This is a genomic window from Streptomyces sp. NPDC048248 (assembly GCF_043201875.1).
In the GTDB taxonomy this organism is placed as follows: Bacteria; Actinomycetota; Actinomycetes; order Streptomycetales; family Streptomycetaceae; genus Streptomyces.
The window spans coordinates 224,374-281,442 of record NZ_JBICZL010000008.1 but is presented as its reverse complement, the minus strand read 5'-3'; the positions used below and the strand labels follow the sequence as shown (position 1 = coordinate 281,442).

The window sequence follows — 57,069 nt, the reverse complement described above, 5'->3', positions numbered from 1 at the left end:
TTCGGGCGGCTCGACATCCTGGTGAACAACGCGGGTGCCGGCGTCCTCGGCCCTCTGGAGGGAATCTCCCTCCAGGACATCGACCGGGTGCTGCACATCAACGTCCGGGCGCCGTTCCTGGCGTCGCAGGCCGCGGCCGGGCTGCTGACCGACGGCGGCCGGATCATCACCATCGGCAGCTGTATGGCCGAGCGGGTCGCCTTCCCCGGCGGCACGCTCTACGCCACCAGCAAGGCCGCGCTCACCGGCCTGACCAAGACCCTGGCCAGGGAGCTGGGCCCGCGCGGGATCACCGCCAACCTCGTGCAACCCGGGCCGGTCGACACCGACATGAATCCGGCCGACGGCGAGAGCGCCCCGCTGCAGGCCGGGCTCACCGCGCTCGGCGCGTACGGGGAGGGGGCGGACGTCGCGGCGACGGTGGCGCATCTCGCGGGCGAGGGCGGGCGCTACATCACCGGAGCCTCGATCGCGGTGGACGGCGGCTTCGCGGTCTGAGCGTCCCGGCGGCGGGCGCGTGGCAGTTGGAGGCCCCGACGCCCCCGACGCCCCCGACGCCGCCGACGCCGCCGGACGCGGGTGAGGGAACGTCGTCCGAGGGCTGCCGGGCCCGCACGGTGGTCCCCGGAGTTTCCCTGCCGGGCCCGGGCTGTGTCCTGCCCACGGCAGGGAACTCCGGGGGCAGGACACAGGGGAGCTGCCCGGCGGTCGCCGACCGCCCGCCCGGCAGCTCGGTCGGGAATCACAGCGTCGAGCGCAACCACTGCTCCACGCTGGCGATGTGCACCGTCGCCCACGACCGTGCCGCCTCCGCGTCCCGGTCGCGCAGTGCGGCCACGATCGCCCGGTGCTCGGTGAGCGTGCGCGTCACCGCGTCCTTCTGCGTCAGTCCGCGCCAGATCCGGGCCCGGGTGGTCGGCCCGGACAGTCCCTCCAGCAGGGAACAGAGCACGGAGTTGCCGGAGGCCGAGACGATCCGGCGATGGAACTCCAGATCACCGGCGATCAGATCCTCCACCGCGGGCTGCGGGCCCAGGGCATCCAACTGGTCCTCCAGCGCGTCCAGTTCGGCGGTGCCGATGCGGCCGGCCGCCATCGCGGTGGCGGCCGGCTCCAGGATGCGCCGGACGGCGAGGAACTCCAGCACCGTGTCGTCGCGGTGGAAGTCCACCACGAAGTTCATGGCCTCCAGCAGGAGTTTGGGGTCGAGGCTGGTGACGTAGGTGCCGTCCCCTTGGCGCACATCCAGAATGCGGATGAGCGACAGGGCGCGCACCGCTTCGCGCAGTGAGTTGCGGGACAGTCCCAGCTCGGCCGCCAGCTCACTCTCCTTGGGCAGCCGGTCGCCCGGCCGCAGCGCCCCGGAGACGATCATCCCTTTGATCTTCTCGATGGCTTCGTCCGTGACCGCCATGGCCGCCCTCCCCGCTCGGACCCGCCGGACATCCGCACAGACATCCGATGTCTGGAGCCATTATGACCCGGGACGCTCGCACCAACCGGTGCGGTACGCGGACCAGTCATCCTCCGTGGCCGCGAAATCGACATACAGCGCCATTCCGAACCTCCTGCGGTCCACGTCCTCACGGGTGAGCCCCAGACGCCCCCCCACGCACCGCCGCGCGCACCGTCTCCGCCGAGGCGCGGTGCCCGAAGTCATCGGTGTGGAAGAACGGCAGCCCCATCAGCAGGTCGGTGCGGCCGCCGGTCGCCTCCAGCGCCAGCCGGGTCTGCTGCGCCACATAGCCGCCGTACAACCCCTCGGTGGGCAGCGCGGTGTCGTAGGACATCAGCGCTATCTGATCGACGCGGCGCGCCACCTGCCCGAAGAACCGCTGGGATATCCACTTGGGGTGCCCCGTCACCGCCCCGCTGAGGGCGTGCAGGCCGGGCAGCGGATCTATCTGGTGGACGGCTACGGAGAGCAGCGCCCCCCGGCCGTGGACAGCGGGCCCGAGCCGGTCGAGCAGCCGCAGATAGTCGGCGTTTGCGGAGTGCACCGGCTCCAGATCCAGATGGACCCCGGCGAAACCCTCAGCCAGCACCTGGCGCGCGCTCGCCACGATCGCACGGCGGGCCGACGCGTCCGACAGTCGCAGGCCGCCCCGCTCGCCGGCGTCGTACACCAGCCGGTCGCCCAGCCAGGCGTGCACCCGAACCGACGGCAGCGCGCGGTGCACCGCGGCGATCAGCCACCTGGCGCGCGGATGTGCGGTACGGGCCGGGGGCAGTGTGCCGTCATGCTCCAACGGGCCGGCGTGGACGTACAGATCGCGTATCCCGGTGCCCGCGACGCGCCGCTGCAGCGCCGCCACATCCGCGGCGTCCCGCCGGCCGTCCACCCAGGCGTGGCCGAGCCAGATGGCGTCCCGGCCGCGGGTGACCGCCTCCGGCGAGGCCGCCCCCGCATACCCGGCACGCAGAGCCGTGCCGGCGATCGTCACCGGCAGCACGACCAGCACGGCGACCACCCAGGCCGCCCATTTCCCTGCGCGCCGCAACCGTCGACGAGCCATCCCCGTACCCCCCGTTGATGTGCTTCGGGAGACAGCATGGCAGCCGTCACTGACAGTGACCCCTCCGCCCGGCGGCAGCCTTGCCGCACAGCCCCCGATCGCCCCCCGCCCCGGCCTCCGGCCGCGGGGGCGTCCGCCCGCGGAAACGGCGATGGGGCGGCCCCCCGTGGCCCGCCCCATCACCTTGCTCCGCCGGTACCTGACCTGCCGTCAGCCGTGGTCCCGGCCGGGAGTCAGTCCTCCAGCATGCCCTTGACCTTGGCGCGGACGTCCTCGGTGTCCAGGCCGCGGATCATCAGCGTCGTACGGCGCCGCAGCACGTCGTCGACCGTCTCGGCCCACTCGTGGTCCCGGGCGTAGGCGACCTGCGCCCAGATCTCCGGCGCGTCCGGGTGGACGCGCTCGGCCAGGGCCGGGTTCTCGTTCGCCATCCGCGCGATGTCGAAGGACAGCGAGCCGTAGTGGGTGGCGAGGTGCCTGGCGGTCTCGGGGGCCATCCGGGGGCCCGGCGTGCCACCGTCGATGAGCAGCCGGTGCGCGACCGCGTTGGGGTTGGCGATACCGGGCAGCGGGAGCTTCTTCGGCAGGTGCGCGATCGGCTCCATGTCGTCGGCCAGCGGCCGGCCGGGCAGCTCGGCGAGCTTGTTCATGACCGTACGGCCGATGTGCCGGAAGGTCGTCCACTTGCCGCCTGCGACCGACAGCATGCCTCCGCTGCCCTCGGTGACGACCGTCTCGCGCTTGGCCTTGGAGGTGTCGCCGGGGCCGCCGGGCAGCACCCGCAGACCCGCGAAGGAGTACGTGATCAGGTCGCGGGAGAGCTGCTGGTCACGGACGGAGTAGGCGGCCTCGTCCAGGATCTGGGCGGTGTCCTTCTCGGTGACCGCGACATCCGCCGGGTCGCCCTCGAACTCCTCGTCGGTGGTGCCGAGCAGCAGCATGTCCTCCCAGGGGAGGGCGAAGGTGATGCGGTACTTGTCGATCGGGGTCGCGAGCGCGGCCTTCCAGGGGGCGGTGCGCTTGAGGACCAGGTGCGCGCCCTTCGACAGGCGGATGGAGGGCGCCGCGTTCGGGTCCTCCAGCTTGCGCAGGTGGTCCACCCAGGGCCCGGTGGCGTTCAGCACCAGGCGCGCGTTTATCCCGAACTCGTGGGAGTCCAGCCGGTCCTTGAGCTCCGCGCCGGTGACCCGTCCCTGGGTGAAGCGCAGGCCGGTGACCTCGGCGTGGTTGAGGACCGTGGCGCCGGCCGCGACCGCCGCGCGCACGGTCATCAGGGCCATCCGGGAGTCGTTCATCTGGTCGTCGCCGTACACGGCCACGGCCTTGAGGTTCTCCGTGCGCAGCTCGGGCACGTCGCGCTGCGCCTTCGACGGGCTGATGACGTGGCCGACGCCGTCACCGAACGCGGACAGCGCGGAGTAGGCGAAGACGCCCGCGCCGAGCTTGGCCGCGCCGTGCGGACCGCCCTTGTAGACGGGCAGGTAGAAGGTGAGGGGGTTGGCGAGGTGCGGTGCCACATCGCGGGACACCGCACGCCGCTCGAAGTGGTTCTCCGCCACCAGCTTCACCGCACCGGTCTGCAGGTAGCGCAGACCGCCGTGCAGCAGCTTGGAAGAGGCGGAGGAGGTGGCGCCGGCGAAGTCACCGGCGTCCACCAGGGCCACCCGCAGCCCGGCCTGCGCGGCGTGCCAGGCAGTGGAGATGCCCAGGATGCCGCCACCGATCACCAGGAGGTCGTACGTCGCCTTGGACAGGTGCTCCCGGGTCTCGGCGCGGCTCGCGGTCGAACCGTCGGCCGGGTGCGTCCCGAGTGCCGGGACGCTCTGCAGGGTGCTCATGATTACTCCTCGACAGTGCTGTCATCATCGAGCCAGCCCATGGAGCGTTCGACAGCCTTGAGCCAGCTCTTGTACTCGCGGTCACGGGTGGCCGCATCCATCCGGGGGGTCCATTCGGCGGCCCGCCGCCAGTTGGCGCGCAGTTCGTCGGTGCTGGACCAGAAGCCGACGGCCAGTCCGGCCGCATAGGCAGCGCCGAGGCAGGTCGTCTCGGCGACCATCGGGCGCACCACGGGTGCGTCCAGGAAGTCCGAGAGGGTCTGCATCAGCAGGTTGTTGGAGGTCATTCCGCCGTCGACCTTGAGTGCGGTCAGATCGACGCCGGAGTCCTTGGTCATGGCGTCGCTGATCTCGCGGGTCTGCCAGGCAGTGGCCTCGAGCACGGCACGGGCGATGTGCGCCTTGGTGACGTAGCGGGTGAGGCCGGTGATCACACCGCGGGCGTCGGGACGCCAGTACGGTGCGAAGAGGCCGGAGAAGGCGGGCACGAAGTAGGCGCCGCCGTTGTCCTCGACCGAGCTGGCCAGCGTCTCGATCTCGGCCGCGCTGTTGATCAGGCCCATCTGGTCGCGCATCCACTGGACGAGCGAGCCGGTGACGGCGATGGAGCCTTCCAGGGCGTACACCGGCTTCTGGTCACCGATGCGGTAGCCGACGGTGGTCAGCAGCCCGTTGTAGGAGTTGACGGGCTCGTCACCGGTGTTCATCAGCATGAACGTGCCGGTGCCGTAGGTCGACTTCGCCTCGCCCTTCTCGTAGCAGGTCTGGCCGAAGAGGGCCGCCTGCTGGTCGCCCAGTGCGGAGGCGACCGGGACGCCCGAAAGGACGCCCGCCGCGCACCGCCCGTAGACCTCGGAAGAAGACTTGATCTTCGGCAGCACGGCGGCCGGGATGTCGATCGAGGCCAGGATCTTCGGGTCCCAGGCCAGGTTGTGCAGGTTCATCAGGAGGGTGCGCGAGGCGTTGGTGACGTCGGTGACGTGCTCACCGCCGTCGACGCCGCCGGTGAGGTTCCAGATGACCCAGGAGTCCATGGTGCCGAAGAGGATGTCGCCGGCCTCCGCGCGCTCGCGCAGGCCCTCGACGTTGTCCAGCAGCCAGCGGATCTTCGGGCCGGCGAAGTACGAGGCCAGCGGCAGGCCGGTCTCGCGGCGGAAGCGGTCCTGGCCGACGTTGCGGCCGAGCTCGCGGCAGAGGGCGTCGGTGCGGGTGTCCTGCCAGACGATGGCGTTGTGGACGGGCTCACCGGTGTTCTTGTCCCAGAGGACGGTGGTCTCGCGCTGGTTGGTGATGCCGATGGCCTTGACGTCGGCCGAGGTGATCCCGGCCTTCTCCACGGCGCCGGCGACGACCTGCTGGACGTTGGCCCAGATCTCGGTCGCGTCGTGCTCGACCCAGCCCGGCTTGGGGAAGATCTGCTCGTGTTCCTTCTGGTCGACCGAGACGATCCGGCCGTCCTTGTCGAAGACGATGCAGCGGCTGGAGGTCGTGCCCTGGTCGATGGCCGCGATGAACGGACCGTGGCCGTGCGAGGAGGTGCTGTGCGTGTCGCTCATGGTGTGCTCCAAGGAGTCTGTGCGGGCGGAGTCCGGACGGTCGGGCGGGTCAGGCGAACGCCACCTGATAGATGCCTCCGGCGATGGCTCCGCCGATCAGCGGGCCCGCGACCGGAATCCATGCATAGCTCCAGTCTGAGCCGCCCTTGTTCGGCAGCGGCAGAAGCGCGTGCACGACTCGCGGGCCGAGGTCACGGACCGGGTTGATGGCGTAGCCCGTCGGCCCGCCGAGCGACAGGCCGATGCCCACGACGACGAGCGCGACGAGCAGGGTGCCGATCGGGCCGACTCCCTTGCCGTTGTCGCTCAGGCCCAGGGTGAGGATCGCCAGCACGAGCACGATGGTGGCGATGATCTCCGTGGCGAGGTTCTGCACGACGTTCCGGATCTCCGGGCCGGTGGAGAAGACCCCCAGGACCGGGCCGGCCTTCGGCGCGGCGGCCTTGTCGACCATGCCTTCTTCACCCGTGTGGTCGGCCAGGACCTCGGGGTCGGTCAGATGGGCGCGGAACTGTCCGTAGTAGGAGACCCACACCAGTACGGCGCCGATCATGGCGCCGAGCATCTCGCCCGCGAAGTACACCGGCACCTGGTTCCATTCGATGCCGCCCTGAATGGCGAGGCCGATGGTGACCGCGGGGTTGAGGTGCGCGCCGGACTTGGCGGCTATGTAGGCACCCGTGAGGACGGCGAAGCCCCACCCGAAGGCGATGGCGACCCATCCGGCGTTGAACGCCTTGGAGCGTTTGAAGGTGACGGCGGCGCACACGCCACCGCCGAGCAAGATCAGAACGGCGGTACCGATGGTCTCGCTGATGAAGATGTCGGAGCTGGACACCGGCGACTCCTTTGTCCTTCGTCCAGGGGAAGGCGAACCCCGGGTCCCTCCGGTGGTCCGCACCCTCCGAGAGGGCGGTGGTCGGCCGGCGGCAGTACCCACCATAGCGAATATTGTCGTTAGGTGTTCGACAATGCCGACCGACGAACGGCAGTTTTGTTCACCGTTAGCACCCCGTCAAGGGTGCCGTGGCGAAAAAGTTAGATGGACATATCGTCCAACTACGGTCAGAACCGCCCGGCGCCAAGATCCCTTGACACCGCCCGTGCGCAATCCCGCACGGCGGCGATGATTTCCGGCCGCAGTTCACCGTCCTTGCACACCCGCTCCACGGCCCCCGTGACGCCCACCGCGCCCACCGGCATCCGCCGTCGGTCGTGGATCGGCGCGGCCAGCGAGGCGACGCCGTCCCACGTCTCCTCGACGTCCGCGGCCCAGCCGCGCGCCCGGGTCAGGTCGAGCAGCCCCTCGAACTCCTCCAGCCCCGTCACCGTGCGCGGTGTGAACGCCTCCCGCTCTGCCTCGGAGACCTCGCTGTGCGCCACCGGGTCGTAGGCCGAAAGCACCTTCCCCAGTGCCGTGCTGTGCAGCGGCTGCATCGCCCCGACCTCCAGCACCTGCCGGCTGTCGTCCGGCCGGAAGACGTGGTGCACGATCAGTACGCCCTGCTGGTGCAGGACGCCCAGGTAGACGCTCTCCCCGCTGGAGCGGGCCAGGTCGTCGGTCCACACCAGGGCGCGGGCCCGCAGCTCGTGGACGTCCAGATAGCTGTTGCCCAGCCGCAGCAGCTCCGCACCCAGCTGGTAGCGGCCGGAGGTCGCGTCCTGCTCCACGAAGCCCTCCTGCTGCAGGGTGCGCAGGATGCCGTGGGCGGTGCCCTTCGCCAGTCCCAGGGAGGAGGAGATGTCGGAGAGCCCCAGCCGCCGCTCCCCTCCTGCGAGCAACCGCAACATCGCGGCGGCCCGCTCCAGCGACTGGATGGTGCGTGCCATCGGGCGACCTCCGAGGTAAGTGGTTCGACAATGCTGAACGATATCGGCCCATGCCGACTCGTGGGGACGCAACGAAAGAGTTGCAGCGATCATGGTTAATGCACAGGCCCGTGCCGCGCCTCACTGTCCACGCCGTGGAACATCAGTCCCGTCTCCCGGACCGGCAGCTAGGCTGGCCGGGTGCGCCCTCTCCCGGAGGGTGCAAAGCCGACAGCCGTCGCAACCAGGGAGCATCTCCATGGCCTCGTACACGCCATCGTCCAGCAGCACATCCCGCGTCGAATCCTTCCGCGAGGCACTCGCCTCCCGGGTGGTGGTCGCCGACGGGGCGATGGGCACGATGCTGCAGGCGCAGGATCCGTCCATGGAGGATTTCCAGCAGCTCGAGGGCTGCAACGAGGTCCTCAACATCACCCGCCCGGACATCGTCCGCGCGGTGCACGAGGAGTACTTCGCGGTCGGTGTCGACTGTGTGGAGACCAATACCTTCGGTGCGAACTTCGCGGCGCTTGCCGAGTACGACATCCCCGAGCGGGTCTTCGAGCTCTCCGAGTCCGGCGCCCGCATCGCCCGCGAGGTCGCCGACGAGTTCACCGCCTCGACCGGGCAGCAGCGCTACGTACTGGGCTCCATGGGCCCGGGCACCAAGCTGCCCACCCTGGGCCACGCCCCCTATGTCACGCTGCGCGACGCCTACCAGCAGAACGCCGAGGGAATGATCGCCGGCGGCGCCGACGCGCTGCTGGTGGAGACCACTCAGGACCTGCTGCAGACCAAGGCCGCCATTCTCGGTGCCCGCCGTGCCCTGCAGGCCACCGGCACCAACCTGCCGGTGATCTGCTCGGTGACGGTCGAGACGACCGGGACGATGCTGCTGGGCTCGGAGATCGGCGCGGCACTGACGGCGCTGGAGCCGCTGGGGATCGACATGATCGGTCTGAACTGCGCCACCGGCCCCGCCGAGATGAGCGAGCACCTGCGCTACCTGGCCCGTCACTCCCGCGTGCCGATCTCCTGCATGCCCAACGCGGGCCTGCCGGTGCTCGGCAAGGACGGCGCGCACTACCCCCTGACGGCCGGCGAGCTGGCCGACGCGCAGGAGACCTTCGTCGCCGAGTACGGCCTGTCGCTGGTCGGCGGCTGCTGCGGCACGACGCCTGAGCACCTGCGCCAGGTCGTCGAGCGGGTCCGCGGCGTGGAGCCCACACCGCGCACCGCGCGACCCGAGCCCGGCGCCGCCTCCCTCTACCAGACGGTGCCGTTCCGCCAGGACACCTCGTACATGGCGATCGGCGAGCGGACGAACGCCAACGGTTCGAAGAAGTTCCGCGAGGCCATGCTGGAAGCCCGCTGGGACGACTGTGTGGAGATGGCCCGCGACCAGATCCGCGAGGGCGCCCACATGCTCGACCTGTGCGTCGACTACGTCGGCCGGGACGGTGTGGCGGACATGCAGGAGCTGGCCGGGCGCTTCGCCACGGCATCCACCCTGCCGATCGTGCTGGACTCCACCGAGGTCGACGTCCTCCAGGCAGGACTGGAGAAGCTCGGCGGGCGGGCCGTCATCAACTCCGTCAACTACGAGGACGGGGACGGGCCGGAGTCGCGTTTCGCGAAGGTCACGGCGCTGGCGTCCGAGCACGGCGCGGCGCTGATCGCGCTGACCATCAACGAAGAGGGCCAGGCCCGCACGGTCGAGGACAAGGTCGCCATCGCCGAGCGGCTGATCGAGGACCTGACCGGCAACTGGGGCATCCACGAGTCGGACATCCTCATCGACTGCCTGACCTTCACCATCTGCACCGGCCAGGAGGAGTCCCGCAAGGACGGCATCGCCACCATCGAGGCGATCCGTGAACTCAAGCGCCGCCGCCCGGACGTGCAGACGACGCTGGGGCTGTCGAACATCTCCTTCGGCCTCAACCCGGCCGCCCGCATCGTGCTCAACTCCGTCTTCCTGGACGAGTGCGTCAAGGCGGGCCTGGATTCGGCGATCGTGCACGCCTCGAAGATCCTGCCGATCGCGCGGCTGGAGGAGGAGCAGGTCAAGACCGCCCTCGACCTGATCTACGACCGGCGCTCGGAGGGCTACGACCCGCTGCAGAAGCTCATGGAGCTCTTCGAGGGCGTCAACACCAAGTCCATGAAGGCCGGCAAGACCGAGGAACTCCTCGCGCTGCCCCTGGACGAGCGTCTGCAGCGCCGCATCATCGACGGCGAGAAGAACGGCCTGGAGGCCGACCTGGACGAGGCGCTCCAGTCCCGTCCGGCCCTGGCCATCGTCAACGACACGCTCCTGGAGGGCATGAAGGTCGTCGGTGAGCTGTTCGGCTCCGGCCAGATGCAGCTGCCGTTCGTGCTCCAGTCCGCCGAGGTCATGAAGACCGCGGTGGCCCATCTGGAGCCGCACATGGAGAAGACCGACGACGACGGCAAGGGCACCATCGTCCTGGCCACCGTGCGCGGCGACGTCCACGACATCGGCAAGAACCTCGTCGACATCATCCTGTCCAACAACGGCTACAACGTCGTCAACCTCGGCATCAAGCAGCCGGTCTCCGCGATCCTGGAAGCCGCCGAGGAGCACCGCGCCGACGTCATCGGCATGTCGGGTCTCCTGGTCAAGTCCACCGTGATCATGAAGGAGAACCTCCAGGAGCTCAACCAGCGCAAGATGGCCGCCGACTTCCCCGTCATCCTCGGCGGAGCCGCCCTGACCAGGGCTTATGTCGAGCAGGACCTGCACGAGATCTACGAGGGCGAGGTCCGCTACGCCCGCGACGCCTTCGAGGGCCTGCGCCTGATGGACGCCCTGATCGCGGTCAAGCGGGGCGTGCCGGGCGCCACCCTGCCCGAGCTCAAGCAGCGGCGGGTGCCCAAGCGGGACACGCCCGTGCTGGAGGTCGCCGAGCCCGAGGGCTCGGTGCGCTCGGACGTCGCCATCGACAACCCCGTGCCGACGCCGCCGTTCTGGGGCACCCGCGTCGTCAAGGGCATCCAGCTCGCCGACTACGCCTCCTGGCTCGACGAAGGCGCCCTGTTCAAGGGGCAGTGGGGCCTCAAGCAGGCCCGTACCGGTGACGGCCCGACGTACGAGGAGCTGGTCGAGACCGAAGGCCGGCCCCGGCTGCGCGGCTGGCTCGACAAGCTGCAGACCGAGAACCTCCTCGAAGCGGCCGTCGTGCACGGCTACTTCCCCTGCGTGTCCAAGGGCGAGGACCTCATCCTGCTGCACGAGGACGGCACCGAGCGCACCCGCTTCACCTTCCCGCGCCAGCGCCGGGGCCGCCGCCTGTGCCTGGCGGACTACTTCCGCCCCGAGGAGTCCGGCGAGCGGGACGTCGTCGGACTGCAGGTGGTCACCGTCGGCTCGAAGATCGGCGGCGCCACCGCCGAGCTCTTCGAGGCCAACTCCTACCGCGACTACCTCGAACTGCACGGCCTGTCCGTCCAGTTGGCCGAAGCGCTCGCCGAGTACTGGCACGCCCGGGTCCGCGCCGAACTCGGCTTCGCCGGTGAGGACCCCTCGGACGTCGAGGACATGTTCGCCCTGAAGTACCGCGGCGCGCGCTTCTCGCTGGGCTACGGCGCCTGCCCCGACCTGGAGGACCGCGCCAAGATCGCGGATCTCCTGCAGCCGGAGCGGATCGGCGTCGAGCTCTCGGAGGAGTTCCAGCTCCACCCCGAGCAGTCCACCGACGCCATCGTCATCCACCACCCGGAGGCGAAGTACTTCAACGCCAGGTGACCCGTTTGGGCCGTCCGGGGCACTCCGGGCGGTTCCTGACGTTCTCGCCAGGACGCATCTGCGTGTGCGGTTGTACAATGGTCGGTCCGGTAGTGGCCGGTTGTCTCCCCATCCCGGGGCGGCGACCGGCCCTTTCGTCCCTTCGGGGACGTCCCCACGGAGGTGGATGGATGACCAGCAGCATCCCCGCAGTCGGCACCCGAACGGCCGAAGCCGCAACCCTCCAAGCCGTATTCCTGGACCTGGACGGCACGCTCGTCGACACCGAGGGGTTCTGGTGGGAGGCGGAGACCGAGGTCTTCGCCGAACTGGGCCACATCCTGGACGACACGCACCGCGAGGTGGTCGTCGGCGGGCCGATGACCCGCAGCGCCGGCTATCTGATTCAGGCCACCGGCGCGCAGATCGGCCTCGCCGAGCTGAGCCTGCGACTGAACGCCAGCTTCGCGGCCCGGATCGGACGCGGTGTGCCCCTGATGCCGGGCGCCCGCAGGCTCCTGGCGGAGCTGGCCGCCCATCAGGTGCCGACCGCCCTGGTCTCCGCCTCGCACCGCACGATCATCGATCACATGCTCCAGTCGCTGGGCCGGGAGCATTTCCGGCTGACCCTCGCCGGGGACGACCTGGAGCGCACCAAACCGCACCCGGACCCGTATCTGACGGCCGCCGCCCGGCTGGGCGTGGACCCCGCACGCTGCGCCGTCGTGGAGGACACCATGACGGGGGTGACCGCGGGTGAGGCCGCGGGCTGCCGGGTCGTCGCGGTGCCGTCCGTCACCCCGATCCCGCCCGCCCCGGGCCGGACCGTCGTGGGATCGCTCGAAGAAGTCGATCTGTCCTTTCTGCGAGCACTCATCACGGAAAGCCGTTGAAGCGTGCACCGAGCGTGTTCCGACGAAAGCCGACCGGAACTCAGGGCAGCGGTGCGCTCATTTTCCGTGACGAATGCGATGGCCGAATTAACGCATCGACGCGATGAATTGGGAGCGTGACGTTTCTCACGTGCCGGACCGTCGACAGCGGTCCCCGTAGGTGTTCCAAGGGGGCTCGACGGTGGCATCGGCAGGGGTAACTGTCCGGATTGGTGGAGCAGCATGCGAAATGTTCCACCGTCCGGATATCGGTCACCGCCGGTTGGTTATCCAGTAGCCATATCGCTGCAACTCCATTGTGTCCCGGACCCACTGGCCGTTCCTACTAATGTCGACGCGAGCAACACCTCTGCGCTGATAAGGAACCTGCCGACGATGAATCGCAAGACCTTGGTGCTGCCGGCGCTGGCCGGCCTGCTCGTGCCCGCACTCGCTGCCTGCGGCAGCACCGACGGCGCGGGTGAGGGAGGCGACCCGATCGTCGTCGGGGTCGCCACCCAGATCGAGGCAACCAAGGCAGCGCCCGCGCCGCTCGACCCGGCGCAGGCCTACGACGTCGACGCGTGGAACATGCTGCGCGGCACGCTCCAGACGCTGATGCGACAGCCCAGGACCGGCACCGCGCCGGTGCCCGAGGCGGCACAGTCGTGCGGGTTCCGCGACACCCGGAACGAGCAGTACCGCTGCACCCTGCGCAGTGGCCTGAAGTTCTCCAACGGCCACGCCCTCACCGCCGAGGACGTCAAGTTCTCCCTCGACCGGCTGAAGGACATCAACTACACCAACGGCCCGGTGTCGCTGCTCAAGGACATCGACAAGGTGGAGGCGCTCAGCGACACCGAGGTGGTCTTCCACCTCAAGAAGCCGGACGCCACCTTCCCACAGAAGCTCGCGACGCCGGCCGCTGCCATCGTCGACAGCGAGGTCTACCCCAAGAACCGGCTGTACAAGGGCTTCGACGTCGTCGGCTCCGGCCCGTACACGCTCAAGACCGAGCTCGCCGGCGAACGGGTCTCCAAGGCCGTCTTCACCAAGAACCCCGAGTACAAGGGCGGGGTCACGGCGAAGAACGACAAGGTGGAGATGCGCTTCTTCAAGGACTCCGACGGCATGGAGAAGGCCCTGCGCAAGGGCGACATCGACCTGATGAACCGCGGTCTGTCGCCCGACCAGATCAAGGGCCTGGAGAACGCCCGGGACAAGCACATCGCCCTGCAGGAGATGCCCGGCCAGGAGATCCGCTACCTCGCCTTCAACACCAAGGACCCGGCGGTCTCCGACAGGGCCGTGCGGCAGGCGATGGCGCAGCTCGTCAACCGCTCCGAGCTGGTGCGCGACGTCTACTCCTACACCGGTGTCCCGCTCTACTCCCTGGTTCCCACCGGCCTCACCGGCCACATCAACTCGTTCTTCACCAAGTACGGCAACCCCAGCGTCCCGGCCGCCCGCAAGACCCTGCAGCAGGCGAACATCAGCACCCCGGTGAAGCTGACGCTCACGTACACCAAGAACCACTACGGCTCCAGCACCGCCAAGGAGTTCCGTACGCTCCAGCAGCAGCTCAACAGCAGCAAGCTGTTCGACGTGGACATCAAGGGCATCGACAACTGGCAGCAGTTCCGCACCGACTCCTCGGCCGGCAAGTACACCGCCTACGGCATGGGCTGGTTCGCCGACATCCCTGACGCCGACAACTACATCGCGCCGTTCATCGGCAAGGGCAACTTCCTCAACTCCCCTTATCGCAACGCCAAGATCGAGTCCCAGTTGATCCCGACGACCCGCCAGCAGACCGACCGCAACTCCGCCGCGGCCGGCTTCAAGCAGGCGCAGGACATCATCGCCGACGACATCCCGCTGCTCCCGCTGTGGCAGGGCAAGCAGTACGTCGCCGCCCGGGACGACGTCACCGGCGTCGAATGGGCCCTCAACTCCTCCTCCGCGTTGCAGATCTGGGAGCTCGGACGCGGCGTCGCCGACTGAGGCCGGCCCTCCGCACCTTTGCAAGACACCATCGCCGCCGCGGCACACCGCCGTGGCTCGACCCGGCATCTCTGCCGTGACCAGGCATTTTTGCCACCCAGATCGTGAGGACCAGGTAGTGAGGAAGCGGGACCAGTGGCTCGCCGCCCCGATCGGAGCGGGGCTGACCACAGCCCTGCTCGCGCTCGCCGGGTGCGGAGCTGAGGACTCGGGATCGGCCGGCAACGGCGAACCCGTGGTCATGGGGATGACGGACAAGGTCGTGGCCACCGACCCTGCCGCAGGCTACGACCCGGGGTCGTGGCTGCTGTTCAACAACGTCTTCCAGTCGTTGCTGAGCTTCCCGAAGGGCGGTACGGCGCCCGAACCGGAAGCCGCCAGGAGCTGCGGGTTCACCGACAGCGCCAGCAAGGTCTACCGCTGCACGCTCAAGGACGGCCTGACGTTCAGCAACGGGCACGCGCTGACCTCGAAGGACGTCAAGTTTTCCATCGACCGGACCCGGCGCATCAAGGACCCGGGCGGCCCCGCCGTCATGTTCTCGGCACTCGACAAGGTCGAGACGCCGGACGCGAAGACCGTGGTCTTCCGGCTGAAGACGCCCGACGCCACCTTCCCCATGAAGATCGCCTCCGGCGCCGGCTCGATCGTCGACCACGCCTCCTACTCGGCGAACCGCCTGCGCACCGACGGCAAGGCGGTCGGCTCCGGCGTCTACACCCTGAAGGAGTACGGTCAGCGGCAGGCCCGCTTCGCCGTCAACGCCTCCTACAAGGGCCCCGCCAAGGTCAAGAACTCCGGGATGACCGTGAAGTTCTTCGACGCCCGCGACAAGCTCAAGAGGGCCGTACAGAGCGGCAGCGTCGACGTCGCCTACCGCGGACTGTCCATGAAGGACCTCTCCGCGCTCAACAACGCCTCACTCCACGACCAGCACGGCACCCAGGTGGTCGAGGGCGCAAGCGCCGAGGTCATGCACCTGGTCTTCAACATGAAGGACCCGGTCGCCGGCAAGCTGGGCGTCCGCAAGGCGATCGCCTACCTGCTGGACCGCTCGACCCTGGTGCGGGACGTCTACCGGCACACCGCCGTGCCGTTGTACTCGATCGTCCCGGCAGGCATCACCGGTCACAACACCGCCTTCTTCAACGCCTACGGCGACCGGCCCCAGCCGGGCAAGGCCGCCGACGCCCTGCGCTCCGCCGGCCTGCAGGGCAAGGTCCCGCTCACCCTGTGGGCGACCCCGGACCGGTTCGGCCCCGGCACCGTCCCCGCGTTCCAGGAGATCGCCCAGCAGCTCAACTCCAGCGGCCTGTTCGACGCGCGCGTGCGCACGGTGGACACCAAGGAGTACGACAAGGGCGTGACGGACGGCCGGTTCGGCGTCTACGTCAAGGGCTGGGTCCCCGACTATCCGGACCCGGACAACTTCACCCAGCCGTTCTTCGGCAAGGACAGCGTCCTGGCCAACCACTACGACTCGCCTCGGATCTCCGGCCGGCTGCTGCCCCAGACCGCGGACGAGACCGACCGGGGCGCCACCAAGACCGCGTTCCGCGAGGTGCAGGACATCGTCGCCAAGGACCTGCCGGTCATCCCGATCTGGCAGGGCAAGCAGTACGCCGTCGCCCGCGACGGCATCTCCGGCCTGGAGTGGACCCTGGACTCCTCGACCGTCTTCCGGTTCTGGGAGATCAGCAAGGCCACCGAGGCCTGACCGGCCCGCCCGAGCGGCACCCCCTTACGCGGCGGGGGGGGGGGGGGGGGGGCGGGGCGGGGGGGCCCCCCCCCCCGCCCCCCCCCGCCCCCCCCCCCCCCCGCCCCCCGCCCCCCCCCCCCGGCCCCCCCCCCCCCCCCGCCCCCCCCCCCCCGCCCGGGGGGGGCCCCCCCCCCCCCCGGGGGGCCCCCCCCCGCCGCGGCGTGCCGCACGAACCGATGGAGCCGCTGCGCGGCCTACTGCGCGCCGGGGCGGACCAGGCCGCTCTCGTAGGCGTACACCGCCGCCTGCACCCGGTCGCGCAGGCCCAGCTTGGTCAGTACATGACCCACATGCGTCTTGACGGTGGTCTCGCTCACGAACAGATCCGCGGCGATCTCGGCGTTCGACAGCCCACGGGCCACCAGCTTCAGCACCTCGACCTCGCGCTCGGTGAGGGTGTGCAAGGTGTCCGGCACCGGGTCCTCGCCGGACGGGAGATGCCCGGCGTACTTGTCCAGCAGCCGGCGCGTGATGCTCGGCGCGAGCATCGCCTCGCCCGCCGCCACCACCCGGATCGCCTGCACCAGCTCGTTGGCCGGCGCGTCCTTGAGCAGGAAACCGCTGGCACCGGCGCGCAGCGCCTCGACGACATACTCGTCCAGATCGAAGGTCGTCAGCACCAGCACCTTCGCCGGGCCGTCCTTCGCGGGGCCGGTGATCTGCCGCGTCGCCTCGACACCGTCCATCCGCGGCATGCGGATGTCCATCAGCACCACATCGGGCTGCAGCGCACGCACCTGGTCCAGCGCCTGCAAACCGTCACCGGCCTCGCCGACGACCGCCAGATCCTGCTCGGCTTCCAGAATCATCCGGAATCCCGTACGCAGCAGGGGCTGGTCGTCGACCAGCAGGACGCGGATAGTCACGAGCTCTCCTTCGTGAGGCCCTGTCCGGGTGATCAGGCCTGGATCGGCCCCATTCTGCCCTGTTGCCCGTCGTCACCGTCCGCCGGGCGGACCGTCAGCGGATAGACCGGGGGAGTGCCGCCGAATTCCGGGCAGTGCGCCTGGTGATCGCACCAGCCGCACAGCTTGGTCGGCCGCGGTCGCCAGTCACCGGTGTCCGTCGCCAGCTGGATCGCTTCCCACAGGGCGAGCAACTTCCGCTCCACCGACCGCAGTTCGGCCTCGCTGGGGTCGTAGGTCAGTACATCGCCGCTGCCCAGATACACCAGCTGCAACCGCCGCGGCACCGTCCCGCGCAGCCGCCACATCACCAGCGCGTAGAACTTCATCTGGAACAGCGCGCCCTCGGCGTACTGCGGCCGGGGCGCCTTGCCGGTCTTGTAGTCGACGATCCGGACCTCGCCCGTCGGCGCGACATCGACCCGGTCGATGAAGCCCCGCAGCTGCAGACCGGACTCCAGCACCGTCTCCACATACAGCTCGCGGTCCGCCGGCTCCAGACGCGTCGGGTCCTCCAGCGAGAACCACCGCTCCACCAGCGCCTCGGCCTCCGCCAGCCACTTCGCCAGCAGCTCGCCCGCCTCGTCGCCCTCGAAGAGCCCGGCCAGCTCGGGCCGCTTGGCCAGCAGCTTCTCCCACTCGCCCGGGACCATGGCCCGGGCGCCCGGCGCGGTGCGCTCGATCGCGGGGGCGTCGAAGAGACGCTCCAGCACCGCGTGCACCACCGTGCCGCGGGTCGCCGCCGCGCTCGGCTTCTCCGGGAGTTTGTCGATCACCCGGAAGCGGTACAGCAGCGGGCACTGCATGAAGTCGCTCGCCCGCGACGGTGACAGCGCCACCGGCCGCCCGGCGAGCGCGCCGGCGCCGGCCGGCGCACCACCGCCTGCTCCGCTCTCCCCCTCGGCCCCGCCCTGCGGCAGCGGCCCGCGCTGCGGCCCGACGCCGGCAACGGTCTGCCGCGCGCTCGGCTCGCCCGCCGCGGCCGACTCGGCGTTCTCGGTGCTCGTTCCCATGCCACCAGACCCTACGGCCCGTCACTGACAACCCCGCGCCCACCGCCCGCGGAAGGGCCCCGAGGCGGATCCCGGCGGAGCACTCCGCATACCATCGACCTCAGACCCCTTTGCCCTGCATGATCGATGGATCACGCCGAGCAGGAGCGAAGGCCGTATTCGACGAGGGGACGCCGTGGACGAGAGCGGGAAGCCGCAGGACCCCCAGGAGTCCGTGCAGTCCCAGCCGCCCGAGCCGCCCAAGGACACCGACAAGCCCGAGCCGCCCGCACCGAAGAAGGGACCCAGGACCCCGGCGCCCGGCAGGCGAAAGGGCCCGGGCGGCGGCATCCTCATGGGCCGCCCCTTCGGAGTGCCGGTCTACGTCGCCCCCAGCTGGTTCCTCGTCGCCGCCCTCATCACCTGGGTCTTCGGCGGGCAACTGGAACGCGTTCTGCCCGAGCTCGGCGGTGCCCGCTACCTCGTCTCGCTCTTCTTCGCCGTCGCCTTCTACGCCTCGGTGCTCGTCCACGAGCTGGCGCACACCGTCGCCGCCCTCCGCTTCAAGCTCCCGGTGCGCCGCATCCAGCTCCAGTTCTTCGGCGGCGTCTCGGAGATCGAGAAGGAGACCGAGACCCCGGGCCGTGAGTTCGTCCTCGCCTTCGTCGGCCCGCTCCTCTCCCTGGTGCTCGCCGGCGTCTTCTACGGCGGCATGCAGCTGGTCGAACCGGGCACCGTCCCCGGCGTCCTGCTCGCGGGCCTGATGATCTCCAACCTCATCGTCGCGATCTTCAACCTCCTGCCCGGCCTCCCGCTGGACGGTGGGCGGATGCTGCGCGCCGTCGTCTGGAAGCTCTCCGGCAAGCCGATGACCGGCACCGTCGCCGCCGCCTGGGTCGGCCGCGCCCTCGCCGTCGCCGTCCTCATCGGCCTGCCGCTGCTCACCCACACCGGTGCGCTCGGCAACGCCCGCCCCGAGATCGGCGGCGCCGACTCCCTCACCGACGCCCTGCTCGCGGCGATCCTCGCCGCCATCATCTGGACCGGCGCAGGCAACAGCCTGCGCATGGCGCGGCTGCGCGAGCGCCTGCCCGACCTGCAGGCCCGGGTGCTGACCCGGCGCGCCGTGCCGGTCGAGGCCGACACCCCGCTCTCCGAAGCGCTGCGCCGCGCCAACAGCGCCGGCGCCCGCGCCCTGGTCGTCGTCGACCGCGAGGGGGAGCCCACCGCCCTCGTCCGCGAGGCCGCCATCGTGGCCGTCCCCGAGCACCGCCGCCCCTGGGTCCCGGTGGGCACCCTCGCCCAGGACCTCAAGGACGGCATGCGGGTGTCCGCCGAGCTCGCGGGTGAGGGCCTCCTGGAGTTTCTGCGGGCCACCCCCGCCACCGAATACCTCGTCGTCGAGGAGACCGGTGAAATCTACGGCGTGCTCTCCAGCGTCGACGTCGAGCGGGCGTTCGTCTCCGCGATGTCCCGCCACTCCTGACCCGCCGCCCCGGCCCCCGCCGCCGTCCCCGGACCCCGTCCGCGGGCCCACTGGTCCGCGGCGTCCCGACGGGCCGGTAGGCTGGTCACATGTCCGAACCGACCGGTGCCGCCCGCCGTCGCGGGCCCTTCAAGGTCGGGGACCAGGTCCAGCTCACCGACCCCAAGGGACGCCACTACACCTTCACGCTCGAAGAGGGAAAAAGCTTCCACACCCATAAGGGAGCCTTCCCCCACGACGAGCTGATCGGTGCTCCCGAGGGCAGTGTTGTCCGTACCACCGGGAACGTCGCCTACCTCGCGCTGCGCCCGCTGCTCCCCGACTACGTCCTGTCCATGCCCCGCGGCGCCGCCGTGGTCTACCCCAAGGACGCGGGGCAGATCCTGGCGATGGCCGACATCTTCCCCGGCGCCCGCGTCGTCGAGGCGGGGGTGGGATCCGGCTCGCTCAGCAGCTTCCTGCTGCGCGCCATCGGCGACCAGGGCATGCTGCACTCCTACGAGCGCCGCGCCGACTTCGCCGAGATCGCCACGCAGAACGTCGAACGCTACTTCGGCGGTCCGCACCCCGCGTGGACGCTCACCGTCGGTGACCTCCAGGACAACCTCTCCGACACCGACGTCGACCGCGTCATCCTGGACATGCTGGCCCCCTGGGAGTGCCTGGAGGCCGTCTCCAAGGCGCTGGTCCCCGGCGGCATCCTCTGCGCCTACGTCGCCACGACCACGCAGCTGGCCCGCACCGTCGAGTCGATCCGCGAGCACGGCACCTTCAACGAGCCGTCGGCCTGGGAGACCATGGTCCGCACCTGGCACGTCGAGGGCCTGGCCGTCCGCCCCGACCACCGCATGATCGGGCACACCGGCTTCCTCCTCACCGCCCGCCGCCTGGCCGACGGGGTCGAGCCCCCGCTCCGCCGCCGCCGGCCCGCCAAGGGCGCGTACGGCGAGGACTACTCCGGGCCGGGCAAGGCCGACCCGGCCGCGGGATCCTCCGGCGCGAGCGGCTCCGCAGAGCGCGGCTGACCGTTCAGATCCGGCCAACGAACCGCCAGGCGCCGCCGACGAGTTCCCCCACGGGGAACCGCCGGCGGCGCTTCTTCGTACGCAAGGCAAAACTCCTGTCCGGCCGGTTCCGTGCGGTCCGCTCCTGTGGAACGATGCTGGGCACTCCCACCTCCACAGCACTTCACAGGAGTTACCCCGCGTGCAGCCCTTGGCAGGCCAGGACCTTTCGCACACCCAGCCGCGCGCCATGCACTGGCTGGCCACCGCCACCGCCATCTCCGCGGTCGTCGCGGCCGCGTCCTTCGTCCAGCCTCCCGATGCCACCGCCACCACGCCCGGGCAAGCGAGAACCGGCCACACCGCGGCCCCCGACCCCCGCGAGGTGACCTTTCCCATCGAGTGCGGGCCCGAGCGCGTCGACGTGGTGAAGAAGGCCTCAGGCGACCTCGACGGCGACGGGACGACGGAGACCGTCGCCGTGGCCCGCTGCCACTCCGGGTTCGGCACGCCGCCCAGCGGTGTCTACGTCCTCGCCCAGCCGAGCGACCCCGAGGCGGCGCCGCGCATCGTGGCGACGCTCGTCGAGCCCGCCCAGAAGCTCAGTGTCCAGCGGCTCGCCCTGGGAGAGGGCGGGATCACGGCGGAGCTCCTGGGCTACTCCACCCTTGACGTGCCGCGCTGCTGCCCCGACGTGCACAAGAGCGTCAAGTGGCAATGGAAGGGCGGGAAGTTCGTCCGGAGCGAACTCCCCGCCGCGATGAGCACCGAGCGTGCGTGATCCGTCACCGGTAGTGCGGTGAGTCGACGCCGGCTACGACCGGCCTACGCTCCCGTCTGCGAGGCGTCTACTCCGCGTCCGGGCCGTACACCTCGACCCGGTCCGCGACGCGGCGGACGTGAATGCAGTCACCGGGGCACTCCTTGGCGGAGTCCCGGACGTCGTTGAGCAGCGGGAGCGGGACGGGGGTTGTGGCCCCCTTGTCCTGGAGCAGCTCGTCGTCGCCGCTCTTGACATAGGCCAGGCCATCGATGTCGAGCTCGAAGACCTCGGGCGCGTACTGCGCACAGATGCCATCGCCGGTGCACAGGTCCTGATCGATCCAGACTTCAAGCTCTGGACGGGCTTCATCCTGCGCGGTCATCTCGCCTGCCGTTCCTGCGTACGTGAACCGTTTTTGTCTAAGTGGCGCCACCCCTGACGGGTGTTGACCGACTCGACGATACAACCGCTCGCTTTCCGATGCCGTTGGGTGGGTATTCCCTTGGCGTGAGGACGTGCGCAAGGGTGAAGATCAGACACACCCCGACAGTCTTTTCGATCTAGGGGTTTCAACCTGCACCGGCCCAGGTAGGGTCAGGAAGCGTCCAGCTCCTTGGAGGAGGTGAGGACCGTGGCAGCCCACGACGACGACATCAACCGCGGCATCCGGCCGGGGCGAGGGTCTGAAGATCCCGCCGGCCAGGTTGCCTATCTCGAGCAGGAGATCGCCGTCCTGCGACGCAAGCTCGCCGACTCTCCGCGTCACACGAGGATTCTCGAAGAGCGGATCGTCGAGCTGCAGACCAACCTGGCCGGCGTCTCGGCTCAGAACGAGCGACTCGCCAATACTCTCCGCGAGGCCCGCGACCAGATCGTCGCGCTCAAGGAGGAAGTCGACCGGCTCGCGCAGCCGCCGGCCGGCTTCGGTGTCTTCCTGCAGGCCAACGAAGACGACACCGTCGACATTTTCACCGGAGGCAGAAAGCTCCGGGTGAATGTCAGCCCCAGTGTGGAGACCCAGGACCTCCGGCGCGGCCAAGAGGTCATGCTCAATGAAGCACTCAACGTGGTCGAGGCCATGGAGTACGAGAGCGCCGGTGACATCGTCACCCTCAAGGAGATCCTTGAGGACGGCGAGCGCGCACTGGTCGTCGGGCACACCGACGAGGAACGGGTGGTGAGGCTCGCCGAGCCGCTGCTGGACATCACCATCCGCCCCGGCGACGCCCTGCTCCTCGAACCCCGGTCCGGCTACGTCTACGAAGTCATCCCGAAGAGCGAGGTCGAGGAGCTCGTCCTCGAAGAGGTTCCGGACATCGACTACACCAAGATCGGCGGTCTGGGCGGCCAGATCGAACTGATCCGGGACGCGGTCGAGCTTCCGTACCTCTACCCCGACCTCTTCAAGGAGCACGAACTCCGTCCGCCCAAGGGTGTCTTGCTCTACGGCCCGCCCGGCTGTGGCAAGACGCTCATCGCCAAGGCGGTCGCCAACTCCCTTGCCAAGAAGGTCGCCGAAGTGACCGGGCAGCCCGCGGGGAAGAGCTTCTTCCTCAACATCAAGGGCCCCGAGCTGCTCAACAAGTACGTCGGCGAGACGGAACGGCACATCCGACTGGTCTTCCAGCGGGCCAGGGAGAAGGCGAGCGAGGGGACCCCCGTCATCGTCTTCTTCGACGAGATGGACTCCCTCTTCCGCACCCGTGGCTCCGGTGTCAGCTCGGACGTGGAGAACACCATCGTTCCGCAGCTGCTCTCCGAGATCGACGGTGTGGAGGGCCTGGAAAACGTCATCGTGATCGGTGCCTCGAACCGCGAGGACATGATCGACCCGGCGATCCTGCGCCCCGGCCGGCTCGATGTGAAGATCAAGATCGAGCGTCCGGACGCGGAGGCCGCCAAGGACATCTTCTCGAAGTACCTCACGGAACGCCTCCCGCTGCATTCCGACGACCTCACCGAGCACGGCGAGTCGCGCAAGGCCGCGGTCAGCGGAATGATCCAGTCGGTCGTCGAGCAGATGTACGCGGAATCCGAGGAGAACCGCTTCCTCGAGGTCACCTACGCCAATGGGGACAAGGAAGTTCTGTACTTCAAGGACTTCAACTCCGGCGCGATGATCGAAAACATTGTCGGACGTGCGAAGAAGATGGCCATCAAGGCCTTCCTCGAGCACAAACAGAAGGGTCTGCGGGTCTCCCACCTCCTCCAGGCATGCGTGGACGAGTTCAAGGAGAACGAGGACCTGCCCAACACCACCAACCCGGACGACTGGGCCCGGATCTCCGGTAAGAAGGGCGAGCGGATCGTTTACATCCGTACGCTGGTCACCGGAAAGCAGGGCGCGGACACCGGTCGCTCCATCGACACGGTGGCGAATACCGGCCAATACCTGTAACACCGCACTCCGGCTGCGGATGTCCTGCACGGGGCGTCCGCAGCCGGACGCTTTTCCGGGCATGCGGGACGCGTCCCCGGAAAAGGCACGGAGAAACAGGGAAAACCGGACTGGAGTAATGACTGTAATGATCTCCCCAGCACCGCAAAGGCGTTCTAGGCTCTTCGGTACCGCCGCGTCACGCTGTTCAGGAGCGGGGATCGCAGACAGAACCCAAGCGCAGCGGTACTTGAGCGCCGACCCCATCCGGGGGCGCCGCCGGGCAAGGAGGGCCGCATGACCGTACGGCGAGTAATGGGAATCGAGACGGAGTACGGGATCTCCGTCCCCGGCCACCCGAACGCCAATGCCATGCTCACCTCGTCCCAGGTCGTCAACGCCTACGCGGCGGCGATGCACCGGGCACGACGTGCCCGCTGGGATTTCGAGGAGGAGAATCCGCTGCGGGACGCCCGCGGCTTCGACCTCGCCCGCGAGGCCGCCGATTCCAGTCAGCTCACCGATGAGGACATCGGCCTCGCCAACGTCATCCTCACCAACGGTGCACGGCTCTACGTCGACCACGCCCACCCCGAATACAGCGCCCCCGAGGTCACCAATCCGCGCGACGCGGTCCTGTGGGACAAGGCCGGCGAGCGGATCATGGCGGAGGCCGCGGAGCGCGCGGGCCAGGTGCCCGGCGCCCAGCCCATTCACCTTTACAAGAACAACACCGACAACAAGGGCGCCTCCTACGGGACGCACGAGAACTACCTGATGAAGCGGGAGACCCCGTTCTCGGACATCGTGCGGCACCTGACGCCTTTCTTCGTCTCGCGCCAGGTGGTCACCGGCGCCGGTCGGGTGGGCATCGGCCAGGACGGTCACGAGCACGGCTTCCAGCTCAGCCAGCGCTCGGACTACTTCGAGGTCGAGGTCGGCTTGGAGACGACGCTCAAGCGCCCCATCATCAACACCCGGGACGAACCGCACGCGGACGCGGAGAAGTACCGCCGGCTCCATGTGATCATCGGCGACGCCAACCTTTCCGAGATCTCGACGTATCTGAAGCTGGGCACCACCTCGCTGGTGCTCTCCATGATCGAGGACGGATTCATCGCCGTCGACCTGGCGGTCGACCAGCCCGTCCGCACCCTCCACCAGGTTTCGCACGACCCCACTCTGCAACATCTGATCACTCTCCGCAGCGGTCGCACGCTCACCGCGGTACAGCTCCAGATGGAGTACTTCGAGCTGGCCCGAAAGTACGTCGAGGACCGCTACGGCGCGGACGCGGACGAGCAGACCAAGGACGTCCTGACCAGGTGGGAGGACGTGCTCGGGCGGCTGGAGAACGATCCGATGAGCCTGTCGGGCGAGCTGGACTGGGTCGCCAAGCGGGAGCTCATGGAGGGCTATCGCAGGCGGGACGGCCTGGACTGGGACGCGGCGCGGCTGCACCTCATCGACCTGCAGTACGCCGACGTGCGCCCCGACAAGGGCCTGTACAACCGTCTGGCGGCCCGCGGCAAGATGAAGCGGCTGCTGGACGAGCCCGAGGTGGAACGGGCGCGTATGAAGCCTCCGGAGGACACCAGGGCCTATTTCCGCGGCCGGTGCCTGGAGCAGTACGCCGACGACGTCGCGGCGGCCTCATGGGATTCGGTCATCTTCGACCTGCCCGGCCGGGACTCCCTGCAACGGGTTCCCACGCTGGAGCCGCTGCGCGGGACCCGGCAGCACGTCAAGGAGCTGCTGGACCGCTGCCGGACGGCCGAGGAGCTGGTCCGGGTGCTGTCCGGCCGCTGAGTTCCGGGCGTATTCGCTGCGGACTCGCGGCGGCCGCACGGCGATCGGCGAGCGATCCGCGGCTGAAATGGCCGCGGTGCGGGAATCATCGAGGTGACTCCCGGACGTTGCACCAAGTGCAGGGCCGATGTCACACCCTCCTTGTAGGGTCTGATCTTGAAGGTCACATCGAGCGGGGCGAACCGAGCGGGGTGAGGGATATGGCGACCAAGGACAGCGGCGGCGGGCAGCAGAAGGCCACGCGTTCCACCGAAGAGGTCGAGGAGCAGACGCAGGACGCGGAGGCTTCCGAAGACCTCAAGGAGCGCCAGGAAAAGCTGTCGGACGACGTGGATTCGGTGCTGGACGAAATCGACGACGTCCTGGAAGAAAATGCCGAGGACTTCGTGCGGTCCTTTGTGCAGAAGGGCGGCGAGTAGCCGGTCCGTGGACCGGGCGCGGCATCGGCATTGCTCCCGGGCTTTCCCGGAGCGCTGCCCGCCGCGTCCGGTACGCGCCGGCGCTCTCTCCGGGCGGACGGTGCTCCTGCGGCCGCCGCCCGGCCGCCCTGGTGGTGCATCAACAAAGCGCGTCCGTATCGGCCGTACGGGGTCGCGGCCCCGGTTCCGGAACTCATGTGGATCACGCGCACGAGACGGGTAAGGTCCGAGGCGTACGGTGCTTCAGCTGCAACGCAGCCCTTGGACCAAGTCAAGGATCGGCCGGACGTTCTGAGGCGGGCGGCCGAATATCTGGAAGGAAACGTGTGGAAGCCAACACTCGTAGCACCGGGCGTCTGCCGGCGGCCTTCCTGACGCCTGGATCCTCGTCGTTCATGGACTTCCTCGGCGAGCACTCTCCCGATCTGCTGCCGGGCAACCGCCCGTTGCCGCCCGTGCAGGGCGCCGTCGAGGCGCCGCACGGCACGACCATCGTCGCCGCGTCCTTCCCCGGTGGCGTGGTGCTCGCCGGTGACCGGCGGGCGACGATGGGCAATGTCATCGCGCAGCGCGACATCGAGAAGGTGTTCCCCGCCGACGAGTACTCCGCGGTCGGCATCGCCGGCACGGCCGGTCTGGCCGTCGAGATGGTCAAGCTGTTCCAGCTGGAGCTGGAGCACTTCGAAAAGGTCGAGGGCGCCCAACTCTCCCTCGAAGGCAAGGCGAACCGCCTCTCGACGATGATCCGCGGCAACCTCGGGATGGCCATGCAGGGCCTCGCGGTGGTGCCGTTGTTCGCCGGCTGGGACCTCGACCGCGAGAAGGGCCGCATCTTCTCGTACGACGTCACCGGCGGTCGTTCCGAGGAGCATGGCTTCGCGTCGACGGGCTCCGGCTCCGTCTTCGCCCGCGGGGCCCTCAAGAAGCTCTACCGCGACGACTTCACCGAGAACCAGGCCGCCACGGCCGTCGTCCAGGCGCTCTACGACGCCGCGGACGACGACTCCGCGACCGGCGGGCCGGACATGGCCCGGCGGATCTATCCGATCGTCATGGTGATCACCGAGGACGGCTTCAAGAGGTACGCCGAAGCCGAGGTCTCGGAGATCGCCCGGGCCATTCATGAGCGCCGCCTCGAGCAGCCCGACGGCCCGCGCGCCGCGCTGCTCTGACGGGACGGATGTTCCTCCATGCATGCGCCACTGACAGAGCCATTGACAGAAAGGGACGGATAGCCGGTGTCGACGCCGTTCTATGTCTCACCCCAGCAGGCCATGGCCGATCGGGCCGAATACGCCCGCAAGGGCATCGCGCGCGGTCGCAGCGTCGTGGTGCTGCAGTACACCGACGGCGTGGTCTTCGTCGCCGAGAATCCCTCCCGTGCCCTGCACAAGGTCAGCGAGATCTATGACCGCATCGCCTTCGCTGCGGTCGGCAAATACAACGAGTTCGAGAACCTGCGGATCGGTGGCGTGCGCTACGCCGACCTGCGGGGTTACACCTACCACCGCGAGGACGTGACCGCACGCGGACTCGCCAACGTCTACGCCCAGACGCTCGGCACGATCTTCTCCAGCGCCGCCGAGAAGCCGTACGAGGTCGAGCTGATCGTCGCCGAGGTGGGCAACGCCGCCGAGGACGATCAGATCTACCGGCTGCCGCACGACGGCTCCATCGTCGACGAGCACGGCTCGGTCGCGGTGGGTGGCAACGCCGACCAGATCAGCACCTACCTCGACCAGCGCCATCGCGACGGTATGACGCTGGGTGAGGCGCTGAAGCTGGCCGTCGATTCGCTCTCGCGCGACAACAACGGCGGCGAGCGCACGCTGACCGCCGAGCAGCTGGAGGTCGCGACGCTGGACCGTACGCGGCCCCAGCAGCGGAAGTTCAAGCGCATCCTGGGCCGGCAGCTCTCCCGTCTGCTCGACGAGAACGGCGCCGCGCCCGCGGGCGGGCCTTCGGACTCCGACGAGTCCTCGGGCGACGCCGCCGAAGCCTCCGACAAGGGGGCGGCCGACAAGGGCGGTTCGGGCAAGGGCCCGGACGCCACGGACGACAAGGGCTCTTCCGGCACGAAGGACTGAGCACGCCGATCCGGGCGATGTGCCCGGTACGCGCCCCGGTGGGTCATCGCCCGCCGGGGCGCGCTGGTGTCGGGACTCCGCCGGCGGGCGCCACGCTTACGGGCCGTCGGGGGGTGCGGCGGTCGAGCCGCGGGCGATCAGCTGGACCGGCAGGGTGGGCGCCTCGGCGCCCCGGCCGTCCAGTACCGCCAGCAGAGCCCGCATTCCCGCCTCGCCGAACTCCTCGGCGGGCAGCCGTACGGTCGTCAGCTCCGGCTCCACAGCCACCGCGAGGGCCAGGTCGTCGAAGCCGGTGACGGAGACGTCCTCGGGGACCCGCAGACCCAGCCGGCGCACGGCCTTGCAGGCTCCCGCGGCGATGATGTCGTCGTCGCAGAGCAGGGCGGTGGGGCGCGGGCCCGCTCCGGTCAGCGCGGCATGCGCGGCGCGCAGCCCGGCGTCGACGCTCAGGGCGGTGGGCTGCCGGCGCAGGTGGGTGCCGGGCAGCCCCTCCAGCGCGTCGGACAGGGCGCGGGCGCGCAGCTCGAAGGTCCAGGAGTCGACGTCCGCCGCGAGGTGGGTGATGCGGCGGTGGCCGAGGCCGGCCACGTGGTCCACCAACTGCCGCACACCGTCGGCGATATCGAGGTTGACCGCGGCCGCTGGGCGGTCGTCCTCCGGGTCGCTGTCCAGCATCACCAGGGGCAGGCCGGCGTCACGCAGCGCGGTGAGCGCGTCCGCGGCCATGGACGACGCGATCACGCCGTCCAGGGTGGCCGCGGCGGAGTCGAAGGGGTCGCGGGCCGGGCCGATGCCCTCGGGTGACGGATAGAGCACCACACCGAAGCCGTGGTCGGCGGCGAGCCGGGCCGCGCCGGTGTAGACGCGCGCGAAGAACTCGGTGGTCAGCGCCGGGACCACGAGGAGCACGGTGCGGGTGCGGCCGGTGCGCAGGGTGCGGGCGGCGAGGTTGGGCCGGTAGCCCAGTTCGCGGGCCGCGGCGCGCACGTCCTCGGCCTTGCCGGGGGAGACCCGGCCGCGCCACTTGTCGCCCAGCACGAGGGAGACGGCGGCCTGCGAGACCCCGGCGGCGCGGGCGACGTCCCGGCTTGTGGTGCGCGTACCGGCGGGCGCGACGGCCTTCCCGGGCGCCTCACGGCGGGTCGGCGTCGTGGCCTCGTTGCTGGTCACCGGTGTTCGATCTCCTTGCGCTCGGCCGCGGTGGGCTGGACCCGTGGGTTGCCGTCATGGTACGTATGACGCCGCAGGTTATACGTAAAACTTCCGGGCCGGGCCCGGACGGAAAGGGGCGGGGATGGCCGCGGGATATGCGGAGCTGCTCAGGACCCGGCACGCGGCCCGGCTCCTGACGGGGACCCTGGTGGGCAGGCTGCCGAATGCCACCGCGCCGCTGGCCGTGGTCCTCTTCGTCCGCGCGGAGGGCGGCAGCTATGCGCTCGCCGGCGTGCTCTCCGCGGTCTACGGCGTCTGCACCGCCATCGGTCAGCCGCTCCTCGGCCGGGCCGTGGACCTGCGCGGACAGCCTCGGGTGATGCTGCCGGCCGCGGTGCTCTCCGCCCTCGGGATGGCCCTGCTCGCGGCCGTCGGCCTGAAGGTGCTGTGGCTCGCCTACGTCGCCATGGTCATCGCAGGTCTCTTCACCCCGCCCCTGGAGGGCGGCCTGCGGGCGCTGTGGCCGGGCGTCCTCAAGCGTGAGGACCGGGTGCACGCCGCCTACGCACTGGACGCGGTCGCGCAGGAAGTCATGTTCGCCGTCGGCCCGTTGCTGGTGACGCTGTGCGTGGCTGCCTGGTCGGAGCGGGCCGCGCTGCTGGTGATCAACCTGATCGGGGTGCTCGGCGCCCTGTCCGTCGTGATCTCCGAGCCGTCCCGGCAGTGGCGCAGCGAGCCGCGCGAGGCGCACTGGCTGGGCGCCCTGCGCTCGGGCGGGATGCTGGTGCTGATCGGGGCCTTCTTCTTCGTCGGGCTGGCCCTGGGGTCCATCGCGGTCGCGGCGGTGGCGTACGCCGACGAGTACGGCGGGGGCATGATCTCCAGTGCTCTGCTCTCCGCTCTCGGGTTCGGCGCGCTGGTCGGCGGTATCGCCTACGGCGCGCGCGAGTGGCCGGGGCGGCCGGAGAGCCGACTGCGGCTGCTCATCGCGCTGCTGGCACTGGGTTATCTGCCGCTGATGCTGGTGCCCGGCGTCGTCGGGATGACGGTGCTGACCGGAGTCGCCGGCGTCTTCCTGGCGCCCGCCCTCGCCTGCGCGTTCGTCGTCGTCGACCGGCACGCTCCCAAGGGGACGGTGACCGAGGCCTTTTCCTGGCTGGTGACGACCTTCGGTGTCGGCTCTGCGGTCGGGGCCTCGGTGGTGGGCCCGGCGGTGGAGGGCGGCGGTTCGGCGGCGGGATTCGCGGTGGCCGGCGCCGGTGGTGTCGCCGCGCTGATGGTGCTTTTGTCGACGAAGCGATTTCTCGGGGATCCCGTGCGGCGCAAGAGCGAAGCGGTCCCGACGGAAAATGATCGAAACGGGGCTGTCGAACCCGGTTTCAGAGCAGGCCGTCAGGCGTAATGTTCAGTCATGGACCGCCGCATTTTCGGGCTGGAGAACGAGTACGGCGTCACGTGCACGTTCAGGGGACAGCGCCGACTGTCACCTGACGAAGTGGCGCGGTACCTCTTCCGCCGTGTTGTGTCATGGGGCCGCAGCAGCAATGTCTTCCTGCGGAACGGCGCCCGCCTGTACCTCGACGTGGGATCGCATCCGGAATACGCAACTCCCGAGTGCGACAACGTGACCGAACTGGTCACTCACGACAAGGCCGGCGAGCGCATTCTCGAGGGCCTGCTCGTCGACGCCGAACGCCGCCTGCACGAGGAGGGAATCGCGGGCGACGTCTATCTCTTCAAGAACAACACCGATTCGGCGGGAAACTCCTACGGCTGCCACGAGAACTATCTCGTCGCCCGCCACGGGGAGTTCTCCCGGCTCGCGGACATCCTCATCCCCTTCCTCGTCACCCGTCAGCTGCTGTGCGGCGCGGGCAAGGTGCTCCAGACTCCGCGGGGCGCCGTCTACTGCGTCAGTCAGCGCGCGGAGCACATCTGGGAGGGGGTCTCCTCCGCGACGACCCGCTCCCGTCCGATCATCAACACCCGCGACGAGCCGCATGCGGACGCCGAGCGCTATCGCCGTCTGCACGTCATCGTCGGTGACTCCAACATGTCCGAGACGACCATGCTGCTCAAGGTCGGTGCCACCGATCTCGTGCTGCGCATGATCGAGGCGGGCACGGTCATGCGCGACCTGACGCTGGAGAACCCCATCAGGGCGATCCGTGAGGTCAGTCATGACATCACCGGTCAGCGCAAGGTGCGTCTGGCCAGTGGCCGCGAGGCCTCCGCCCTGGAGGTCCAGCAGGAGTACTACGAGAAGGCCGTCGACTTCTGCGAGCGCCGCGGAATCCGTACGGGCACCGTCGAGCAGGTCCTGGAGCTGTGGGGCCGCACTCTCGAGGCGATCCGGGACGAGGATCTCGACCGGATCTCCACCGAGATCGACTGGGTGATGAAACATCAGCTCATCGAGCGGTACCGCGCAAAGAACAACATCACCATGTCGCATCCGCGAGTGGCGCAGATAGACCTCGCCTATCACGACATCCATCGCCGCAGGGGGCTCTATTACCTCTTGGAACGCAAGGGGCAAGCCGCCAGGATCTGCAACGACTTGAAGATCTTCGAAGGCAAGTCGGTACCGCCGCAGACCACCCGCGCGAGGCTGCGCGGCGACTTCATTCGCCGTGCTCAGGAGCAGCGCCGGGATTTCACGGTCGACTGGGTGCACCTCAAGCTCAATGACCAGGCGCAGCGCACGGTCCTGTGCAAGGACCCGTTCCGGTCGGTGGACGACAGAGTGGAGAAGCTCATCGCCGGGATGTGACCGCCGTGTACACAGCTATGTGCCGGGAGTGATTGCTCCCGGCACATAGCTGTGTTGCGCCGGGAAACGCCTCGGGGGACAGGTCGTAGAGTGGCGGGCATTGCCCCATCACCCCACGAGCCCGAGTTGGACTGATGAACCTCACGAAGAACACCCGTCGCGCTGCTGCCGCAGCGCTGACCGTGCCCATCCTGCTGTTCACCGCCGCGTGCGGGTCCGACGACGGCAAGGGCGCGTCCGACGACGCCGTTGTCAAGGTGACGGGCGAGGCGGGCGCCAAGCCCAAGATCAGCGTGCCCAAGGACGCCAAGCCCGCCGACAAGGCCGTCACCAAGACGCTCGTCGAGGGCAAGGGCGAGGTCGTCAAGAAGGGGGACCTCGTCCGCCTGGACTTCGCCGCGCAGTCGATGAAGGGCCAGAACCTCGGCAGCAGCTGGACGCCGCAGCCCGGTACCAAGCCCGGCGCGCCGCGCACCCAGGTCGTCAGCGAGGTCACCGACCAGATGACCCAGCAGATGCTCCCGCCGAAGGTGATGAGCGAGGTGGCCGGGCACAAGGTCGGCAGCCGCTTCGAGGTCGAGGGCACCGCGAAGGCGCTGATCGGCGAGGGTCTGAACCCGCAGTCGGGCATCAAGCCCGAGGACGGCCTGGTGTGGGTCGTCGATGTGGTCGGCGCGAAGAAGGTGGACAAGAAGGCCAAGGCCGAGGGCGAGCAGGCGGCGCCGGAGGACGGGCTGCCCGAGGTGAAGGCGGAGGGTGAGAAGGCAGCGACCATCACCGTCCCCAAGGGCGAGAAGGCGCCGACCGGTCTGAAGGACCAGGTCCTTATCAAGGGCAAGGGCCCCGAGGTGAAGGCCGGCGACGGGCTGATCGCGCAGTACACCGGTGTGAAGTGGGAGGACGGCAAGAAGTTCGACTCCTCCTGGGACCACGGTGGCGCGACCGCCTTCCAGATCGGCACCGGCCAGGTCGTCCAGGGCTGGGACAAGGCTCTGGTCGGCAAGCACGTCGGTGACCGGGTGGAGATCGTGATCCCGCCGAAGCTGGGCTACGGCGCCAGCCCGCAACACGAGCTGGCGAAGAACACCCTGGTCTTCTCGGTCGACATCGTGGGCACGGTCTGATCGTTCGTCTCCCGACCGGCAACACGGCACGGCCGCCAAGATCTGCGAGACTGGCGCCGTAATCGTAAAGATTCGTAAGTAGGAGCACATTCGTGAGCATCGACAAGCCCGAGATCGACTTTCCTGAGGGCCCGGCTCCCACCGAGCTCGAGATCGTGGACCTGAAGGAGGGCGACGGGCCGGTCGCCAAGGCCGGGGACACCGTCTCCGTCCACTACGTCGGCGTCGCGTTCAGCACCGGCGAGGAGTTCGACGCGAGCTGGAACCGCGGCACCCCGCTGCAGTTCCAGCTGGGCGCCGGCCAGGTCATCGCCGGCTGGGACCAGGGCGTGCAGGGCATGAAGGTCGGCGGCCGCCGCCGGCTGACCATCCCCTCGCACCTCGCCTACGGCGAGCGCGGCGCCGGCGGTGGCCGGATCGCCCCGGGCGAGACGCTGATCTTCGTCTGCGACCTGGTCTCCGTCTGAGTCCACGGCTGACGACAGCACCGAGGGCCCATGCCGAACGGCATGGGCCCTCAGCTTTGCCCTGGGCACCCTGAGCGGTACGGTCAACGGTCGGGAGTTCAACGAGAAAGGGCGTCGATGGCGATTGCCAAGGCCGAGCGGCTGATGAACCTGGCGCTGTGTCTGCTGGGGACCCGTCGCCCGCTGACCAAGCGCGAACTCAGGTCGTCCATCGAGGCCTACATCGAGGCGGGCAGCGACGACTCCTTCAACCGCATGTTCGAGCGGGACAAGGACGATCTGCGCGAGCTGGGCCTGGTGATCGAGACCGTCGACGGCATCGACGCGGACGTCGGCTACCTCGCGCGCCGGGACAGCAACCGCCTCCCCCCGATCACGCTCGACGCCGAGGAGGCCGCCGCCCTGGGGCTGGCCGCCAAGATCTGGCAGCAGGCGCGTCTCGCCGGTGCGGCCAGCGGCGCGCTGCAGAAGCTGCGGGCGGCCGGGATGCCGCTCGCCTCGGACGACGACTTCGACGCCGGCCAGCCGCACAGCGCCCTCGAACCGCGCATCCCGGCCCACGAGGCCGCCTTCGAGCCGCTGATGCTGGCCTGCCGCGACCGCCGGCCGGTCCTCTTCGACTACCGCAAGTCCAACGCCGCCCGCCCCGAGCAGCGGCAGGTCGAGCCGTGGATCCTGGAGTGCTGGCGCGGCCACTGGTACGTCGCCGGCTGGGACCGCGAGCGCAAGGCCGAGCGGGTCTTCCGGCTCTCCCGGATCACCGGCAAGGTCCGCTCCCGGCAAGGGGCGTTCACCGCTCCGGTGCCCGATCACGTCACCGTCCGCGAGACGGTCGAGAGCTGGGCGGGCGAGACCGCCACCGGGACGGCCAGGATCAAGCTCCGCGCCGAGCACGGCTATCCGCTGCGCTCGCGCGCGCTCACCGTCCGGGAGCTGGGTGACGGCTGGGACGAGCTGGAGATCCCCAACGGCCACGGACTCGACGCCTGGCTCGTGGAGTTCGGGCCCGATGTGGTCGTGCTGGAACCCGCGGAACTGCGGGCCGATGTCGTGGACCGGCTGCGCGCCGTGGCCAAGGGCTGAGAGGGACACGAGAACCCATGGCGACGAACGCGATCGACCAGACCCGCCGGATGCTGTCCTTGGTGACCTACCTGCGCGAGCGCCCGGGTGCGCGCGTCGGGGACGTCGCCCGCGCCTTCGGCATCACCGAGGACGAGCTGATCGCCGACCTCGACGTACTGCCGATGTGCGGTACGAGCTTCCGCGGCGGCGACCTCCTGGACATCGACACCGACGGCGACCGCATCTGGTGGCACAACCCCGACGACGTCGCGGAACCGCTGCGGCTGGCCGCCGACGAGGCGACCGCGCTGCTGGTCGCCGCCCGCGCCGTGGCGACCCTCCCCGGGCTGCGGGAGGGCGACCGCCAGGCGCTGCTGCGCGCCACCGCGAAGCTGGAGGCGGCGGCCGGCGAGGCGGCCGGTGCCAGCTCCCGGCTCTCGGTGACCTTCGAGTCCGAGGGCGGTGTCTTCGCCGATGTGGACCGCGCCATCGCCGAACGGCGCCGGCTGTGGCTGCGCTACTACTCCCCGGCGCGTGACGAGCTGACCGAACGCGAGGTGGACCCGATCCGCCTGTTCGCCGTCGGCCACACCTACGTCGAGGCCTGGTGCCGCCTCTCGGAGGCCCGGCGGACCTTCCGGCTCGACCGCGTCGCCGAGATCAAACTGCTGGACGCACCCGCCGACCCGCCGCCGGTCGAACTGCGCGACCTGTCGGAGGGCCTGGTGCAGCCCGCGGCAGAGGACCCCGAGGTGTCCATCGAGGTCGGGCCGGGCGGCCGCTGGGTCGCCGAGTACTACCCGCACGACAGCGCCGAGGAGCTTCCCGACGGCGGCCTGCGCATCACCCTGCGCACCCCCGACCCCGCCTCGCTGCGCCGGCTCGCGCTGCGGCTGGGCGGGGACGGCCGCATCGTCTCCCCCCAGGAGCTCGCGGACAGCGCGCGGCAGGCCGCCGGGCAGGCCCTCGCGGCGTACGGCGAGTGAGCGCGGCTCAGTAAGCCCGTGAAGGAGGAGGCGGAAGGATGACGACGACGATGGCGACCAGCATGGCGACCACGACCGCTCCGGTGCTCTTCAAGGCGGCCTGCCCGGACTGCCGGGGCCATTTCGAACTGGCCTCGGAGGCTTTCCGGCTGGCCATCGGCGCCAGCCGCCGCACCACGTTCTACTCCTTCACCTGTCCCGACTGCGGCCGAGCGGTGCGCAGGCCGGCCGGCGAGCGGATCATCGAGCTGCTCACCGGCGGCGGGGTCCGCACGCTTCGGCTGCACTCCGGCTGACGGCTCCGCCCGCCACGGGCCGGCGGACGTCGCCCGGCCCGTGGAGACCGCCCGACTCCCGCCGCCAGCCCGTTAGGCTCGCCCCATGCTCTGGCCCATGATCGCTATCGCCCTCGGCTTCCTCGGCATCGCCGTGCTCGGCGTGCTGGCCGTGCGCGTCTTCGTCGAAGTGCGCCGGCTGGCCCGTCAGGTCGCTGCGGCGTCCGAGCGGATCCAGCGGGCCGCCGAGGATCTCGAGCGAGCCGCGACGCCGCTCGCGTCCCGGACGCACCATGTCGGCAGGCGCTAGTCACGGCGGACCCCTGATGCGCCGGTGACCCGAGAGGTACGCTGCAACGGCCCGGACCGCACGGCAGGGGAGGCAATCCGACGTATGCAAGGGGATTGCCCAGCGTTAACGACCGAACGTTACGATCGAGGTAGCACCAGGACGCCAGTCCGACCCCATCGGCAGGCACCACAGCAGACGCCGCCCCGGCGAGAAGGTAGTCGCACATGTTCAGCAACCTGAGGGCCCCCGAGATCATTCTGATTCTCGTCATCATTGTGCTGCTGTTCGGCGCGAAGAAGCTCCCGGACATGGCGCGTTCCCTCGGCAAGTCCGCCCGCATCCTCAAGAGCGAGGCCAAGGCGATGAAGAAGGAAGGCGAGGCGGAGGGCGGCGCCGCGTCCGAAGCTCCTGCCGATGCCGCGCAGCAGGCTCCTCGTACGATTCAGGCAGCTCCCGGAGATGTGAGCAGCTCGCGCCCGGTGGCCGAGCCGAACCGCACCAACCAGAGCTGAAGCCGACCCGATCCCGTCGCTCCGACCTGGTCGGGGCGGCTGATGTACGAGACGAGGAAGTGGGTTGCTCAAGTCTGCCCGCAAGCAGGAGAAGGACCCCGAGGGGCGGATGCCGCTCGCGGCGCATCTGCGTGAGCTGCGCAACCGGCTGCTGAAATCGGTGCTCGCGATCGGTGTGGTCACCGTCATCGCGATGTGGCAGTACGAACCCCTCGCGCACTTCATCACGGGTCCCGTCATCGACGCGGTCGGCTGCCCCAAGGGTGGCGCCACCGCCGGTGGCCGCGCGCATCCGTGCGCCGAGATCACCGCCAACGGTCTGCTGGCACCGTTCACGATCCTGCTCAAGCTCTCCCTCACCACCGGCGTGGTCGCCGCCAGCCCGGTCTGGCTCTACCAGCTCTGGGCCTTCCTCGCCCCGGGCCTGCACCGGCACGAGAAGAAGTACGCGCTGGCCTTCGTCGGCGCCGGAGTGCCGCTCTTCCTCGGTGGCGCCTACCTCGCCTACGCCGTGCTGCCCACCACGGCCGGCGCGCTGGTCGGACTGACCCCCAGCGACTGGGCCAACCTCTTCCCGGCCGATGAGTTCCTCGACATCGTCACGCGCATGGTCGTCGTCTTCGGTGTCGCGTTCGAGCTGCCGCTGCTCCTGGTGCTGCTGAACTTCGGCGGTGTGCTCACCGGACAACGGATCATGAGCTGGTGGCGGTTCATGGTGCTGGGCATCACGGTGTTCGCCGCGCTCGCCACCCCCACCGGTGACCCGCTCACGATGGGTCTGCTGGCCGCGCCGATCGTGGTGCTGTACTTCGGCGCCACCGGTATCTGCCTGATCAACGACCGCCGCCGCAAGCGCGCCGACCCGGACGCGGAGCTGGCCGACGACGAGGCCTCCGAGCTGGACCTCACACCGGCCGGTGTCGAGGAGATCGAGCCGGTCGCCTCCAGCCGGATGCTCCCCGAGCAGGCGAGCGGCGGAGCCGACGAGCCGACCCGCCGCGGCTACGACGACGTGACCTGATCGCGCCGCTCCGCCCGGCCTCCGGCCCGAGCGGACGACCTGCCGCGGCTGACGGCCCCCGCCTCCAGGAGGCGGGGGCCGTTCGCTCGCCCGGCGCCGTGGCGTCGGGTTATGGTCCGCGCGTGACCTGCGACATCACTCTCTTCGTCAATCCGCGGGCGGGGCGCGGCCGGGGCGCACGGGAGACCCAACCGGCTGCCAGGACCCTGCGGGAAGCGGGCTTCGCCGTGCGTACGGTCCTCGGCGAGGACGCGGCGGACGCGCTGCGCCGGGCTCGCGCCGCGGTGGACGAGGGCACCGGCGCCCTCGTCGCGGTCGGCGGTGACGGGCTGGTCTCGCTCGCGCTTCAGGCGGTGGCCGGAACCGGCACCCCGCTGGGCGTGGTGGCAGTGGGGACCGGCAACGACTTCGCCCGCGCAACCGGCCTGCCGGTGCGCGCTCCGGTAGCCGCGGCCACCCGGATCGCCCGCGCGCTCAAGGGGGACGGCGGCCTGCCCGTCGACCTCGGGCAGGTCGGCAACACGTACTTCGGGACGGTGCTGGCCTCCGGCTTCGACTCGCGGGTCAACGACCGTGCCAACCGGATGCGGGTGCCGCGCGGGCGGCTCACCTACGACCTGGCGCTCCTCGCGGAGCTCGCTGCGCTGCGCCCGATCCCGTACCGGATTCGGCTGGACGACGGGCCGGTGCGGGAGGTCGAGGCGACGCTGGTCGCGGTGGGCAACGGCAGCTCGTACGGCGGCGGGATGCGGATCTGCGCGGATGCGAGGCTGGACGATGGCCTCCTCGACGTCACCGTCGTCGGCGCCTGCGGACGGGGGGAGCTGCTGAGGGTCTTTCCGCGCGTCTACCGGGGAGCCCACCTGACCCACTCCAAGGTCTCGGTGCACCGTGCTGCGCGGGTCACGCTGGAGGCGGCGGGGGTGACCGGCTACGCGGACGGGGAGCCGCTGGGGCCGTTGCCGCTGACCGCGCGGTCCGTGCCGGGAGCGGTCCGGCTGCTGGGTGCCGGGGATCGGTAGCGGCGGGGACCGGCCCGGCGGGCGCGGGGCGGACGCCGGGCGGCGGGGGCCCAGGGGGCTCCGGGCATTGCCTCCGTAAAGATCGGGTCGTTGTCAGAGGTGGCCGGTAGGCTCGTAAGCACGATGACCGAGGACATGTCCCCTGCTGAGCGCTATGCCGCCGCCAAGCTCAGGGCGGCCGAGCAGGCCACCGCACTCGCCCCTTTCCGTGACATGTACGACTTCGATCTGGACGCGTTCCAGGTCGAGGCGTGCAAGGCCCTGGAGGCCGGCAAGGGTGTGCTGGTCGCGGCCCCCACCGGATCCGGCAAGACGATCGTCGGCGAATTCGCCGTCCACCTGGCCCTGGAGCAGGGCCGAAAATGCTTCTACACCACGCCCATCAAGGCGCTGTCCAACCAGAAGTTCCAGGACCTGGTCCGCCGTTACGGCGCCGACAAGGTCGGCCTGCTGACCGGCGACAACAGTGTCAACTCCGAGGCGCCGGTGGTCGTGATGACCACCGAGGTGCTGCGGAACATGCTCTACTCCGGCTCCCGGTCGCTGGTCGGCCTCGGCTATGTGGTCATGGACGAGGTGCACTACCTCTCCGACCGCTTCCGCGGCGCCGTCTGGGAAGAGGTGATCATCCATCTCCCGGAGTCGGTGACCCTGGTGTCGCTGTCGGCCACCGTCTCCAACGCCGAGGAGTTCGGTGACTGGCTGGACACCGTCCGTGGCGACACCGAGGTGATCGTCTCCGAGCACCGGCCGGTGCCGCTGTGGCAGCACGTCCTCGCGGGCCGGCGGATGTACGACCTGTTCGAGGAGCGCAGTCAGGGCGGTGGCGGCCGGCGCGAGGTCAACCCCGACCTGGAGCGGCTGGCACGGATGGAGAACAGCCGGCCCACCTTCGGCCGCGACAAGCGCCGCGGGCGCAACATGCGCGAGGCGGACCGCGAGCGGGAGCGCCGCCAGCGCAGCCGGATCTGGACTCCGAGCCGGCCCGAGGTGATCGACCGGCTCGACAACGAGGGTCTGCTGCCCGCCATCACCTTCATCTTCAGCCGCGCCGCCTGTGAGGCTGCCGTCCAGCAGTGCCTGCACTCGGGCCTGCGGCTCAACGACCAGGAGGGTCGCGAGAAGGTCCGCCGCATCGTGGAGGCGCGGACGGCCGGCATCCCGGACGACGACCTCCATGTGCTGGGCTACTTCGAGTGGTTGGAGGGCCTGGAGCGGGGTATCGCCGCCCACCACGCCGGCATGCTGCCGACCTTCAAGGAGGTCGTCGAGGAGCTGTTCGTGCAGGGCCTGGTCAAGGCCGTCTTCGCCACCGAGACCCTGGCCCTGGGCATCAACATGCCCGCGCGGTCCGTGGTGCTGGAGAAGCTCGTCAAGTGGAACGGCGAGCAGCACGCCGACATCACCCCGGGCGAATACACCCAGCTCACCGGCCGGGCCGGACGCCGGGGCATCGACGTCGAGGGCCACGCCGTGGTCCTGTGGCAGCGCGGCATGGACCCGGGCGCGCTGGCCGGCCTCGCCGGTACCCGCACCTATCCGCTGCGCTCCTCCTTCAAGCCGTCGTACAACATGGCGGTCAACCTCGTCTCGCAGTTCGGCAGGCACCGTTCGCGGGAGCTGCTGGAGATGTCCTTCGCGCAGTTCCAGGCCGACAAGTCGGTGGTCGGGATCTCGCGTCAGGTGCAGAAGAACGAGGAGGGCCTGGGGGGTTACCGCTCCTCGATGACCTGCCACCTCGGGGACTTCGAGGAGTACTCCCGGTTGCGCCGCGAGTTGAAGGACCGTGAGACGGAGCTGGCCAAGCAGGGCGCCGCACAGCGGCGGGTCGCGGCGGCCGCGGCCCTGGAGAAGCTCAAGCCCGGCGACATCATCCACGTCCCGACGGGCAAGTACGCCGGTCTCGCGCTGGTGCTCGACCCGGGGATGCCCTCGGGGCGGACGAACGGTCACCGCGGCTTCGAGACGCAGGACGGCCCGCGACCGCTGGTGCTGACCGCCGAGCGGCAGGTCAAGCGACTGGCGTCGATGGATTTCCCGGTGCCCGTCTCGGCGTTGGACCGGATGCGGATCCCCAAGTCCTTCAACGCCCGCAGCCCGCAGTCGCGTCGCGACCTGGCGTCCGCGCTGCGCACCAAGGCCGGTCATGTGGTGCCCTCGCGGCACCGCAAGCCGCGGGCCGAGGCCGCCGACGACCGGGAGATCTCCCGGCTGCGCACGGAGATCCGCGCCCACCCGTGCCACGGCTGCGACGAGCGGGAGGACCACGCCCGCTGGGCCGAGCGCTATCACCGGCTGCTGCGGGACACCCGTCAGTTGGAGCGCAGGATCGAGGGGCGGACGAACACCATCGCGCGCACCTTCGACCGGATCTGCGCGCTGCTGACCGAGTTGGACTACCTCGAAGGCGACACCGTCACCGACGAGGGCCGTCGGCTGGCCCGGCTCTACGGCGAGCTGGATCTGCTGGCGAGCGAATGCCTGCGGGACGGCGTCTGGGAGGGGCTCGGCCCGGCGGAGCTGGCGGCCTGTGCCTCGGCGCTGGTGTACGAGTCGCGCCAGGCGGACGACGCGGTGGCGCCCAAGTTGCCGGCCGGCCGGGCCCGCGACGCGCTGGCGGAGATGGTGCGCATCTGGGGGCGGCTGGATGCCCTGGAAGAGGATCACAAGATCAATCAGGCGGAGGGGGTCGGGCAGCGCGAGCCTGACCTCGGCTTCGCCTGGGCCGCGTACCGCTGGGCGTCCGGCTTCGGCCTCGACGACGTCCTCCGGGAGGCGGACATGCCGGCCGGTGACTTCGTCCGCTGGTGCAAGCAGCTGATCGACGTCCTCGGGCAGATCGCGGCGGCGGCCCCGCCCGGTGGCTCGGTGACGCGCACGGCCCGCAAGGCCGTGGACGGCGTGCTGCGCGGTGTCGTGGCGTATTCGTCGGTGGGCTGAGAAACGCCGGATCCGTCGAGGGCGCCCGCTTCCCCTGTGAGGGATGCGGGCGCCCTCGCCGTTTCCCTATGAAGCGTGCCGTACCGCGGCCTCGTCGGTCGCCTGGTCGGCGTTCCCTTCGGCGCTGCGGGCGGCCTCCCGTGCCGCGTCCCGCTTGGCGACCTCCTCGCGGACCAGCGGGATGACATGACGGCCGAAGTCGATCGCGTCGTCGAGCAGGTCGTAGCCGCGGGCCGAGAGGATGTCCACGCCCAGGTCGTAGTAGTCCAGCAGTGCCCGCGCGACCGTCTCCGGGGTGCCGACCAGGGCGGTGGAATTCCCCGCCCCGCCCGTCTCGGCGGAGGTCGGCGTCCACAGCGCCCGGTCGTGGCGCTCGCCCTCCGCGGCCACGGCGAGCAGCCGCTGGGATCCGGCGTTCTGCGGCGCCGTCAGGGGATGCCGGCGGCTGAGCGGCCCGGCGGCCTTGCGATTCCTGATGCGCTCCAGGGTGCGGTGGGCCTTCTCCCAGGCCAGTTCCTCGGTGGGCGCGATGATCGGTCGGAAGGCGACCTGAATCCTGGGCGTGTCGATGCGGCCCGCGGCCTGCGCGGCCGCCTTGACCGAGGCGATCTGCTCGGCGGTCTGCGCCAGCGGTTCGCCCCACAGGCAGTAGATGTCCGCCTCGGCGCCGCCGACCGCGTACGCCGCGGGCGAGGAGCCGCCGAACGACACCTGTGGGTGGGGCTGTTGGAGGGGGAAGGTGTCGGAGACGAAGTCGTGGAAGCGGTAGTGCGTGCCCTCGTGGTCGAAGGGCTCATGGGTGGTCCAGATCTTCTTGACGATGCGGAGGTATTCGCGGGTGCGGTCGTAGCGCTCGTCCTTGGTGAGGGTGTCGCCCTCGCGGCGCTGCTCGTGGTCGTTGCCGCCGGTGATGAAGTGCACCGCCAGCCTGCCGTCGCTGATGTGGTCCAGCGTCGCGAAGGTCTTCGCCGCGAAGGTCGGATACGAGACGTTGGGGCGGTGCGCCACCAGCAGTTGCAGGGTCTCGGTACGCGCGGCGATGTAGGCGGCGGCCGGGGACGGGTCGGGGGAGCCGGAGCCGTAGGCGAACAGCACCCGGTCCCAGCCGTGGTCCTGGTGGGCGCGGGCCAGTTCGAGCGTGTAGTCCTTGTCGAAGGAGGCGCCGGAGCGCGGGGTGACTTCGGAACCGTCGTGGGTCGCGGCGATGCCGAGGAACTCGACAGGCATGGAAGGGCCTCGTCTTCTCGTAGGTCGGGCATGCGTACGTGAGCGCCGTACGGGGCGGGTGGTGCGCTACGGAGAAGTCAGCGGCAACAGGAAGCCGACCACACACGACCGAAGTCGATGTGGTCGCGGGTGACCAGCCGCTGCTGAGGAGGCATGAGGTCAGTGGAACAGGAGCCGGCGGCCACGTCAACCAAGTCCCGGTGCGCGCCGGCGGGTTCGGATCGAAGGGCGCGCCGGTCCCGAGCGGGGTGTACGGGCGTGGGGCCGCCGGTGCACGATCTCCGTATGAAGGAGACGGGCCAGGGAGCGCACGGCGATCGGTCGGCCGTACACGGCGAGAGGGAGGACACCCGATGACGGAGCCGGCGGGCGGGGGAAGCACCACAGGTGTGGACGGCGGCCGGGACGGCGCTTCGGTGCGGCGCTTGGGCAAGGTCATCAGACTGCGGCCGGAGCACCGGGAGGAGTACCTGCGGCTGCATGCCGAGGCGTGGCCGGAGGTGCTGGCGACGATCACCGCCTGCAATCTCCGCAACTACTCGGTCTTTCTCCAGGGCGAGTTGCTGTTCTCCTATGCCGAGTACGTCGGCGACGACTACGCCGCCGACATGGCACGGATGGCCGCCGACCCGGTGACCCAGGAGTGGTGGCGGCGCACCGACCCCTGCCAGGAGCAGACCGAGGACGCCGTACCGGGGGAGTGGTGGACGCCGATGCGGGAGGTCTTCCACCACGACTGACCCCGGATCCCGGCGGCCCTGCTCAGGAGGGCGTGCGCAGCAGCTGTTCGGCCAGCAGCGTGAGGTCGTCGGCCCGCAGGACCGTGTCACCGAAGCCGGGCAGCGGGATGTGCAGGGGGCGCGTCCAGCGGTCCGGGATCGAGGCTGCTCCGTGGACCGCGCCGGCGAGCCCGCCGGTGACGGCGGCGACCGTGTCGGTGTCCCCGCCGAGGTCGATCGCGGCGCCCAGCGCGTCGGCGAAGCAGTTGGTGGTGCGCAGGGCCCAGAGGGCGGATCCCAGGCACGGCCAGACCGCGCCGTTGAACTCGGTGGCCGCCGCCGGGTGCCAGTCGGGCGCCAGGACGACGGCCCAGCGCTCATGGTGGTCGGGGTGGACGGCGGCGAGCGCGTCGGGCACCGCGGCGAGCGGGTCACCGCCGTCGAGTGCGACGCGGAGCAGTTCGTGGAAGAGGGCACTGCCCTCCCATGCCGCCGGGTCGCCGTGGGTCAGCGCTGCCAGTCGGCGGGCTGCGTCCATGGTGGCGGCGGTGCCCTGCCGGGCGAAGTACACGGCAGGCGGGGCCGCGCGCATCAGGGCGCCGTTGCCGGCCGCGCGCGCGTTGGCCGCGAAGTGCGCGTCAGCGGCGCGGTTCCAGGGCAGGCCGCTGCCGAGGACGGCTTCGATCTGCAGCCCGATGTCCTTCGGTTCGGCCGCGGCCCAGCGTTGGAAGCGGGCGAAGACATCGGCAAGGTCCAGGCCGCCGCGGTCCAGCAGGGATCGGGCGGTCAGCAATGCCATCTGTGTGTCGTCCGTGGCCTCGCCGAGATCCCAGCCGCCGCCCGGGTGCATCTCGCCACGCCCGTCCGGGAAACGAGCCGTGTAGCAGCCGGCCGGCCCGAATTCGAAGGGCGCCCCGAGCGCGTCGCCCACGGCAGCGCCGACGACGGCGCCGATCGCCCGTTCGTCACGGTCCATTGGTCCCCCCGAATGGCTTCGTGTGTTCGGGCCACAGGCTATCGGCCGCGGGGGCGCGGTGTGCCCCTCGTGCCGGGTGGCGGGGTACGCGGTGACCGGACGAAGCCGCTCCGCGGGTGGCGCCCCGTCAGGTCGCGGCTGAAAGGAGCCCGGAGCCGTACGGCCGGTGGCGGCGGACCGTGGATACGGGCCACCGCCACCACCCGAACTGCCGTCATCCGAGGGCGGGTTCCCCGCGCGCCGCGAGCCGCCGTTCCCGCATCCGCAGGCCACCGCGAAGGACCACGAAGAGCAGAACACCGATGGGGGAGAGGAGCACGGTCAGGAGCAGCAGCGGCCCCATCGCCAGGGGGTGGATGCCAAGGGTGCGGGCTTCGCGGTACATCCACTGACCCAGGAACAGGTCCCAGGCGATGACCTGGGCCCAGATGGCACCGGCGCCGCCGTCCAGGGCCATCAGTTCCTGGAACCCGGCCAGATCAGGGCTGCTGACAGCGGCCCACAGGTGTGGGAACACCGGGACGGCCAACGCGAGATAGACGGCGATGACCGGCACCATCGGGAGCGGGGAGGCGGCGATCCGGTCGGTCCACCGCCGGCCCGGGGCGAGGATCAGCAGTGCCCAGAACGGCGCCGCCAGGTAGAAGGCCAGGTCGAAGAGGGTGCGGTCGCTCATGTCGATTCCTTGGAGAGAGGTGGGAGCAGGGCGTCGTCGCCGGTTGGCCCGGGGCGTCGCCGCAGGGCCGAGTACGTTCCGGCCGCCGTGGCCACGGCGATGGCACCGAGGGCGCCGAGTGTCGCCGCGTCCGGATGGATCAGTGCCTGGCCGCGCAGCGCCTGCCAGGTCGCGAGGGCGACCAGGGCGGCGACGCACCCGGCCGTGACCTGCACCAGCCGCAGCCGTACCCGCTCGTCCCGCAGCCGGGTGAAGCGTCCGGCCAGCGTCTCGATCGTGTAGAGGAACAGCGGGATGGCCTGGAGGGCGTGCATACCGAGGAAGTGCGGGATGCGCAGATCGCCGCCGGTGGTGCTCCAGCCGGTGAGCGGCATGGCCGGACCGCCGTCCGGGACGCCCACGCTGTGCGCGCCGATGACGGTGTCGAGATCGCCCGCGGCCTGCTGCTCCGCCGTGGGCCCCACCATCAGGCCGCCGAGCAGCAGGCCCGCCAGCGCGATCAGCAGGCCGAGCCGGATCGCCTGATCGGTCGCCCGGTCGCCGAGTCGGGCTCGCCACAGGATGACCGCGATGACGAAGGTGGCCACCCACAGGACCGCGATAGTGATGCCCATGACGCTGAACAGGAGCTGATCCAGCGGGGTTTCGACGTTGAAGTGGCTGCGGCGGCCCCGCAGCGCCTGTGCCGCGATGATGGCCATTTCCGTCAGCCCGGAGACGACGACGGCGTGCGCGGCCCACCGTCCGGTCCGGCTCGCGGTGGTCCGGCGGGACAGCATCCAGGCGAGGGTGAGGCCGTAGACGGCGAAGGACACGGCGAACTTGAACGGCTTCAACCAGATCGGCGCCCCGACCAGGATCCGGTCGTCGACGATCAGGCCGACCGCACAGGCCACGGCGAGCGCGGCCATCCCCCAGGAGAAGGCGAGCAGCGAACGGTATCTGGACATGAGGATCCCCCTACAGAACGGATAGTGGCGCTTACCGCTATCTGATAGCGGAACTATCTATGATGGGGAGGTGATTGGCAAGGCCGGGAAGCGCGGGGGCGCCCGGGAGTACGAGGAGCCGGGACGCGGGTCCGGGACGGAAGAGGCGGCAGATGCGTATCGGGGAACTGAGCCGGGCGACGGGCGTGGCGGTCCCGACGATCAAGTACTACGTGCGCGAGGGGCTGTTGCCCCCTGGCCGCCTGACCAGCCCCAACCAGGCGAGCTACGACGACACGCACACCCGCAGGCTGCGGCTGATCCGCGGGCTGATGGACGTCGGAGGGTTGTCGGTCTCGGCCGTGCGCGAGGTGCTGGCCGCCGTGGACTCACCGGAGGAGCCGGTGCACAAGGTGCTGGGCGCGGCGCAGCACGCCATCACGCCGGTCTCAGCGGGCGAGCCGGAGGGGCTGGCGGAGGCCAGGGGGACGGTCATCGAGCTGGTGCGGCGGCGGGGTTGGCGGGTGGGGCCCGACCATCCGTCCGTCGAGACCGTCGCCGTCGCGCTGGCGACCTTCCGCGGCATCGGCCACGGTGCGTTCGAGGAGGTGCTGGACGACTACGCCGACGCGTGCGAGCAGATCGCTGCCGCGGACCTCGACTTCGTGGGACGGCACGTGGAGGTGGACGGCATCGTGGAAGGCGTGGTGGTGGGGACCGTTCTGGGGGACGCGGTGCTCAGCGCGATGCGCCGGCTCGCGCACGTGGACAGCTCGGCCCGCAGATACGACGAGGGCGCCCCCGGCGCGTCCGGCGGTCCGGACACGCCTGCGTGACGGGCGCCCTCGTGCGGGTGTTGACGGTTGGCGGCGTAGGTCAGGAAGCGGCCGCCGGGACGGACTCCTGCTCGGCCTCCACCTGCTGGTTCCAGTCCTGCTTGGAGGCCTGCCAGCCGTCCTCGTCGTGGCCGGAGCGCCAGTAGCCGGAGATCGAGAGGTCCTCGCGCGGGATGCCCCGCTCGACCCGCAGCAGCCGGCGCAGCTCCTTCACGAATCCCGCCTCGCCGTGCACGAACGCCTGCACCCGGCCGGCCGGGAAGTCCAACGCCCGTACGGCCGCGACGAGTTCACGGCCCACCGGGGCGCCGTCGCGGTGCAGCCAGGTGATCTCCGTCCCGGCCGGAACGGTGAGTTCCTGGCGCTCCTCCGGGCCGGCCACCTCGATGAAGGCGTGTACCCGGGCACCCTCGGGCATCCGGGCCAGGGAGGCCGCGATGGCCGGGAGCGCGCTCTCGTCGCCCGCCAGCAGATGCCAGTCGGCGCCGGCCTCGGGGAGGTAGGCGCCGCCGGGGCCGAGGAGGTGGATCTCCTCACCCGGCTTCGCCGCGGCCGCCCACGGCCCGGCCAGCCCCGCGTCGCCGTGCACCACGAAGTCGACGGTCAGTTCGCGGGCCTCGGCATCCCAGGAGCGCACCGTGTACGTACGGGTCCTGGGCCACTGGTCGCGCGGGAAGTCGGCGCGGATCCGGGCCATGTCGAACGGCTCGGGGTAGCTGACGCCGGGCAGCGGAAAGACCAGCTTGACGTAGTGGTCGGAGTAGTCGCCCGCCGCGAACTCCACGAGCCCCTCGCCCCCGAGCACCACCCGGACCATGTGCGGGGTGAGCTGCTCGGTACGCAGCACCCGTGCGCGGTGCAGTGCGGGCTTCTTGCGGGCCGGACGGTCTGCTGCCACGGCATTCTCCCCAGGGCGCGTCGATTAATTAGGTATACCTAACCTAACAGCTCATCGCCGGAGGGTGAGGAGCAGTCGATGCAAAGATCCACCCAAGCCCCACTGCGCGGCCAGGGCGTCCAGGCGCTCGGGATCGGCCGGTTCCGAGGGCAGTGCGGGGTCGGCGTCGTCCGGCACCGGCACGTCGGTGGCCACCTTCACGACCGTCGGGGCGACCGCGAGGTAGGGGCGCGCCTCGAGAAGCCGCTTGCGCTGCGCGGGCGTCACCTTCGATGACGGGTCCTCGGCCGCGGTGATGATGCCCGCCAGGTCCCCGTACGCGTCCAGCAGCTTGGCCGCGGTCTTCTCGCCGATCCCCGGCACGCCCGGCAGGCCGTCGCTGGGGTCGCCCCTCAGCAGGGCCAGATCGACATAGCCCGGGCCGTCCACGCCGTACTTCTCCCGCAGCAGCGCCTCGTCGGTGACCTGGAGGGTGCCGACGCCCTTGAGCGGATAGAGGATGCGGATGCCGCGCCGGTCGTCGATCAGCTGGAAGAGGTCGCGGTCGCCGGTGACGATGTCCACCGGGCCCCGCGCCCGGCCCGCGAGCGTGCCGATGACGTCGTCGGCCTCGTAGCCCGCGGCCCCGATGCGGGCGATGCCGAGGGCGTCCAGCACCTCCTCGATGATCGGCACCTGCGGCGAGAGGGTGTCCGGAATCTCTTCCTCATCCGGTTCCGGAGAGCCCTCGGCGGCCTCTTCGGCGACCCGGTGCGCCTTGTAGGACGGGATCAGGTCGACCCGCCACTGGGGGCGCCAGTCGAAGTCCATACAGGCGACGAGGTCGTCGGGGTGGTGGTCCTGGACGAGCCGGGCGATGAAGTCCAGCAGGCCGCGCACCGCGTTGACCGGGGTGCCGTCCGGGGCCCTGACCGATTCCGGTACGCCGAAGTAGGCGCGGAAGTAGAGCGAGGCGGTGTCGAGAAGCATCAGGCGTCGAGTCACATCCCGCATGATGCCGTACGCCCCAAACGTCAACACGATGTGACCTGGAACACGGATGGGTTTGAGCCGATCACGCCAGGGCAGGCGCGCAGCCGGAGCGAACCCGGTATGAATTTCAACTTTTCCACCGGTAAAGGCGGGCCGAACCCGTCTCGCTCCACGACCTGCCTGCGGGGGTGGCAGGTCGTTCCCGTTCGACAAGAGAGGTTCATGTGTCCAGGCTGCAAGCCGAGCACCTGTACAAAGTGTTCGGCAGACGACCCGAGGACGCGGTGCGACGGCTCGAGGACGGCGCGAGCCGCGACGACCTGCGGGCCGAAGGCACCACCGCAGCGGTCATCGACGCGTCGATCGAGGTGGACGAAGGCCAGATCTTCGTCGTCATGGGCCTGTCGGGGTCCGGCAAGTCCACGCTGCTGCGCACCCTCAACGGACTGCTTGAGCCGACCGCCGGGACCGTCCGGTTCGACGGTCAGGACCTGACCTCGCTCAGCGACAAGGAACTGCGCAAGGTCCGCTCCGAGAAAATCTCCATGGTCTTCCAGCACTTCGCGCTCTTCCCGCACCGCAGTGTGCTGGAGAACGCCGCCTACGGCCTCGAAGTGCAGGGCGTACCCCGCGCCGAGCGGACCCGGCGTGCCACCGAGGCGCTGGAACTCACCGGCCTCAAGGGCTGGGAGAAGTCCTGGCCCGACGAGCTCTCCGGCGGCATGCAGCAGCGCGTTGGCCTCGCCCGCGCCCTGGCCACCGACGCCGACCTGTTGCTGATGGACGAGTCCTTCAGCGCGCTCGACCCGCTGATCCGCCGCGATATGCAGGACCAGCTGCTGGAGCTGCAGAAGACCCTCAAGAAGACCATCGTCTTCATCACCCACGACCTCAACGAGGCGATGCGCCTCGGCGACCGGATCGCCGTCATGCGTGACGGCCGGATCGTGCAGGTCGGCAGTGCCGAGGACATCCTGGTCACGCCGGCCAACGACTACGTCGCCTCCTTCACCCAGGACGTGGACCGCACCCGGGTGCTGACCGCCGGCGCGATCATGACCGATGTCGACACCGCGCTGGGCGAGAAGTTCGCCGACGCCGACGAGTTCCGCGCCGCGGCGCCCGCCACGGTCCGGCTCGACACCCCCCTCGTCGAGCTGTTCACCCCCTGCTCCACCAGCTCCGTGCCGGTCGCGGTGACCGACGAAGCGGGCAAGCTCGTCGGCGCCGTTCCGGCCGGCCGGCTGCTCGCCGTCCTCGGTGAGCCCGCCCCGCAGGACAGCGCCCCGACCGTGCCCGCGCAGGCCGACGCCGTCGACCCCAAGACGCCGGCCGCCCACCAGGACGCCACCGTCGGCAAGCAGGACGCCACCGTGAGCCGGAAGGCTGACGACGCCTCCGACGACAACCAGCCCGAGGACAAGGTGATCACCGGTGCCTAGAGTTCAGATAGGCAGCTGGGTCAGCGCCGCCGTCGACTGGCTGCGCGACAACCTCGCCTGGCTCTTCGACTTCGTCACCAGCGTGCTCACCACGCTCTACAACGCGATCCACACGGTGCTCGCCGGCCCCGAGCCGCTGATCCTCGCGGGCATTCTCGCGGTGATCGCCTGGTGGCTGCGCGGACTGCCCGCCGCCCTGCTCACCTTCGTCGGCTTCGCCCTGATCGATTCGATCGAGCAGTGGGGCGAGACGGTGTCGTCGCTGTCCCTGGTGCTGGTGGCCTGCCTCATCACCGTCGCGGTCGCCATCCCGCTCGGCATCCTGGCGGCCCGCAGCCGCGTCGTCGGCGGGGCGCTGCGCCCGGTCCTCGACCTGATGCAGACGATGCCCGCGATGGTCTACCTCATCCCCGGCATCCTCTTCTTCGGCCTGGGTGTCGTCCCCGGCATCGTGTCGACGATCGTCTTCTCCATGCCGCCCGCCGTCCGCATGACGGAGCTGGGCATCCGGCAGGTCGACGAGGAACTGGTCGAGGCCGCCGAGGCATTCGGTACGCACCCGCGCCGCACCCTCTTCCGGGTGCAGCTGCCGCTCGCGCTGCCGACGATCATGGCCGGTATCAACCAGGTCATCATGCTGGCGCTGTCCATGGTCGTCATCGCGGGCATGGTCGGCGGCGGCGGACTGGGTGGCTCGGTCTACAACTCCATCAGCTCCGTCGACGTGGCGCTGGGTGCCGAGGCCGGTCTCGCGGTCGTCATCCTCGCCATGTACCTGGACCGGATGACCGGTGCGCTCAACCAGCGGGTCTCCCCGCTGGGCCGCCGCGCGCTGGCCAAGGCGCAGGCCGCACTCGGCGGGCTGAAGTTCCTCCGGTGGAAGCCCGCCACCTCGGTGGCGATGGTCGGTGTGGTCGTGCTCGCGCTGCTCGCCGGCGGCATGGGCTTCCTCGGCAAGGACGGCGGCGCGAAGGGCACCACGGACGGCAACGGCCGGCCGGTCAGCCTGGGCTACGTCAACTGGGACGAGGGCAAGGCCACCACGTACCTGTGGAAGGAAATCCTCGAACAGCGCGGCTACAAGCCCAAGGTCCAGGCCCTGGAGGCCGGTCCGCTCTTCGCAGGCCAGGCCCGTGGCGACATCGACGTCCAGAGCAACGCCTGGCTGCCGACGACCCACGCGTCCTACTGGAAGAAGTACCAGGACAAGCTGGAGGACCTCGGCACCTGGTACGACAAGACCTCCCTGGAGATCGCGGTCCCGTCCTACATGAAGGACGTCAAGACCCTCGACGACCTCAAGGGCAAGTCGGGCGAGCTGGGCGGCAAGATCACCGGCATCGAGCCCGGCGCCGGCGAGATGAAGATCCTCAAGGACAAGGTCCTCAAGGACTACGGTCTGGACGGCGAGTACAAGGTGGTGGAGTCCTCCACCTCCTCGATGCTCAGCGAGCTGGACCGCAAGATCCACGAGAAGAAGCCGATCGCCGTCACGCTGTGGTCCCCGCACTGGGCGTACGACAAGTACAAGCTGACCAAGCTCAAGGACCCCAAGGGCTCCTTCGGCGCGAGTGACAGCCTGCACATGCTCGGCCGCAAGGGCTTCGCCAAGGACGAGCCGCAGGTCGCCAAGTGGATGAAGAACTTCCACATGGACGAGAAGCAGCTCACCAGCCTGGAGAACGAGATCAAGAAGGCCGGCGTGGGCCACGAGCAGGACGGTGTGCGCGCCTGGCTCAAGCAGCACCCGGGGCTGGTCGACAAGCTCGCCCCGTCCGCCAACGCCGCCTACGCCAAGGGCAAGGACGCGGGCAAGGCCCCGAACATCGGCTACCCGGCGTGGGACGAGGGCATCGCCACCACGTACCTGTGGAAGAACGTCCTGGAGAAGCGCGGCTACAAGCCCCGCATCCGCAATCTCGACGTCGGCCCCATGTGGACGGGTCTGTCCACCGGCCAGATCGATGTGGAGACCGACGCCTGGCTGCCGGTCGCGCAGAAGCAGTACTGGGACAAGTACAAGAAGGATCTCGTCGACGTCGGTGCCTGGTACGACAAGACGTCCCTGGAGATCTCGGTGCCGTCCTACGTCAAGGGCGTGAAGACCCTCGACGACCTGCGTAAGCGCAAGGACGAATTCAAGGGCAAGATCATCGGCATCGAGCCGGGCACCGGTGAGATGAAGCGCCTCAAGAGCGTCGTGGCGCCCGAGTACGGCTTCGACGACTTCCAGGTCACCGAGGCCGGCACCAGCGCGATGCTCGCCGAGCTGGACCGGGCCTACGCCAAGAAGGAGCCCATCGCGGTCGTGCTGTGGTCCCCGCACTGGGCGTACAGCAAGTACAAGCTCACCAAGCTCGCCGACCCCAAGGGCACCTGGGGCGCGAACAACCAGATCAAGACGATCGGCAACAAGAGCTTCCCGAAGAAGTTCCCGGAGTTCAACGGCTGGTTGAAGAACTGGAAGATGAGCCCCGACCAGCTCGGCAGCCTGGAGAAGGCGATCCAGGACGCCGGCAAGGGCAACGAGGACAAGGGTGTCGAGAAGTGGATCGACGCCCACCCGGGCATCGTCGACAAGATGGCACCGGTGAAGTAACCGCCGCACCGCGCACCCCGTACGCCGGGCGCGCATCGCGGCGAGCCCCGCCTCCGGCAACAGACCGGAGGCGGGGCTCGCCGCTTGTGTGCGGACGGTGTGTCCACCGGCGTACGACCCACGGGCCCGGGGGCCGACGGCCGGTCAGGTGCCCGGCGGGGTGGGGGCGTCCGTCCGGTGGCGTGTGCTGCGGGCGTAGGCGCGGCCGATCGGTTCGGAGCTCAGACCGTGCAGCACGATGCTGATCATGACGGTCATCACCATCACCCGGACCAGGAAGTCGCCGCTGTGATGGGGCAATTCGTCGACCGCGAGAAGCCCGAAGACGATCGAGGTCACCCCCCTCGGGCCCAGCCATCCCAGGAACAGCTTGTCCGGCAGCGGCAGCCCCGTGCGCGCGAGCACGAGCAGCACGGGGAGCGTGCGCACCAGGGTGACGGCGACCAGCGCGTAGAGGATCACCGAGAGGTGGAAGCCGTCCCAGAACTCGTCGTTCACCAGCTGCCCGAACACGAACCACAGCGCGAGGGACAGCAGGGCGGCCAGGTCCTCGGTCATGTTCACCGCGTCGTCCGGGAGGTGGTGCATCGCGGGCGCAATGCAGACGCCGGCGACGAAGGCAGCGACGAACCCGTTGCCGTCGGCCGCGGACGACAGCGTGAAGGCGGCCACGGGTACTGCCAGGACGCCGAGCCGCGTCGCCGACAGCTCCGTCCAGCCCTTCGCCCAGGAACGGCGCAGCAGCCACCCGGCCCCGTAGCCGATGACCGAGCCGACGCCGAGGGCCCAGGCCGCCGAGCCGACCGCGTCCAGCAGCGCCTCGGCGTAATCGGCGCTCGCGGTGCGGGATTCGACAGCGGCGGCGATGAACAGGAGGAACACCGGCGAGATGATCCCGTGGTTCAGGCCCCCCTCGACATTGAGGACCTCGCGCAGCCGCGCCGGGATCCTCGCGTCCCGGACGACGGCCGAGGTGGGCGCCAGGTCCATGGGGACGACCACCGTCGCAAGGACCGCCAGGATCCATCCGGGCCGCTCGGGGAAGAAGGCGTAGGCGGTCAGGAAGGCGACGCCGAGGGCCAGCGGCAGCGCACCGCCGAGGAGACGGATGACGAGCCCCTTCTCCCTTTTGATGACCCCCTTGGGGACCTCGGTGGCGTCGATGAAGAGGAGCAGCGCGAGCACGACTTCCACCGCGTGCTCGAAGTCCGGGGTGTCGAGGTCGAATTCCAGCGGGGGGTGTGAACCGCTGGTCAGGGCGATACCGGCCGCCATCATGGCGATCGGGGCGGTGATGCTCCATCGCGCCAGCCGGCGGGAGAGGACGACCCAGAGGAACAGAATGCCCGCGATGACGGTGAAGGCAAGCATGGCTTCCTGCGCTTTCCGGCTGGGCACCTTTCCCGATGTGCGCAGCTTAGGGCGGGGTCCGGGGCCCGCAGGGAGGAGCGCGCCGGTGGGCGGCAAGTCGAAGCTGTCCGGTGTCCTCGCAGGGTGGTGGTGAGCGGTCCTGCGCGTCGCGGGGCAGGGCCGCAGCCGTCCCGGGGCCGTCGCCGTACGGGCGCGGACGGGGTAGCTCCGATGGAGCACGGCACCCACCGACCGGCGGCGTCCGCGTCGCGGCGCACCCCGAACGGTGGTTCGCTCCTGGGGTGCCGGTCATCCCTCGCGACCGCCGCGGCCGCGGCCGGCGCAGGAGACGACCGTGAACGCTGCGCGCATATCCGCCGTCGCCCTGATCAGCGCCGCCGCCCTCGCCGCCGCCGCGCCCCCGGCGTCGGCTCAGGTCGATCCGGATCCGATGGCGGCCGGTCAGCGGGTGACCGTGGGCGACGGCAGGAGGTGTGACGCGGCCGGCGGTGCGAGGGCGGATTCGAAGCTCTTCGGCTCGGTGGTCCTCCAGCCGGGCGAGCGCGGGATGGCCGCGGAGGCCATGGTCGGCGTGGGTGCCGCTCCCGGCCGCTACCAGGTCACCATCGAGTGCGGAGCGGGCGGCGAACGGTTCACCGAGACCGTCACCGTGCGCGGGGGCCGGGTCGACGGGGTGAACGCGAGCCAGGCGGCGGGCGGCCTGGTCCTGCTCGCGCTGGCGGGCGGCGCCGCCTATCTGCTCCGGCGCAGCGTCAACGCCCGCTCCTGACCCGCGGCTTGGCTCCCCTGGCCGCCGGCGTGCGGTGGCCTGCGGCCGGCCCGGTCCGGCCGCGGACGCGTACGGTGGAGTGATGTCCTCTGGCGGCGCCGTCCGGCGCGTGGTCTCCCTGGTCCCCTCGCTCACCGAGGCGGTGGCCGCCTGCGCCCCCGAACTGCTGGTCGGCGCCACCGACTGGTGCACTCACCCCGCCGGACTCGACGTCACCCGCATCGGCGGGACGAAGAACCCCGACACCGCCGGGATCATCGCCCTGGCCCCCGACCTCGTGATCGCCAACGAGGAGGAGAACCGCCCGCAGGACATCGCCGCGCTGCGCTCCGCCGGCGTGGCGGTCCAGGTCACCGAGATCCGGACGCTGGACGAGGCACTGCGCGAGCTGACACGGGTGCTGGTGCACGGCTGCGGCCTGCCCCGGCCGGACTGGCTGGACGCGGCGGAGGCCGCCTGGCGCGATCTGCCGCCCCGACGGCCGGAGTCGGGGGCCGTGGTGCCGATCTGGCGGCGACCGTGGATGGTGCTCGGCCGGGACACCTTCGCGGGCGACCTCCTCGCGCGTCTCGGCGTACGCAACCTCTACTGCCGGCACGCCGAGCGCTATCCGCGGGTCCCCGTCGAGGAGTTGAACAACCGGGCGGCGGATCTCGTGGTGCTGCCGGACGAGCCGTACCGCTTCACCGCCGACGACGGCCCCGAGGCGTTCCCAGGCATCCCCGCCGCGCTCGTCAGCGGGCGTCATCTCACCTGGTACGGCCCGTCGCTGGTCAGCGCCCCGGCTGTCCTTACTGCCGCGCTTGCCGCAGCACGGTGAGAGCCGGCCGTCAGCGCGCCGCCGGCTGCGGAGGGGCGAGGAGCCGGCCGCGCGCGAGGCCGAGGGCGGTGCGGGTGCCCGTCACCGCCACGGCCGTCACCAGGACGGCGAACAGTGCGGTCGCGAGCCAGCCGAAGGCGGCCAGGCCGGTGTGCCCGGCCAGGCCCGCGGCGCCGGTGACGCAGGTGCCGACGGGGAAGGTGAAGCCCCACCAGGTCATGGCGAAGGGCATGCCGGCGCGGAACGCGCGCACCACCATCGCGGTGGCCAGCGCCAGCCACAGCAGTGCGAAACCCATCACCGGAACGCCGTAGAGCACCGCGAAGGCTCCCATCGCCTGCGCCATGGCGGGATCCACCGCCCCGGGAGCGGCGTCGGCGAGGTGGGCGACGGCGGTGGTGGACTGGCCCAGCGGGCCGAGCACGAGGAACAGGGCCGGGGTCAGTGTGAGCGGCAGCGGGCCGTGGTGGAACAGCCGCGCCACCACGAGCGGCAGCACCACCAGCGTCGCGAGCAGCGACATCCCGAACATCGCGAAGCACCCCAGCAGCATCGCCCGCTGCCACTGCCCCGGCGGCAGCGCCGGCACCAGGGCCGGGCCGAGCGCGGCCGAGACCATGGGGGCGACCAGTGGCAGCAGCCACACCGGTGAGGCGCCGTCCGCCGCGATGCGGTGCCGGGTCACCATGAGGTACGGGACGGCCACCGCTGCGGCCAGGCCGGCCGCCGTGCCCACGCTCCACAGGACCATGTCGACGGCGAGCGCCGCGCGGTGGCCGATGACGCCGGGGCCGACCGCGAGCGCACCGCCGCCGACCGCGAGCAGCGCCATCGCGAGGCAGCCGTAGAACGGCGCGACCGCCGGATCCAGCAGATGACGCCTGGCCTGGTCGCCGTGGCGTACCCAGTGCACGGTCCTGGCGCCCAGCAGGGTCACCAGCATCAGCGCGGACAGGACCCAGACGGCTTCCCATACGGTGCGCAGGCCGGGGCCGGTGAGCGGCAGGGCCGCGCCCGCACCGGCGACGATGGAGGTGCCCATCACCGCCGCGTACCAGTTGGGCCCGAGATGGCGGAGCGAGGAGGCGCGCCCGGTGGCGCCGTGGTCGGGGGCGGCCGAGGGCCGCGAAGGTGCTTGCGCGAGGAGTGCCATGGATCTCAGCGTCCTCGCTCCCGTCGGCCGCCACCAGGGATGTCGTGTCTATGAGGGCATAAGCTGGGGTTATGAGCAGAGGCACTTATGGGTGGTGACGTCGGCGGCC

The 57,069-nt window shown here is 70.3% G+C and carries 49 protein-coding genes and 2 pseudogenes (2 of these 51 cut by a window edge); 33 read left to right on the top strand and 18 right to left on the bottom strand.

Going from position 1 to position 57,069, the window contains the following annotated elements; translation table 11 throughout:
• Positions 1-498 carry the 3' portion of a 3-oxoacyl-ACP reductase family protein gene (locus ACGFZW_RS19450; protein ID WP_393894367.1) on the top strand. The gene continues 324 nt to the left of window position 1, outside the view, so only the last 498 of its 822 coding nucleotides appear in the window; the start codon falls outside the window, past its left edge; its stop codon occupies positions 496-498.
• Between the two features lie 244 nt (positions 499-742).
• On the opposite strand, the gene ACGFZW_RS19445 is transcribed toward ACGFZW_RS19450, so the two are convergent.
• The 6 genes and pseudogenes from ACGFZW_RS19445 to ACGFZW_RS19420 form a co-directional block, all read right to left on the bottom strand.
• Positions 743-1,414: a FadR/GntR family transcriptional regulator gene (locus ACGFZW_RS19445; RefSeq protein ID WP_393894366.1), complete on the bottom strand. Its 672-nt coding sequence runs from the start codon at positions 1,412-1,414 to the stop codon at positions 743-745.
• A gap of 60 nt (positions 1,415-1,474) precedes the next feature.
• Positions 1,475-2,516: pseudogene (locus tag ACGFZW_RS19440) on the bottom strand (hypothetical protein).
• A gap of 233 nt (positions 2,517-2,749) precedes the next feature.
• Complete coding sequence (locus tag ACGFZW_RS19435) at positions 2,750-4,354, bottom strand: FAD-dependent oxidoreductase (protein WP_393894365.1); 1,605 nt, start codon at positions 4,352-4,354, stop codon at positions 2,750-2,752.
• 2 nt (positions 4,355-4,356) lie between these two features.
• Positions 4,357-5,910 carry a glycerol kinase GlpK gene (gene glpK, locus ACGFZW_RS19430; protein WP_393894364.1) on the bottom strand — a complete coding sequence of 518 codons (1,554 nt, stop codon included), beginning with the start codon at positions 5,908-5,910 and terminating at the stop codon, positions 4,357-4,359.
• Between the two features lie 49 nt (positions 5,911-5,959).
• Positions 5,960-6,748 carry an MIP/aquaporin family protein gene (locus tag ACGFZW_RS19425; RefSeq protein ID WP_393894363.1) on the bottom strand — a complete coding sequence of 263 codons (789 nt, stop codon included), beginning with the start codon at positions 6,746-6,748 and terminating at the stop codon, positions 5,960-5,962.
• A gap of 227 nt (positions 6,749-6,975) precedes the next feature.
• Positions 6,976-7,740, bottom strand: coding sequence for an IclR family transcriptional regulator (locus ACGFZW_RS19420; RefSeq protein WP_393894362.1), 765 nt, complete (start codon positions 7,738-7,740; stop codon positions 6,976-6,978).
• A 238-nt stretch (positions 7,741-7,978) separates the two neighbouring features.
• Here ACGFZW_RS19420 and metH point away from each other — a divergent pair, with 238 nt between their 5' ends.
• The 4 genes from metH to ACGFZW_RS19400 all read left to right on the top strand — a co-directional run bounded on the left by metH (position 7,979) and on the right by ACGFZW_RS19400 (position 16,060).
• Positions 7,979-11,488: a methionine synthase gene (gene metH, locus ACGFZW_RS19415; RefSeq protein WP_393894361.1), complete on the top strand. Its 3,510-nt coding sequence runs from the start codon at positions 7,979-7,981 to the stop codon at positions 11,486-11,488.
• Between the two features lie 170 nt (positions 11,489-11,658).
• Positions 11,659-12,360, top strand: a complete 702-nt coding sequence (locus tag ACGFZW_RS19410; protein WP_393894360.1) for an HAD family hydrolase — start codon at positions 11,659-11,661, stop codon at positions 12,358-12,360.
• 375 nt (positions 12,361-12,735) lie between these two features.
• Entirely contained in the window at positions 12,736-14,343 is a 1,608-nt protein-coding gene (locus tag ACGFZW_RS19405) for an ABC transporter substrate-binding protein (protein ID WP_393894359.1), read from the top strand.
• A gap of 118 nt (positions 14,344-14,461) precedes the next feature.
• Positions 14,462-16,060 (top strand): ABC transporter substrate-binding protein, encoded by a 1,599-nt coding sequence (locus tag ACGFZW_RS19400; protein WP_393894358.1) that lies wholly within the window; start codon positions 14,462-14,464, stop codon positions 16,058-16,060.
• A 236-nt stretch (positions 16,061-16,296) separates the two neighbouring features.
• On the opposite strand, the gene ACGFZW_RS19395 is transcribed toward ACGFZW_RS19400, so the two are convergent.
• On the bottom strand, positions 16,297-16,968 hold the full coding sequence (locus tag ACGFZW_RS19395) for a response regulator (RefSeq protein WP_393894357.1): 672 nt from the start codon (positions 16,966-16,968) through the stop codon (positions 16,297-16,299).
• A gap of 32 nt (positions 16,969-17,000) precedes the next feature.
• On the bottom strand, positions 17,001-18,020 hold the full coding sequence (locus ACGFZW_RS19390) for a RecB family exonuclease (protein WP_393894356.1): 1,020 nt from the start codon (positions 18,018-18,020) through the stop codon (positions 17,001-17,003).
• 175 nt (positions 18,021-18,195) lie between these two features.
• On the opposite strand from ACGFZW_RS19390, the gene ACGFZW_RS19385 reads away from it, so the two are divergent.
• The 3 genes from ACGFZW_RS19385 to ACGFZW_RS19375 all read left to right on the top strand — a co-directional run bounded on the left by ACGFZW_RS19385 (position 18,196) and on the right by ACGFZW_RS19375 (position 21,270).
• Complete coding sequence (locus ACGFZW_RS19385; protein ID WP_393894355.1) at positions 18,196-19,485, top strand: site-2 protease family protein; 1,290 nt, start codon at positions 18,196-18,198, stop codon at positions 19,483-19,485.
• Positions 19,486-19,574: 89 nt separating this feature from the next.
• Positions 19,575-20,510 (top strand): tRNA (adenine-N1)-methyltransferase, encoded by a 936-nt coding sequence (locus ACGFZW_RS19380; protein WP_393894354.1) that lies wholly within the window; start codon positions 19,575-19,577, stop codon positions 20,508-20,510.
• A 181-nt stretch (positions 20,511-20,691) separates the two neighbouring features.
• Positions 20,692-21,270: a hypothetical protein gene (locus tag ACGFZW_RS19375; protein ID WP_393894353.1), complete on the top strand. Its 579-nt coding sequence runs from the start codon at positions 20,692-20,694 to the stop codon at positions 21,268-21,270.
• Between the two features lie 67 nt (positions 21,271-21,337).
• Here ACGFZW_RS19375 and ACGFZW_RS19370 read toward each other — a convergent pair whose 3' ends face one another.
• A complete protein-coding gene (locus ACGFZW_RS19370) occupies positions 21,338-21,634 on the bottom strand; it encodes a ferredoxin (RefSeq protein ID WP_393894352.1) in 297 nt (98 codons plus the stop codon).
• Between the two features lie 249 nt (positions 21,635-21,883).
• Here ACGFZW_RS19370 and arc point away from each other — a divergent pair, with 249 nt between their 5' ends.
• The 6 genes and pseudogenes from arc to prcA all read left to right on the top strand — a co-directional run bounded on the left by arc (position 21,884) and on the right by prcA (position 27,944).
• On the top strand, positions 21,884-23,650 hold the full coding sequence (gene arc / locus ACGFZW_RS19365; RefSeq protein ID WP_393894351.1) for a proteasome ATPase: 1,767 nt from the start codon (positions 21,884-21,886) through the stop codon (positions 23,648-23,650).
• Between the two features lie 276 nt (positions 23,651-23,926).
• Positions 23,927-25,438 (top strand): depupylase/deamidase Dop, encoded by a 1,512-nt coding sequence (gene dop / locus ACGFZW_RS19360; RefSeq protein ID WP_393894350.1) that lies wholly within the window; start codon positions 23,927-23,929, stop codon positions 25,436-25,438.
• 200 nt (positions 25,439-25,638) lie between these two features.
• Complete coding sequence (locus ACGFZW_RS19355) at positions 25,639-25,857, top strand: ubiquitin-like protein Pup (RefSeq protein ID WP_393894349.1); 219 nt, start codon at positions 25,639-25,641, stop codon at positions 25,855-25,857.
• Between the two features lie 194 nt (positions 25,858-26,051).
• Positions 26,052-26,232, top strand: a pseudogene (locus ACGFZW_RS19350) (endonuclease domain-containing protein); the annotation flags it as partial.
• Positions 26,184-27,029: a proteasome subunit beta gene (gene prcB, locus ACGFZW_RS19345; RefSeq protein WP_393894348.1), complete on the top strand. Its 846-nt coding sequence runs from the start codon at positions 26,184-26,186 to the stop codon at positions 27,027-27,029. The pseudogene ACGFZW_RS19350 and the gene prcB, both read left to right, overlap by 49 nt.
• Positions 27,030-27,095: 66 nt before the next feature.
• A complete protein-coding gene (prcA, locus tag ACGFZW_RS19340; protein WP_393894347.1) occupies positions 27,096-27,944 on the top strand; it encodes a proteasome subunit alpha in 849 nt (282 codons plus the stop codon).
• Positions 27,945-28,040: 96 nt separating this feature from the next.
• On the opposite strand, the gene ACGFZW_RS19335 is transcribed toward prcA, so the two are convergent.
• On the bottom strand, positions 28,041-29,114 hold the full coding sequence (locus ACGFZW_RS19335; protein WP_393894346.1) for a LacI family DNA-binding transcriptional regulator: 1,074 nt from the start codon (positions 29,112-29,114) through the stop codon (positions 28,041-28,043).
• Between the two features lie 124 nt (positions 29,115-29,238).
• Here ACGFZW_RS19335 and ACGFZW_RS19330 point away from each other — a divergent pair, with 124 nt between their 5' ends.
• From ACGFZW_RS19330 to ACGFZW_RS19275, 12 genes are all read left to right on the top strand, one after another.
• Positions 29,239-30,498: an MFS transporter gene (locus ACGFZW_RS19330; RefSeq protein ID WP_393894345.1), complete on the top strand. Its 1,260-nt coding sequence runs from the start codon at positions 29,239-29,241 to the stop codon at positions 30,496-30,498.
• Positions 30,499-30,507: 9 nt separating this feature from the next.
• A complete protein-coding gene (pafA, locus tag ACGFZW_RS19325; RefSeq protein ID WP_393894344.1) occupies positions 30,508-31,869 on the top strand; it encodes a Pup--protein ligase in 1,362 nt (453 codons plus the stop codon).
• A 134-nt stretch (positions 31,870-32,003) separates the two neighbouring features.
• Positions 32,004-32,993, top strand: a complete 990-nt coding sequence (locus ACGFZW_RS19320) for an FKBP-type peptidyl-prolyl cis-trans isomerase (RefSeq protein WP_393894343.1) — start codon at positions 32,004-32,006, stop codon at positions 32,991-32,993.
• A 92-nt stretch (positions 32,994-33,085) separates the two neighbouring features.
• On the top strand, positions 33,086-33,460 hold the full coding sequence (locus ACGFZW_RS19315) for an FKBP-type peptidyl-prolyl cis-trans isomerase (protein WP_393894342.1): 375 nt from the start codon (positions 33,086-33,088) through the stop codon (positions 33,458-33,460).
• Positions 33,461-33,577: 117 nt separating this feature from the next.
• A complete protein-coding gene (locus tag ACGFZW_RS19310; protein ID WP_393894341.1) occupies positions 33,578-34,543 on the top strand; it encodes a helix-turn-helix transcriptional regulator in 966 nt (321 codons plus the stop codon).
• A gap of 17 nt (positions 34,544-34,560) precedes the next feature.
• A complete protein-coding gene (locus ACGFZW_RS19305) occupies positions 34,561-35,511 on the top strand; it encodes a helix-turn-helix transcriptional regulator (RefSeq protein WP_393894340.1) in 951 nt (316 codons plus the stop codon).
• Positions 35,512-35,549: 38 nt separating this feature from the next.
• On the top strand, positions 35,550-35,807 hold the full coding sequence (locus tag ACGFZW_RS19300; RefSeq protein ID WP_393894339.1) for a hypothetical protein: 258 nt from the start codon (positions 35,550-35,552) through the stop codon (positions 35,805-35,807).
• A gap of 85 nt (positions 35,808-35,892) precedes the next feature.
• The gene (locus ACGFZW_RS19295; protein ID WP_393894338.1) at positions 35,893-36,096 is read left to right on the top strand and encodes a hypothetical protein; all 204 of its coding nucleotides are present in this window, start codon (positions 35,893-35,895) and stop codon (positions 36,094-36,096) included.
• Between the two features lie 206 nt (positions 36,097-36,302).
• Positions 36,303-36,590 (top strand): Sec-independent protein translocase subunit TatA, encoded by a 288-nt coding sequence (tatA, locus tag ACGFZW_RS19290; RefSeq protein ID WP_393894337.1) that lies wholly within the window; start codon positions 36,303-36,305, stop codon positions 36,588-36,590.
• Positions 36,591-36,654: 64 nt separating this feature from the next.
• Positions 36,655-37,611 carry a twin-arginine translocase subunit TatC gene (gene tatC / locus ACGFZW_RS19285; protein ID WP_393894336.1) on the top strand — a complete coding sequence of 319 codons (957 nt, stop codon included), beginning with the start codon at positions 36,655-36,657 and terminating at the stop codon, positions 37,609-37,611.
• A 122-nt stretch (positions 37,612-37,733) separates the two neighbouring features.
• The gene (locus ACGFZW_RS19280) at positions 37,734-38,633 is read left to right on the top strand and encodes a diacylglycerol kinase (protein WP_393894335.1); all 900 of its coding nucleotides are present in this window, start codon (positions 37,734-37,736) and stop codon (positions 38,631-38,633) included.
• Between the two features lie 123 nt (positions 38,634-38,756).
• On the top strand, positions 38,757-41,573 hold the full coding sequence (locus ACGFZW_RS19275; protein ID WP_393894334.1) for a DEAD/DEAH box helicase: 2,817 nt from the start codon (positions 38,757-38,759) through the stop codon (positions 41,571-41,573).
• A 66-nt stretch (positions 41,574-41,639) separates the two neighbouring features.
• Here ACGFZW_RS19275 and ACGFZW_RS19270 read toward each other — a convergent pair whose 3' ends face one another.
• Positions 41,640-42,800, bottom strand: coding sequence for an LLM class flavin-dependent oxidoreductase (locus ACGFZW_RS19270; protein WP_393894333.1), 1,161 nt, complete (start codon positions 42,798-42,800; stop codon positions 41,640-41,642).
• Positions 42,801-43,153: 353 nt separating this feature from the next.
• Here ACGFZW_RS19270 and ACGFZW_RS19265 point away from each other — a divergent pair, with 353 nt between their 5' ends.
• Complete coding sequence (locus tag ACGFZW_RS19265) at positions 43,154-43,540, top strand: L-rhamnose mutarotase (RefSeq protein WP_393894332.1); 387 nt, start codon at positions 43,154-43,156, stop codon at positions 43,538-43,540.
• A gap of 22 nt (positions 43,541-43,562) precedes the next feature.
• Here the strand turns inward: ACGFZW_RS19265 and ACGFZW_RS19260 are convergent, their stop codons facing one another.
• From ACGFZW_RS19260 to ACGFZW_RS19250, 3 genes are all read right to left on the bottom strand, one after another.
• Positions 43,563-44,495: an ADP-ribosylglycohydrolase family protein gene (locus tag ACGFZW_RS19260; RefSeq protein WP_393894331.1), complete on the bottom strand. Its 933-nt coding sequence runs from the start codon at positions 44,493-44,495 to the stop codon at positions 43,563-43,565.
• 214 nt (positions 44,496-44,709) lie between these two features.
• On the bottom strand, positions 44,710-45,171 hold the full coding sequence (locus tag ACGFZW_RS19255; protein ID WP_393894330.1) for an ABA4-like family protein: 462 nt from the start codon (positions 45,169-45,171) through the stop codon (positions 44,710-44,712).
• A complete protein-coding gene (locus ACGFZW_RS19250; protein WP_393894521.1) occupies positions 45,168-46,082 on the bottom strand; it encodes a hypothetical protein in 915 nt (304 codons plus the stop codon). Before ACGFZW_RS19250 ends, ACGFZW_RS19255 begins: the two co-directional genes overlap by 4 nt.
• Positions 46,083-46,273: 191 nt before the next feature.
• On the opposite strand from ACGFZW_RS19250, the gene ACGFZW_RS19245 reads away from it, so the two are divergent.
• Positions 46,274-46,936 (top strand): MerR family transcriptional regulator, encoded by a 663-nt coding sequence (locus ACGFZW_RS19245; protein ID WP_393894329.1) that lies wholly within the window; start codon positions 46,274-46,276, stop codon positions 46,934-46,936.
• A 40-nt stretch (positions 46,937-46,976) separates the two neighbouring features.
• On the opposite strand, the gene ACGFZW_RS19240 is transcribed toward ACGFZW_RS19245, so the two are convergent.
• The gene (locus ACGFZW_RS19240; RefSeq protein WP_393894328.1) at positions 46,977-47,834 is read right to left on the bottom strand and encodes a siderophore-interacting protein; all 858 of its coding nucleotides are present in this window, start codon (positions 47,832-47,834) and stop codon (positions 46,977-46,979) included.
• Positions 47,835-47,885: 51 nt separating this feature from the next.
• Positions 47,886-48,803, bottom strand: coding sequence for a 5'-3' exonuclease H3TH domain-containing protein (locus tag ACGFZW_RS19235; protein WP_393894520.1), 918 nt, complete (start codon positions 48,801-48,803; stop codon positions 47,886-47,888).
• A 227-nt stretch (positions 48,804-49,030) separates the two neighbouring features.
• On the opposite strand from ACGFZW_RS19235, the gene ACGFZW_RS19230 reads away from it, so the two are divergent.
• On the top strand, positions 49,031-50,248 hold the full coding sequence (locus tag ACGFZW_RS19230) for a glycine betaine/L-proline ABC transporter ATP-binding protein (protein ID WP_393894327.1): 1,218 nt from the start codon (positions 49,031-49,033) through the stop codon (positions 50,246-50,248).
• Positions 50,241-52,847 carry an ABC transporter permease/substrate binding protein gene (locus ACGFZW_RS19225; RefSeq protein WP_393894326.1) on the top strand — a complete coding sequence of 869 codons (2,607 nt, stop codon included), beginning with the start codon at positions 50,241-50,243 and terminating at the stop codon, positions 52,845-52,847. Before ACGFZW_RS19230 ends, ACGFZW_RS19225 begins: the two co-directional genes overlap by 8 nt.
• A 144-nt stretch (positions 52,848-52,991) precedes the next feature.
• Here the strand turns inward: ACGFZW_RS19225 and ACGFZW_RS19220 are convergent, their stop codons facing one another.
• Positions 52,992-54,218 (bottom strand): cation:proton antiporter, encoded by a 1,227-nt coding sequence (locus ACGFZW_RS19220; protein ID WP_393894325.1) that lies wholly within the window; start codon positions 54,216-54,218, stop codon positions 52,992-52,994.
• 334 nt (positions 54,219-54,552) lie between these two features.
• Between ACGFZW_RS19220 and ACGFZW_RS19215 the strand changes: the two genes are divergently transcribed.
• A complete protein-coding gene (locus ACGFZW_RS19215; protein ID WP_393894324.1) occupies positions 54,553-54,987 on the top strand; it encodes a hypothetical protein in 435 nt (144 codons plus the stop codon).
• A gap of 82 nt (positions 54,988-55,069) precedes the next feature.
• A complete protein-coding gene (locus ACGFZW_RS19210) occupies positions 55,070-55,807 on the top strand; it encodes a helical backbone metal receptor (protein WP_393894323.1) in 738 nt (245 codons plus the stop codon).
• Positions 55,808-55,817: 10 nt separating this feature from the next.
• Here the strand turns inward: ACGFZW_RS19210 and ACGFZW_RS19205 are convergent, their stop codons facing one another.
• Positions 55,818-56,960 carry a TDT family transporter gene (locus tag ACGFZW_RS19205; RefSeq protein WP_393894322.1) on the bottom strand — a complete coding sequence of 381 codons (1,143 nt, stop codon included), beginning with the start codon at positions 56,958-56,960 and terminating at the stop codon, positions 55,818-55,820.
• An 87-nt stretch (positions 56,961-57,047) separates the two neighbouring features.
• On the opposite strand from ACGFZW_RS19205, the gene ACGFZW_RS19200 reads away from it, so the two are divergent.
• Positions 57,048-57,069: the beginning of a LysR family transcriptional regulator gene (locus tag ACGFZW_RS19200; RefSeq protein ID WP_393894321.1), read on the top strand. The gene runs 992 nt beyond the window's last position; the window shows 22 of its 1,014 coding nt (coding positions 1-22); its start codon is at positions 57,048-57,050; its stop codon lies off the right edge, out of view.

Bases quoted from the DNA above. Each gene is read 5' to 3' on its own strand.
- ACGFZW_RS19445 (WP_393894366.1), bottom strand. From the start codon at position 1,414: ATGGCGGTCACGGACGAAGCCATCGAGAAGATCAAAGGGATGATCGTC.
- ACGFZW_RS19435 (WP_393894365.1), bottom strand. From the start codon at position 4,354: ATGAGCACCCTGCAGAGCGTCCCGGCACTCGGGACGCACCCGGCCGAC.
- glpK (WP_393894364.1), bottom strand. From the start codon at position 5,910: ATGAGCGACACGCACAGCACCTCCTCGCACGGCCACGGTCCGTTCATC.
- ACGFZW_RS19420 (WP_393894362.1), bottom strand. From the start codon at position 7,740: ATGGCACGCACCATCCAGTCGCTGGAGCGGGCCGCCGCGATGTTGCGG.
- metH (WP_393894361.1), top strand. From the start codon at position 7,979: ATGGCCTCGTACACGCCATCGTCCAGCAGCACATCCCGCGTCGAATCC.
- ACGFZW_RS19410 (WP_393894360.1), top strand. From the start codon at position 11,659: ATGACCAGCAGCATCCCCGCAGTCGGCACCCGAACGGCCGAAGCCGCA.
- ACGFZW_RS19405 (WP_393894359.1), top strand. From the start codon at position 12,736: ATGAATCGCAAGACCTTGGTGCTGCCGGCGCTGGCCGGCCTGCTCGTG.
- ACGFZW_RS19390 (WP_393894356.1), bottom strand. From the start codon at position 18,020: ATGGGAACGAGCACCGAGAACGCCGAGTCGGCCGCGGCGGGCGAGCCG.
- ACGFZW_RS19380 (WP_393894354.1), top strand. From the start codon at position 19,575: ATGTCCGAACCGACCGGTGCCGCCCGCCGTCGCGGGCCCTTCAAGGTC.
- ACGFZW_RS19370 (WP_393894352.1), bottom strand. From the start codon at position 21,634: ATGACCGCGCAGGATGAAGCCCGTCCAGAGCTTGAAGTCTGGATCGAT.
- dop (WP_393894350.1), top strand. From the start codon at position 23,927: ATGACCGTACGGCGAGTAATGGGAATCGAGACGGAGTACGGGATCTCC.
- ACGFZW_RS19355 (WP_393894349.1), top strand. From the start codon at position 25,639: ATGGCGACCAAGGACAGCGGCGGCGGGCAGCAGAAGGCCACGCGTTCC.
- ACGFZW_RS19330 (WP_393894345.1), top strand. From the start codon at position 29,239: ATGGCCGCGGGATATGCGGAGCTGCTCAGGACCCGGCACGCGGCCCGG.
- pafA (WP_393894344.1), top strand. From the start codon at position 30,508: ATGGACCGCCGCATTTTCGGGCTGGAGAACGAGTACGGCGTCACGTGC.
- ACGFZW_RS19320 (WP_393894343.1), top strand. From the start codon at position 32,004: ATGAACCTCACGAAGAACACCCGTCGCGCTGCTGCCGCAGCGCTGACC.
- ACGFZW_RS19310 (WP_393894341.1), top strand. From the start codon at position 33,578: ATGGCGATTGCCAAGGCCGAGCGGCTGATGAACCTGGCGCTGTGTCTG.
- ACGFZW_RS19305 (WP_393894340.1), top strand. From the start codon at position 34,561: ATGGCGACGAACGCGATCGACCAGACCCGCCGGATGCTGTCCTTGGTG.
- ACGFZW_RS19300 (WP_393894339.1), top strand. From the start codon at position 35,550: ATGACGACGACGATGGCGACCAGCATGGCGACCACGACCGCTCCGGTG.
- ACGFZW_RS19295 (WP_393894338.1), top strand. From the start codon at position 35,893: ATGCTCTGGCCCATGATCGCTATCGCCCTCGGCTTCCTCGGCATCGCC.
- tatA (WP_393894337.1), top strand. From the start codon at position 36,303: ATGTTCAGCAACCTGAGGGCCCCCGAGATCATTCTGATTCTCGTCATC.
- ACGFZW_RS19275 (WP_393894334.1), top strand. From the start codon at position 38,757: ATGACCGAGGACATGTCCCCTGCTGAGCGCTATGCCGCCGCCAAGCTC.
- ACGFZW_RS19270 (WP_393894333.1), bottom strand. From the start codon at position 42,800: ATGCCTGTCGAGTTCCTCGGCATCGCCGCGACCCACGACGGTTCCGAA.
- ACGFZW_RS19265 (WP_393894332.1), top strand. From the start codon at position 43,154: ATGACGGAGCCGGCGGGCGGGGGAAGCACCACAGGTGTGGACGGCGGC.
- ACGFZW_RS19260 (WP_393894331.1), bottom strand. From the start codon at position 44,495: ATGGACCGTGACGAACGGGCGATCGGCGCCGTCGTCGGCGCTGCCGTG.
- ACGFZW_RS19255 (WP_393894330.1), bottom strand. From the start codon at position 45,171: ATGAGCGACCGCACCCTCTTCGACCTGGCCTTCTACCTGGCGGCGCCG.
- ACGFZW_RS19250 (WP_393894521.1), bottom strand. From the start codon at position 46,082: ATGGCCGCGCTCGCCGTGGCCTGTGCGGTCGGCCTGATCGTCGACGAC.
- ACGFZW_RS19245 (WP_393894329.1), top strand. From the start codon at position 46,274: ATGCGTATCGGGGAACTGAGCCGGGCGACGGGCGTGGCGGTCCCGACG.
- ACGFZW_RS19235 (WP_393894520.1), bottom strand. From the start codon at position 48,803: ATGCTTCTCGACACCGCCTCGCTCTACTTCCGCGCCTACTTCGGCGTA.
- ACGFZW_RS19220 (WP_393894325.1), bottom strand. From the start codon at position 54,218: ATGCTTGCCTTCACCGTCATCGCGGGCATTCTGTTCCTCTGGGTCGTC.
- ACGFZW_RS19210 (WP_393894323.1), top strand. From the start codon at position 55,070: ATGTCCTCTGGCGGCGCCGTCCGGCGCGTGGTCTCCCTGGTCCCCTCG.
- ACGFZW_RS19205 (WP_393894322.1), bottom strand. From the start codon at position 56,960: ATGGCACTCCTCGCGCAAGCACCTTCGCGGCCCTCGGCCGCCCCCGAC.